The organism is Mesorhizobium sp. B2-8-9 (assembly GCF_006439475.1).
Lineage (GTDB): Bacteria > Pseudomonadota > Alphaproteobacteria > Rhizobiales > Rhizobiaceae > Mesorhizobium.
The window spans coordinates 1-53,463 of sequence record NZ_VFTQ01000031.1; the positions used below are offsets into that span (position 1 = coordinate 1).

Consider the following 53,463-nt stretch of genomic DNA (forward strand, 5'->3'; position numbering starts at 1 on the left):
ACCGTCGACATGCGCACCGTCTCGCAGCGCCTTTCGCCGGCGCTCGGCCATTTCTTCAACCACCAGACCCACCATCGCGGCCAGGCGCATATGGTGCTCACGGTGCTCGGCCGGCCTTCGGTGTCGCTCGACCTGGCACTGTTCCAGCGCTCCGAGGAAGGTCGCGCCTACGCCTGAGCGCTGTACCGTCCAGCTTTCCGCGAGCCGATTTTCGATCAAACTCAACCATCAAGGAAGACGCGTAATCAGCGAATTTTACCTTGAAAAAATGGAACCCTGACCGAGCCCGTTCGTATTCCCTTCATTCCCTCTCGCACAGGCATGCGCACGGACCCGGCAGTCCGGCGATGCAGTGCGAAAAAAGTGGCAACGAAGGAGAATGCCATGAATGGTATCGTAGAAAAAATCGCCGGCACATTGATCGGCGGCATCGCCATTCTCGCCGTGCCGGCGAATGCCGCCGGTCTCGACATCGGCTTTGGTATTGGCAACACTGGCGTCGCGGCGGGTAACCCGGGCGGCGCGGGCACCGGCACGGGCTCCTCGATGGGTGGCTCAACCGGTCTCGGCACTGGCTTTGGCAGCAGCATCGGCGGCGTCGGCGTGGGCGGCACCGGCGGCTTCAACGCCGGCACTACTGGCTCGATCGGCGGCGTCGCGGGCACGACTACCGGGACAGGCATCTCGTTCGGTGCGACCGGCGGCATCGGCGTCACCGACACGGTGGGCGGCGCCAGCGGCTTAAACGCCGGCACCAGCGGCTCGATTGGCGGTGCCATGGATACAACCACCGGCACCTCGTTCGGTGCGACCGGTGGCGTCGTCGGTACCGGCTCCGTGGGTGGCGGCGCCGGCGGCTTGAACGCCGGCACCAGCGGCTCGATTGGTGGTGCCACAGGCACAATCATCCCCAACACTGGTACCTCGTTTGGTGCGACGGGCGGCGTCGGCGGCACCGGCACGGTGGGCGGCTCCGGCGGCTTCAACGCCGGCATCGGCGGCTCGGCCGCCGGCTCCACCATAGGTTCCGGCAATACCTCGACCGGTGGAATCGGTGGCACCGTGGGTGGTTCGGGCAGCTCGACAGCCCACTAAAAGGAAAAGCAGAGCCCGCCGCCGTGGAGGCGGGCCTGCCGTTCGCGTTATTGCTGCGCGCACCGAGCTTGCATTGAAGCCGATATTGTTCTCCCGCTGGACAATCGACCGGTTGCAGCGGGGCAATACCATGCAGCCAACGGCCAACCGGGAGCATCGGACCGGCCGTGAGGCTCTGCGGCACTCCTGCCGCGTTGCCGGCTGCGGCCGGCGGTGCCTGACGAGGCCTCCGGCCAGTCGGAGAGCCTTCCGTGGTGGCTTTCTGCTTGCCCCCACCGCAGGCGGTGCCGACGGCGTGTTAACCACACTTGCATTGAAGCTAATATGTTAGGACTTCTTTTGCGCTCGCGCTCCACAATAAGCGTGTTGCAGTGGGAGCAAAGGGCATGCGCATCGATTTGTCCCCGACAAGTTGGGGCAGGGTCGTGGTGGTCACCGCCGCCGGTACCGCCTTTTTCATCGCCGCCGCCTTCTTCGTCGATTCCTTCAATTTCCCCTCGCTGTCGCCGCAGGCGCTGCTTTGGGCGCAACTCACGGACCTTTTCCTGCCGCTTGTCCTTGGCGGCTCCTTCCTGTTCTTCCTGATGTGGAAGATGCGCCAGCTGGCCATCACGCAGAAGGAACTCGGCGTCATTGCTGCGACCGACAGCCTGACGGCGGTCTTCAATCGCGGTGCCTTCTCGATGCTGGTCGAAGCCTATCTCGAGCGGGCGCGCGACCAAACGGTCGCCGACACCGGCGCGCTGCTGATCGTCGATGCCGATCACTTCAAATCGATCAACGACCGCCTCGGTCACGATTGCGGCGACCAGGCGCTGAGGTTGATCGCCGCGACGATCAAGGGGCAACTGCACGGCGCCGACATTGTCGGACGCATCGGCGGCGAGGAATTCGCGGTCTTCCTGCCCGGCGCCGACGCCGCACGCTCGTTTCTGGTCGCCGAATCCATCAGGCGCCGCATCCGCGAGGCCGAGTTTGCGCCCGGCGGGCGGCCTTGGCCGCTTTCCGTGAGCATCGGCGGCACCGCCTTCAGCGGCCCGACCACCTACCATGACATGTTCCAGGTCGCCGACCGCCATCTCTACAAGGCCAAGTCCAATGGCCGCGACCAGGTGAGCTTCGAGATTCCGCGCGGCGGGCCGGCGGGTGATGCCGCCGGCACGGTCCACTGAATCCGAGGACAACGGTGCCTGCGGTTGAGCAGCGGCCTCTGCTGGCGGATCAACTGGCGCTCGACATCGAGATAGGCCTGATCGGGCCCGCCGCGGTCGGGGTCGACCCCGGCTGATGCACCACCGCCATCAGCATGCCGTGTTCGGCGAGCAGGTTCAGCCACTTCAGCGCTTCCCATTTAGGCGTCGCGCCGCCGCGGCCCGTGAGGCTGCGATTGATGTAGCCGGGATAGGAAAGCAGGCGCTTGCCCGCCGAGGCGCCGCAGGTGCCGATCCTGACCGCCTTGCCGTCGGCGGTGACCCAGGCATAGACGGCTTCGCCGAGTTCGCAGGCCTTCGGATCGGTTATCGTCACTCGGATCGACGACTTGTCCCGGCCAAGCCGCATTTCGGCCGCCGGCTTGAAACGCTCGCGATCGAGAAACATCCGCCCTCCCGATGCATGTCGCCGGAAGTGTGCAACGGTTCCGGGACAACGACATGCATCAAAACAAAGACTTAAAGCGCGTCCGCAACTGACATTGTGAACGGCAACCGTCCGTGTGGTGTTTCACGCAGCCGTCGAAAGTTTTCACGCGATTTCGCAGCGCCGCGTATGCCAGCAACGGTCCGTTCATTCTTTGGCGGCTAGTGTCGGAGACTGGCCTCAGCCGATCCGCGAGCGACCGTGTTCGATCTCATCGACTACAAGGCGGTGCTGGTCATCGCCCTCATCTTCATTCCGCTCGAGCAGCTCCTGCCGCTGCATGCCGAGCAATCGGCCACGCGCCGGCATTGGCTGAACGACGTCTTCTATCTGCTCTTCAACGGCATCGTCATCAAGTTCGGCCTGTTGCTGGTGATCGGCGCTGCGATGCTGGTGGTCCCGCGCGTCGTTCCCGAGGCGCTTTCGGCCGCCGTCCGGTCGCAGCCTTTATGGCTGCAGACGATCGAGGCCCTGCTCATCGCCGATATAGGCTTCTACTTTGCCCATCGCGCCTTTCACGCGGTGCCGTTCCTGTGGCGTTTTCACGCCATCCATCACTCGATCGAGGAGATGGACTGGCTGGCCGGCCACCGCGTGCATCCGGTGGATCAGATCCTGACCAAGTCGGCTTCGTTCCTGCCGCTCTTCGCCCTGGGTTTTTCCGGCGAAGCGGTTCTCATCTATGTGCTGATCTATCACTGGCAGTCGGTGTTCATCCACTCCAACACCCGCATCAAGTTCGGGCCGCTGAGATGGCTGATTGCCTCGCCGCAGTTTCATCACTGGCACCATGCCAACGAACGCCAGGCCTATGACAAGAACTTCGCCGGACAGTTGCCCGTCCTCGATCTGATCGGCGGCACCTTGTTCATGCCGCAACATATGCCGGAAAAATACGGCATCGACGAGCCGGTGCCGCAGCTCTATCACCAGCAGCTCGTCTATCCCTTCGTGACCGCGGCCGAGCCGGTCGCGCCGCTCGCAGAAACGTTACCGGCGGCCGCCAAGCCGGAATGACGTCACGGAAAACCCGCCACTGAGGGCGGGCTTTCCGGGAGGGCGGTCTTCTGTAAAATTCAGGCGGCGAAGCCGCCATAGCCGCGCGCCACCGGCTTGACCGAGACGACCGGCTGCTCCGAAGGCCACAAGACGCCTGCCGTCACCGCGAAGGTGATCAGCGCATCGCGCGCGGCCTCGACCGGGATTTCTCCATTCCGCGCGGCCTCGCAGGCCTTCACCGCGGCGCCATAGCTGAGGCGGCGGCGCGACGGCGGGAACTCGGTCAGGAAATCATGCATCTCGAACAGCGAGGCGATCATGCGCTTGTGGCCGGCGCCGACGCTGAGGGCGACCGGTGTGAAGAACGTCCTGTCGTGCATTCGGACCTCGTCAGTTGGCTGCGGAGGCGGCGAGCCTCCCTGGCTGGGGAAGGACGCCACACAACGCGGCTTGCGGCGGGAGGTTCCACGCATGCCGCTGTTTTCTCAAGGATGGCGTCCCCCCCCCCGCTGACGCGGAGACAAATCGGGCTCTTTGCCTTGCAGTCGCTGGAACGGCCAGGCAGCCTATTTCCACATGCCGCGCATGCGGGCGCCGAGGTCGACCTTGACGCCCGGCCGCTGGCGCGGGTCGTCCTTGAGCGCGGCGCTCGCCCAGGACGACTGCTCGAAGGCCGAAAGCATCGAGGCCGGGATGAAGCGCGTGCGCGAGGCATAGACGTGGCGGTCGCCGCGCGCCGCCTGGTTGTGCGGATAAAAGCGCTGCGGCACGACGAGATGCAGGCTGTCCTTGGCCCGGGTCATCGCCACATAGAGCAGGCGCCGCTCCTCCTCGATGTCCTCCTTGGTGCCGACGCCGAGATCGGCCGGGATGCAGCCGTCAACGGTGTTGAGCACGAAGACGTTCTTCCATTCCTGGCCCTTGGCCGAATGGATGGTCGATAGGATGAGATAATCCTCATCGCGATGCGGCGGCCCGGCCTGGTCGCTTGTTGCGTCGGGCGGGTCGAGGGTGAGCTCGGTCAGGAAGCGCTCGCGCGACGGATAGGTCGATGCGATCTGCTCAAGCTGGAGGAGATCGGCCCGGCGCGTGATCGCATCCTCATGGATGCGCTCCAGATGCGGCTCGTACCACAGCCTGATCCGCTCGAGGTCGGCCGGCCATTTGGCGCCGGCGCGTAAGCCGCCATAGATGTCGAGGAAGACCGGCCAGTCCTGCGCGGCGCGCTGCGGCGGCCGGAAGCGGGCAAGGCCCAGCGTCTCGTCCAGCGATGTCGCCATGGCGTCGACGATCTGCGAGGCGGCGGACGGGCCGATGCCCGGCATAAGCTGCAGCACGCGAAAACCGGCGACGCGGTCGCGCGGGTTCTCGGCAAAACGCAGCATCGCCAGCATGTCCTTGACATGCGCGGCATCGAGGAATTTCAAGCCGCCGAACTTGACGAAGGGGATGTTGCGGCGCGTCAGCTCCACCTCCAGCGGCCCGCTATGGCTCGAGGTGCGGAACAGCACCGCCTGTGCCTTCAGCGCCGTGCCCGCCTCGCGCTCGGCCAGGATCGCCTGGCATACATAGTTGGCCTGCTCGGCCTCGTCGCGCACGCTGACCAGTTGCGGTTTGTGCGAGGACCGGCGCTCGGTCCACAGATTCTTGGTGAAGCGCTCGCTGGCCTCGCCGATCACCTTGTTGGCGGCGGCCAGGATCGTCTCGGTCGAGCGGTAGTTGCGCTCCAGCATGACGATCTCGGTGGGCTTTGCGAATTGTTTCGGGAAATCGAGGATGTTGCGCACTTCGGCAGCGCGGAAGGAATAGATCGACTGCGCATCGTCGCCCACCACGGTCAGCCCGGCGCCGTCCGGCTTCAGCGCCAGAAGGATCGAGGCCTGCAGCCGGTTGGTGTCCTGGTATTCGTCGACCAGCACGTGGTCGAAGCGGCCGCCGAGATGCGCCGCGATCTCCGGCTCGGCCGCCATCTGCGCCCAGTAGAGCAGCAGGTCGTCGTAATCGAGAACATTCTGCGCCTGCTTGGCCTCGACATAGGCCGCGAACAGCTCTTTCAGCTGTTCGGCCCATCCCGAGCACCAGGGGAAGGCCGAACCAAGCACTTCTGCCAGCGGCGCCTGCGCGTTCACCGCGCGCGAATAGATCTGCAGGCAGGTGCCTTTGGTGGGAAAGCGGCTTTCGGTGTTCGAGAATCCCAGCTCGTGTCGGGCAAGGTTCATCAGGTCGGCCGAATCCTCGCGGTCATGGATGGTGAAGGCCGGGGCGAGGCCGATCTGCTCGGCATAGTCGCGCAGCAGTCGCGCGCCGATGCCGTGGAAAGTGCCGGCCCAGGCCAGCGCGTCGGCGATGATTGCCGCGTCGCGCCCCAGCACCTCGCCGGCAATGCGCTCGACGCGCTTGGCCATCTCGGCCGCCGCGCGGCGCGAGAAGGTCATCAACAGGATGCGGCGCGGATCGGCGCCCCTGACGATGAGATGGGCGACGCGATGCGCCAGCGTGTTGGTCTTGCCGGAGCCGGCGCCGGCGATCACCAGCAGCGGCGCCGCCACCTTGCCGTCGCCATGCATCACCGCCAGCCGCTGCTCGTCGTTCAGCCGGCCAAGATAGGCGGGCGCCTCGAAGGACGAATCACGAGCGGCGATGTTCATCGCCCATCAAGCATCGTTTCCGCTTTGTTCGCAATAATTTCCTCGGCCCGCGCAAGGGGGGAGAGATGGCCGCGAAGCGGCCGGAGAGGGGCAGCGCCGACATCCACGCTTCACCGGAAGGGGCTATTCCCAATCGAAAGAGCCGCTACCGCTTCGGCTCGACCCCCATTGCCGCCGACTGGCGCCGCAAATTGCGCCTTTCGTCGCCCGGCATATCCAGCGGCGCGACGTCTCCAGGCACTTCGTCGATGATCCTCACGGCAACGCGATAGGCGGTGTAGGCAAAAAGCCCGGCAAGCAGAAGGCGGACCATAATCAGTTTCCTCGTTGCGTTCGATTGGCTCGGGATTCCAACCGGACTCGGATCGGTTGGTTCCCGCCGGTCAACGCAACCAAACCGCCACCGTCCCGTTTGCCCCTCAAAGGAGCGAACGAGAGGAGGTCGTCATGAAGAAGCTTCCTGTGCTGCTGGCTCTTGCGGCAGGGCTCGTGCTCGCCGCCTGCGACAACAGCGTGCCGCCCACCAAGGCGCCGGGCGATGAAGTCAACCAGAACCCACAGGTCGACAAGAACCCTGTGCCGAAATCGACCACCGGCGGCGATCAGCCGGGCACCCCGCCGAAGCAATAGCGCCAGGGCCGGCCTTGCCGAGATTATCGTCGGGCTGAAACGAAGAAGGCCGGCGCTGCTTGGGAGGAAGCTGGGTAGCGCCGGCCAAGCGGGAAAATCAGGCCCGCCGCACAACACAAGATAGCTGAGTCTCCGCTTCGCGTCATGGCGCGATCACGCTAGCCGGCTAGGGAACCACAGAAAATCACGAAATTCTGCAAAGCCCGCCATTGCGAGGCCTCCGGAGGTGCGGAATTCGCTCAAGTGAGCATCCGTGGAAGACTGGCCTTCACGCCATCGCCACGCGCCGTACCGGCACGTTGGCGATCTCGATGTCCAACTGGCGCTGCGTCAGCGCCGCTTCGGCCATGATCCACCGCTTGAACAGCTCGACCTTGCGGGCGCCGACCGCCTTGATGGGGCTGACGAAATACCAACCCGCCGTGTTGGGATGGTGGACCGCGAAGGGGGCCACCAGCCGCTCGGCGCGGATGTCGCTTGCCATATAGGCGCGGTTGGCGACGGCAAAGCCCATGCCGGCATTGGCCGCTTCGTAGGACATCATGCAGCTATCGAAATAGACGCTCCTCGTTTCGCCAAGCACGAAGCTTGCGCCGGCAAAGCCCAGCCACGACTGCCAGTTCTGCGTGCACGTGTCAGAGTGTAGCAGCGTGAAGTAGCGCAGATCCTCCGGCACTACCTTCGACAGCGGTTTGTCGCCCAGCACCTCATGGAAGAGTTTGCGGCTGCACACCGGCGTCAGATCTTCCTTGAACAGCAGCTCCGACGTGAGACCGGGGAAATTGCCGTCGCCGTAACGGATTTCGAGGTCGTATTCCGAAGTCGAGAATTCATGGGTGGCGTAAGAGGTCGACACCCGCATCTCGATGTCGGGATATTGATGCTGGAAGGCCGAAAGCCGCGGAAACAGCCAGCGCGCCGCAAAGGTCGGCAGCACGCAGATCCGCAACACATGCGCCTGCGACTGGCCGGTAGCCTCCATGCTGGCCGCCACGATCCGCTCCAGCGCCTCGCGCACGCGCGCCACATAGGTCTCGCCCTCCGGCGTCAGTGACACCGCGTTGCCGCCACGCTCGAAGATCTTGAAGCGCAGCTGATCCTCCAGGCTCTTCACGCGCTGGCTGACGGCGGAAGCGGTGATGAATTGCTCTTCGCCGGCGCGCGTGAAATTCCTGTGCCTCGCGGCGCTCTCCACGATTTTCAGCGAATTGAGATTGACCTGACTGAGCAGTCGCACGGGGTTTCGACCTTAAGCTGCGCTTACGCTACCACCAGCATTCCTAAATTTACAGGGGTAGGTGTTTAAATGACTGTTAACCAAGTGTTGCCCCCATCTTGGAGAAAATAGAATGAACGCCCATACAATTCCCGAACTGCGCTGTGCAATGAGCCGCGAGGCCATCATTGGTCATGAGACCTCCTGGAAAGTGTCGGGTTTCGGCGTCGCCCAGTATCGTCACGGTTACGACCCGGCTCTGCTTGCCGCCATCGAAGAAGCGGCGCTCAAATTGAAGGCCAGCCATGCCGTGCACAAGCACCTCGACCTCACCTTCATCACTGGTGCCGACCGCTATATTCCCGAGATCAAGGAGCTCTTGCACGACAAGCTGCGCCTGGAAAGATTGTCCGACATGATGGGAACCAAGCTCGAGCCCTATCCGCTGTCGATCGTCGGCTCGACCGTCACCTTCATGAATCCAAGGGATGGCGCGGTCGAATGGCATTGCGACGGCGTTCCGGTGACGGAGCTCATTCCGCTGTCGATCAGCGATCCTCTCATCGGCGGTCATCTGGAAATCTACTGCGACGATTCCGAGACCGGCCGCTCGATCCTGGAATCCGGCCGCGAGCTGCCGCGCAACAAGATCATGCGCATCGACCACAAGATGAATTACGCCACGCTCGGCCAGTTCCTCGGTGTGCTCCACCGCACCGCGCCGATCCAGCTCGGCGAGCGCGTCACCCTGGTGCTCAACCAGCGCTCGACGGCCAAACCCTATGTCGACGACAACCGCATGTTCTACCTCGCCGCCGACAACGACCATGACCGTGCCTGGGTGAACGAGCTGGCCGAGGATGTCTGGACCAACCAGCTGCCCGCCTACCGCCGCCATGCCGAGGAACATCCTGTGCCGCAGCCGACGGCGGAAGCGGTTTCCGGCGGGGCGAGGGAGTCTTGGTAATGACCGACGATCCGGTCGAGTGTCAGCCGCCTTCAGTGTCGCTGAGCCTCGGGCCGGTCATGCCGGAAAGCCAAAGCCTTTCCGGCGCCCTCGGCGCGGCGCTTGCCTTCGCCCTCGGCGCCGTGGCGCTGTGGGCGACCAACGCCCTGGTCGGCAAGACCTTGCTTGCCGTCTATCCGGTGTCGCAAGTGCAGTTCCTGCAATTTTGCGGCGCGACGATTGTTTTCGCGCTGATCCGGCTCTTTCCTTCCCCCCTTGTGGGGGAAGGTGGATCGGCGCGCAGCGCCGAGACGGATGAGGGGTGTTCCAGCGGAGTGAGACGCTGGCATTCCCTGGAACACCCCTCATCCGTCCTCGCTACGCGAGGCCACCGCCCGGAGGCGAGCCACGGGTCTCGCCCCGTCCTTCGGACCCCACAAGGGGAGAAGGGAAATGCCGCGCTCGCCTATCTCGTCGGCTTCCTCGGCCTGGTCGGCACCATGGTCCTGCAATATATCGGCTTCGCCTCGGCGCCGGTCATCGAGGCGAACCTTGTCGCCTATACTTGGCCGCTGATGACTGCCGCGGCGGTCATCCTGCTTGGCAGGCCGCGGCGTCCGGTGTTGCTCGGGCTGGCGGCGGCGCTTGGTTTCGTCGGCGTGGCGCTGGTGATCTCCGGCGGCCGCGCGCATTTTTGGTCCAACGGGGCATGGTTCGAAGGCGGCAGCCTTGTCGGCTATCTCGCCGCTTTCGGCTCCGCGCTCTGCATGGCCTTCTACTCGTTCGCTGTCGGCCGCCTCGCCGTGTCGCCCGAGCGGCTGCTCCTGCCTTCGGCGCTGATCGGTGTCGCGCTCACCTTCGCCTGGTGCCTGCATGATGGCGTCGTGCGCCCGACCGGCGCGCATCTTCTGCTCGGCTTCTATCTCGGCGCCGGCCCGATGGGGCTCGGCTATTATTTCTGGTCGCGCGCGGCAAAGCTCGACCACGGCGGCAGGATAGCGGTCGTCGCCTATCTGACACCGATAGCTTCCACGTTTCTGCTGACGCTCTCGGGCGAAAGCTTGTCGATGACGGCTGTTGCCGGCGCCGGCCTCGTCATTGGCAGCTGCCTTGCGGTCGGCATCGAAGGTACGGAGAGCAGGCACAATGTCCAAAATGCCCGTTGACGAGGACGAACGCCGCGCCAGGCAGGAGGCGCACTGGCTGGTCAGGGAGTTTGGCGCGGAGGCGCCGCTCTATGCGGCCATGAAGGCCGAAAAGGCCATCGAGCAGAAGGACTTTAGCCGCTGCGCGCGCTGGAAGCGCGTGCTGGAGATCCTCGCGGAGAGGCCGCCTGCCGTGCTCAGGCGCGGTGTCGCCGCCGGATGAGCGATTTGCCATGGGGCCGCCGAATCGCGCATGGTCGAGCATTCGGCTGGCGGATTGCCGTTGCCGTGCTGGAACTTGGCCTGAACTTCGATTTTTCAGCAACTCCTACCGTAGGTTGAAGTTCTGTAGCCCCTTTTACCTATCCAGGCGGGCGGCCGGTGCTATAAAGCGTGCGCTATAGCTATTAGAATTCCTAACTTGCGCGTTTCCAATCCGTGTAGAAACATCACCCGGTATTGAGTCTCGTAGCTTTACTGACTCTGGACGGTCCGTTGGGGGACAGGTCCAATTCGATACACCGACGAAAGTCTTAAAAAAAGAGCTGGCGATTTGAGGGCCAGCAGAAGGTGAAAAAATTGTCCAACATCGACGACAAGACTGCAATCGAACTGACCGCCGACATTGTCTCGGCCTATGTCGGCAACAATCCGCTCCCTGCCTCCGGCCTGCCCGATCTGATCGCCAGCGTCAGCGCGTCGGTGCGCAGGCTCGCCACCGGCAGCGTTGTCAAGGAGGCGGTGGCGCAGACGCCCGCGGTCAACCCGAAGCGCTCGGTTTTCCCCGACCACATCGTGTGCCTGGAGGACGGAAAGAAGTTCAAGTCGTTGAAGCGTCACCTCGCGACCGATCATAACCTGACGCCGGACGAATATCGTGCCAAATGGGGCCTGCCCGCCGATTATCCGATGGTGGCGCCGAGCTACTCGGCCACCCGCTCGGCGTTGGCCAAATCCTCCGGCCTCGGCCGCAAGCCGGCCGGCGGCGACGCGGCCAGGAGCAAGGGCAAGCGTAAGGTCAAGGCCTGAGGCATGTTGCCCGCAACGGATGATGTCGCGCCATGGCCATTGCGCGACCATCTGGTCCACCTTGCCGCGTTGCGCCGCGGGATTGCTGCGCAGTGCTCAGTGAACGCGGCTCACGGCGTCAAGGCGCGGCGCATCCTGTTTTCGCTGGGCAGTCCGTCCGGCGACCTGCTTGCGGTGCTGGACGCGCTCGACCGGTTCGAGCGCGCCATCATCGAATGCGACGCTCCGCCGGTGATCGAGGCGCACAGGCTGGAATGTCTCGCCGTCCTTGAGCAATTCCAGAAAAAGTGTGAGCGGTTAGGCTCGGCGACTTCGGCGTAGCCTTTCCGCCCGGAACTGCGTCAAAACAGGGAGATAGAGCGATTTACCGTTTCCTCGAAACGGTGAAACGCTCTGGACCGCCTTATGGCGAGCGCTCAGCCGAGGACCTGAGGCGGCTCCGCCGGCCGGACCTGTTTGGGGTCCTGCTCGTTGGCCAGGCTTTCCGCCTCGACCGCCGTCATCTCAAGAAGATAGACGAGCATGTTGTAGCGCGTGCGCGAGAGCATCTTCGCCAGCTTGCGCGTGATTTCCGCGACATATCGCAACGTGCGTGGATCGTTGATCGCCGCGCCCATCGTGAGCTCCTGAATGCCAGAGCCAAGTTTTCTTGGATCAAGTTATCGTTGGCGCCAACTCACGACTCACGGCGCATCGGCAAGGTCGCAGGTTTGCGATAAAAACTGAAATCAATTTTTGATAAGCATCATGCTTGGGTCAGAAGATTTCGCTGCCTTTTTGGTGGTATCGTCGCTTGCTGCATCAATATTGAGCACGAGGCAAACTTGCGGTTGTCTGCTTGCGACGGGTTGATCTTTCTCCGGGAATGTTGATCGCCGTGGCAGTCAGGAGCGACGTCGGGTGCGGCTTAGTTCTTGTAGGCGGAACAAAAGGCGGGCGGGTTGTCGTTGCCGATCATGGCGCAGCCGCGCTTGATCTCGTCGATCATCATGCTGCATGCATTTTGCCCGTTGCAGGGCGGATGGGTCGCCGGCGACACCCGGACGCATTGCGAGACATACTGGTCCGACTTCGCCTTTCCCGCGGATTGCACGCATGGCCGCGTGTCGTTCCGGCTTGCCTGTGCAGCGGCGGGTTTCGCAGACGCCGTGCCAGCCGTCGCGGGCGCGGCGCTGCCGCCGGTTTGCGGCACGCAGGAGAGGTCGCCTTCGGGACATTGCAACTGGTGCTGCAACTGCGCCAGCCGCACCTTGGTCAACTCCGCCTTGCAGGACTCGATCAGGCTCGAATGCGCGGAGCCATCGGCATAGGGCTCGGTGCGGAAGGCGCATTCCTTGTCGCGGAACGGGATCCAGGCGCGCTGCGCCTCGCGCAGGCGCTTCAGGTCGGTGGGAGCCAGACGTCCCGCCAGCTCCTTGTAGACTGCATTGAGCCCCGCGTCCGCCGAAGCGGCATTCGCGGCCGTGCAGGTCGCAAGGTCGGCCTGCGTCTTCGCTGCCGCGCAGTCGATGGTTGCCGCACGGGCGGCGGGAGTGGTGGGAAGCATGGTCAACCCGGCGACGACTGCGAAAATCGCGACCGCCAGCGAGGCCGAAAGGAGCGAGGTCTTGGCTGACATCTGATCTGTCCTCTGCTTGTACCCGCCGCTCGCGCCAGCATAGGTTGAGACAACAGCGGCGATCAACGCCAAACCTGTGACGTGGCAAGCAAAGTGTGACCGGGCGAAAGCGGAGGAACGAACAATCCTTCCTTGAAGGGAGACATTCCGGCAGGATAGAGGGGCGTGTCCGCCAGCCTCTTCGTCAATCATAAGGCGAAGCTAGGATGCTTTTCCGGAATCGATTTGGATCAACAGGTGTTTCGGCTCCCGCGTCTCCAGCCGGTTCGCAATCTTGGCCGCTTGGGGTGAGATTGGTTGGCCCTGCAGCCCGCTCGCGGGTTCAGCGGCGAGAGCAATGTGAGCGGTCTCGTCTTCGAACAGAACCACCTGCGTCGCCAGCGCGGTTGTCGTGGCGACCTGGAAGAAAATGAAAGCCAGGGCGAGATAGCGGATCACGGGCGTCCAAACGCTTCGGCCGGCAACTGGTTCCAGTCGGTCGAGTTTTTTGCTGAACGGCCAAAGACAGCGAGCGGGGGTCTCATCCCAGGCCCTGGCTCTTGCGAAGCGCCGATCTCCCGTGCAAAAGCCGGCCATGCTTATCATCAACGACCTTACGCTGCGCATGGCGGGGCGGCTGCTTCTCGATCATGCTTCATTGACGCTGCCGGCCGGCACAAAGGCCGGCCTTGTCGGCCGCAACGGCACCGGCAAGACGACGCTGTTCAAGGCGATCACCGGCGATTTCCCTTCGGAGACCGGTTCAATCAGCCTGCCGAAAAGCACCCGCATCGGCCAGGTGGCGCAGGAAGCGCCCGGCACCGAGGAGCCGCTGATCGACATCGTGCTCAAGGCCGATATTGAGCGCACCGCCCTGCTCGAAGAGGAAAAGACGGCGACCGACGCGCACCGTATTGCCGACATCCACATGCGGCTGGCCGACATCGACGCCCACTCGGCCGAGTCCCGCGCGGCCACCATCCTTGCCGGCCTCGGCTTCGACGACGCGGCGCAGCGCCGCCCGGCTTCCTCCTTCTCGGGCGGCTGGCGCATGCGCGTGGCTTTGGCCGCCGTGCTGTTTTCCGAGCCTGACCTTCTGCTGCTCGACGAGCCGACCAACTATCTCGACCTCGAAGGCACGCTCTGGCTGGAGAATTACGTCTCGAAATATCCGCACACGGTTCTGCTGATCTCCCACGACCGTGACCTGCTCAATCGCGCCGTCAATTCCATCGTCCACCTCGATCAGAAGAAGCTGACCTTCTGGCGCGGCGGCTACGACCAGTTCGAGCGCCAGTACACCGAGCAAAAGGAACAGCAGGAAAAGGGCCGCATCAAGCAGGAAGCCGCCCGCAAGCATATGGAATCCTTCGTCGAGCGTTTTCGCGCCAAGGCCTCCAAGGCCAGGCAGGCGCAGTCGCGCATCAAGGCGCTGGAAAAGATGAAGCCGATCGCGGCGATCGTGAACGACGCGGTGCGGCCATTCTCGTTTCCGGAGCCGGTGAAGACGGTGGCATCGCCGATCGTTGCGCTCAACAACGTCAGTGTCGGTTATACGCCCGGTGAGCCGATCCTGAAGAAGATGACCTTGCGCATCGATGCCGATGACCGCATCGCGTTGCTCGGCGCCAACGGCAACGGCAAGTCGACCTTCGCCAAGCTTCTGTCCGGCCGGCTGAAGCAGGAGGCCGGCACGATGACATTGGCGCCTGGGCTGAAGGTGGCGATCTTTGCCCAGCACCAGCTCGACGATCTCAGGCCTGAGGAAAATGCCTACGAACATGTTCGCAGGCTGATGCCGGAGGCGCCGGAATCGAAGGTGCGCGGCCGTGTCGCCCAGTTTGGGCTTACCACCGAGAAGATGAACACCGCGGCGAAAGACCTCTCCGGTGGCGAGAAGGCGCGCCTCCTGATGGGCTTGTCCGCTTTCGAGGGCCCGAACCTCTTCATCCTCGACGAGCCGACCAACCACCTCGACATCGACAGCCGTGAATCGCTGATCCATGCGCTGAACGACTTTCCGGGCGCCGTGATCCTGATCTCGCACGATCGGCACCTGCTCGAAGCCACCGCCGACCGGCTCTGGCTGGTCAAGGACGGCGCGGTCAATCCCTATGACGGCGACCTCGAGGATTACAAGACGCTGGTCACCGGCGTGTCCGCCAACCGCCGCGAGCAGAAGGAGGCGGACAAGGCGTCCAAGGCCGATCGCCGCCGCGAGGCGGCCCAGCGCCGCGCGGCACTGGAGCCTTTAGCCAAGGAAATCCGCGCCACCGAGGCGCTCATGGACCGCATCCGCAAGCGCATCGACCTGATCGAGGACGAGCTGGCCAACCCGGCCGTCTACGAAAAGGACCCCTCGACCGCGACGCAGCTTGCGAAGGAGCGCTCGCAACTGGCGCAGACGCTGGCGCAAAACGAGGACAGGTGGCTGACGATGTCGGCGGAGTATGAGGAAGGGATCGCGGAGTAACGCTATTTCCCTTCTCCCCTTGTGGGAGAAGGTGGATCGGCGCGCAGCGCCGAGACGGATGAGGGGTGTTCCAGCGGAGTGAGACGCTGGAATTGGGTAAAGCGGTGCGGGAAACGTCGATGTCCAGAAAATTGTGGATCAATGCAGGCAGCCTTCTGGCGGTCGACTCGAACGCAAGTGTCAAATGCCCGGAATGTGGCGAAGCGGACCTCAAAGTTTTCGACACCAAGGCAGGCGAAGATCATATCGAGCGGCACATGCGCTGCCCGAAATGCGGCGCTTATAGCGCGCTGTATAAAAACATCACTGAGTAGCCGACATTAGGTTTGATTCCAGCTTGGCAGTTGCCTTGCAAGACAACCGCCTCATTTCTTCCAACACCCCTCATCCGTCTCGGCGCTACGCGCCGATCCACCTTCTCCCGCAAGGGGAGAAGGGGGAGCCCATCTGGCCCTACACCTCGTCCCTAAAACCCGCTACACACCCCGCATGAACCAGCACGCCAAGCTCCGGATCGGCCATTCGGCCTGCCCGCATGATTGCCCCTCCACCTGCGCCCTCGAAGTCGAGCTGCTCGAAGACAACCGCATCGGCCGCGTCCACGGCGCCAAGGCGAACAGCTACACGGCGGGTGTCGTCTGCGCCAAGGTCGCGCGCTATGCCGACCGCGTCCACCATCCCGACCGGCTGCTGAAACCGCTGGTGCGCGCCGGCGCCAAGGGCGAGGGCGCCTGGAAGGAAGCCAGCTGGGAAGCAGCCCTCGACCTTGTGGCGGAAAAATTCATTGCAGCCGAAGAAAAATACGGCTCGGAGACGGTCTGGCCTTATTTCTACGCCGGCACGATGGGGCTGGTGCAGCGCGACGGCATCCAGCGGCTGCGCCACGCCAAGAAATACTCGGGCTTCTTCGGCTCGATCTGCACCAATCTCGCCTGGACCGGCTGGATGATGGGAGCGGGCGCGCTGCGCGGTCCCGATCCGCGCGAGATGGCGAAATCCGACTGCGTGGTGATCTGGGGCACCAATGCCGTGGTCACCCAAGTCAACGTGATGACCCATGCGACAAGGGCGCGCAAGGAGCGTGGGGCCAAGATCGTCGTCATCGACATCTACGACAACGCCACGATGAAGCAGGCCGATCTCGGCCTGGTGCTGAAGCCCGGCACCGACGGCGCGCTCGCCTGCGCGGTCATGCATGTGCTGTTCCGCGACGGGCTGGCCGACCGCGCCTATCTCGAGAAATACACCGATGATCCGCGTGGGCTGGAAGAACATTTGCGGACGCGCACACCCGAATGGGCGGCCGCCATAACCGGGCTATCCGTCGCCGAGATCGAGGCATTCGCCCATCTCGTCGGCAACACCAAGAAGACCTACTTCCGGCTCGGCTACGGCTTTGCCCGCCAGCGCAACGGCTCCGTCAATATGCATGCCGTCTCCTGCATCGCCGCCGTCATTGGCGCCTGGCAGTATGAGGGCGGCGGCGCCTTCCACTCCAACTCCGGCATCTTCCAGCTGAACCAGGACGTTCTGGAGGGCACCGCGATGCGCGACCCCAAGGTGCGTTATCTCGACCATTCGCGCATCGGCCCGGTGCTGACGGGCGCGGCCGATGCGCTCTATGGCGGTCCCCCGGTGACGGCGATGCTGATCCAGAACACCAATCCGGCCAATGTCGCGCCCGAGCAGCGGCTGGTGAGAAAGGGGTTTCTGCGCGAGGACCTGTTCACCTGCGTGCATGAGCAGTTCATGACCGACACGGCCAAGCTCGCCGACGTCGTGCTGCCGGCGACGATGTTTCTGGAGCATGACGACATCTACAAGGGCGGCGGCAACCAGCACATCACGCTGGGCCCCAGGCTGATCGAGCCGCCGGAAGGGCCGAGAACCAACCACTATGTCAATGAGGAGCTCGCCAAGCGGCTCGGCGTCGGCGACCGGCCCGGCTTCGGCCTGACCGAGCGCGAGCATATCGACATCATCCTCGGCAAGCGCGGGCTCGGCAGCTTCGACAGCCTGAAGGCTGAGAAGTGGGTCGACCTGCAGCCCGGCTTCGACGACGCGCATTTCATCAACGGCTTCGGCCATGCCGACAAGAAATTCCACTTCCGGCCCAACTGGACCGGGCAGTCGGCGCCCAACCGGCCGCCGAAAAGCATGGGTCTGTTCGGCCCGCTGGGACGGCTGCCGGAATTCCCCGATCATGTCGAACTGATCGAGGTCGCGGACGAGGAGCATCCGTTCCGGCTGGCGACCTCGCCGGCGCGCAATTTTTTGAACTCGACTTTTGCCGAGACGCCAGTGTCGAGGGCCAGGGAAGGCCGGCCCGAATTGTTGCTCCATCCCGAAGATGCCGTGGCGCTCGGCATCGAGGATGGCGGCCGCGTCGAGGTCGGCAACCGGCGCGGCGACGTGGTGCTGCACGCAAAATTTTTCGACGGTGTGAAGCGCGGTGTGGTGATCGCCGAAGGCATCTGGCCGAACAGCGCGCATGAGCGCGGCGAAGGCATCAACGTGCTGACCGGCGCCGATGCGCCCGCGCCCTATGGCGGCGCCGCCGTCCATGACAACAAGGTGTGGCTGCGGAAAGCTGAAGAGTCCGGCGCCTAGCCTCCCATCTGGCCCAAGCACCTCTCGTCGCACCCGCCAGCTCCGGCGTCTATAGAAGCGCTTGTCTCGGCAACGAGGGAGGATGTCGTGGCCAAGGTCTCGCTTCTGGGCATTCCGCATGACGAGAATTCGTCCTATCTGCGCGGGCCTGCCGAGGCGCCGCCGCTGATCCGGCGCGAGCTCGCCAGCGACGCCTACAGTTCCTGGACCGAAACCGGCTTCGACCTGACGGACCGCTTCGTCGATCACGGCGACATCGATTTCACGCAAGGTGGCGACCCGTGGCAGCGGATCGAGGCGGAGGTGGGCCGCGCGCTCGACGCCGGCCATCCGCTGATCTCGCTCGGCGGCGACCATGCGATCTCCTGGCCGGTGCTGCGCGCGGTGCGCCGCCGCTGCCGGAGCTTCACGATCGTCCACATAGACGCGCATCCGGACATTTATCATTCCTATGACGACAATCCGCGTTCGCACACTTCGCCCTTCGCCCGGATCATGGAAGAGAAGCTGGCCGACCGGCTGATCCAGATCGGCCTGCGCACCGTCAACGATCACCATCGCGACCAGTTCAAGCGCTTCGGCGTCGAGGTGGTGGAGATGCGGCATTTCAAGGAAGGCTTGCAGCTCGACCTTCAGACGCCTGTCTACATCTCGATGGATATCGACGCTCTCGATCCGGCCTTCGCTCCCGGTATCTCTCACCGTGAGCCCGGCGGCTTGACCACGCGCCAGGTCATCGGTCTGGTCCAGGCAATAGACCAACGAATAGTCGCCGCCGACGTCGTCGAATACAATCCGCGCCAGGACCTATCCAACGTGACGGCGCTGGTTGCCGCCAAGCTGGTGAAGGAGATTGCCGGCATGATGCTGAAGACCAACGTCGCGGTTTGAATCAATTTGCCAAGGCGGCATGCTAGAGGATTGTTCCGACTCAGCTTTCGACAGGGATCGCCATGCCGCAGCCGCTCAGGATAGCCATCGCCGGCGCGCTCGGCCGCATGGGCCGGCAGATGGCCGAGACAATCGCTGCCGATTCCCGGCTGGAACTCGTCGCCGGCTTCCATCGGCCGGGCAGCGCGGGAGAGGGACTGGTCGAGCGCGACGAAGCTCTGGCGCTTGCCGATGTGGTCGTCGACTTCACCATGCCCGCGGCTTCCGCCGAACTGGCCAAGGCCTGCGCGGCGCGCGGCGGTCCGGCGCTGGTAATCGGTTCGACCGGCTTCAGCGCCTCGGAACTGGCGGCGATTGCCGACGCCGCGAAGAAAGTCGCCATCATGCGCTCCGGCAGCTACTCGCTCGGGCTCAACATGCTGACCGGCCTGGCCGAGCAGGCGGCAAGGGCGCTTGCCGCCGACGACTGCGACATCGAAATTTTTGAAGCGCATCATCGCATGAAGGTCGATGCGCCGTCGGGCACGGCGCTGATGCTGGGCGAGGCGGCCGCGCGAGGACGTGGCGTCGTGCTGGACGATGTGGCGAGACGCGCCCGCGATGGCCTCGTTGGTCCGCGCAATGCCGGCGAGATCGGCTTTGCCGTTATGCGCGGCGGCAGCGTCGTCGGCGAGCACAGCGTCAGCTTCCTGAGCGACAGCGAGAGGCTCACGCTTTCGCATGCCGCGGGCGACCGCTCGATGTTCGCCCGCGGCGCCATCGCGGCTGCGCTCTGGGTCGCCGGACGGCCGCCCGGCGAATACGACATGCGCGATGTGCTGGGCTTCACTGCCTTGTGACCGGAAACCCCGCCGGACTCCATTCCACGGCTGCTAAAACGGCTGAAAGCCAGCTGAAAGCTTGGCCATGCCATGACAGTTTTGTGGCGGTCGCCACATGAACGGCCTGGGAGCGGCCGACAGGAGGAATGCGGCGCGGCGCGCCGCCCAGTGGAGGAAGACTAGTGACCCGTTTCATCTCTAAACGCGCCCTGCGTTCAGTGGCGCTGACGCTTGCCATGGTTAGCGCTGGCGCATCGACGGCATCGGCTGCCGACAAGATCACCATCATCGTCGGCGGCATGGAAAAGCAGATCTATCTGCCGGCCGTGCTCACCCAGCAGCTCGGCTACTTCAAGGACGAGGGGCTGGACGTGGAGTTGGTGAACTCCCGCGCCGGCGTCGAGGCCGAGAATGAGTTGCTGGCAGGCGCCGTGCAGGGCGTCGTCGGCTTCTACGACCACACCGTCGATCTGCAGTCGAAGGGCAAGTACATCCAGTCGATCGTGCAGTTCAGCCAGGCGCCGGGCGAGGTCGAGCTGGTCTCGGCCAAGCACCCGGAAATCAAGTCGCCGGCCGACTTCAAGGGCGCGACGCTCGGTGTCACCGGCCTCGGCTCCTCGACCGATTTCCTGACGCAGTATCTCGCGGTTCGCAGCGGCCTGAAGCCGGGCGACTACACGCTGCTTCCCGTCGGCGCCGGCAACACTTTCATCGCCGCCGTCAAGCAGGACCAGATCCAGGCCGGCATGACCACCGAGCCGACCATCGCTAAGCTGCTCCAGACCGGCGAGGCCAAGGTCCTGGTCGACATGCGCACGCCCGAAAAGACCAAGGCGGCGCTCGGCGGCGACTACCCGGCTGCCTCCTTCTACGTCCAGTCGAGCTGGCTCGAAGGTCACAAGGACGAGGCGCAGAAGCTCGCCAACGCCTTCGTCAAGACGATGAAGTTCATCGCCGGCCATTCGGCCGAGGAGATCGCCGACAAGATGCCGAAGGACTATTACGCCGGCAGCAAGGACCTCTATGTTCAGGGTCTGGCAGGCGGCAAGGCGATGTTCACGCCGGATGGTCGCATGCCGGCCGATGGACCGCAGACCGTGCTGAAGGTTCTGTCGACCTTCTCGAAGAGCCTGCAGGGCAAGCAGATCGACCTATCGAAGACCTACACGACCGAGTTCGTCGACGCGGCGAAGTAGGCGCCGGCAGGCGAGGGCGGACGGACCCCGTCCGCCCTTGAAAAGCAAGAGCTTGCGTCGGCCGCCTGAATCAATTCGGCGGCCGTGTTTCCGGATGCCGGCGAGCAGGGCCCGCGGGCCCGGATCGCGCCATCCCCGCGCCACCACAACAGGAGTGTGCCATGCAATCGCAGATCATGGCGGCGGAGAAACTGTCTCCCGCCGCGCCGCCGGTTGACGCCGCGATAGCCATCGACGATGTGACGCTGCGCTTCGTCACGCCCGACGGCCACATGATGACGGCGATCCGCGATTTCACCATGACGGTGGCGCGCGGCGAGTTCGCCTGCGTCGTCGGCCCGACCGGCTGCGGCAAGTCGACGACGCTCAACCTCGTCACCGGCCTGTTGCGTCCGACTACCGGCAATGTCCGGGTCATGGGCAATCCGGTCACCGACATCAGCCGGGACATCGGATTCGTCTTCCAGGCCGACGCGCTGTTTCCGTGGCGCAGCGTCCTCGATAACGTCGCCGCCGGTCCGCTCTTCCGCGGCACGCCGAAGAAAGAAGCCTATGAGAAGGCGCGCGACTGGATCGGCCGGGTCGGCCTTTCGCGGTTCGAGAAGCATTATCCGCACCAGCTTTCGGGCGGCATGCGCAAGCGCGCGGCACTTGCCCAGACCTTCATCAACCAGCCCAAGATCCTGTTGATGGACGAGCCCTTCAGCGCGCTCGACATGCAGACCCGCACGGCAATGCAGGACGAATTGCTGGACCTCTGGTCGGGGCTGAAATCATCCGTCGTCTTCGTCACGCATGACCTCGAGGAAGCGGTAGCGCTGGCCGACAAGGTCTATGTGCTCACCGCCGGTCCGGGCACGGTGAAGAGCGTCTACCGCATCGACCTGCCGCGCCCGCGCGTCATGTCCGACATTCGCTACGACCCGAAATTCATCGAGATTGCCAAGGTGATCTGGAACGATCTGCGTGAGGAAGTGCAGCTCGGCCAAAGCCGTGGCTTGCAAGCGAGCCATTGAAAGGAGACTTGCCATGACCGCCATCTCTCCAACCGATCAGGCCGCAGCCCGCGCCACCTCGATCGTCGCCGCGGAAGCGCAGGCGAGGGCACGACTGCGCAAACGCCATGCTCTGGTCATCGGCCTGCGCCTCGCGATCCTCGTCGTCTTCCTAGGCCTTTGGGAACTCTGCGCCGACTACAACATCATCGACCCGTTCTTCTTCTCCAGCCCGTCGGGCATCTGGGAACAGATCTGGTCCTGGATCACCGAGGGCACCTCGCAGGGGCCGCTCTGGCTGCAGATCTATGTGACGCTGGAGGAAACCTTCCTCGGCTTCGCTATCGGCGCCGTCGGCGGCATCGTGGCAGGCATCATCCTTGGTCGCAACAAGCTGCTGGCCGATGTGTTCTCGATCTATATCAAGATCGCGAACTCCGTGCCGCGCGTGGTGCTCGGCTCGGTGTTCATCATCGCGCTCGGGTTGGGCATGGCTTCCAAAGTGGCGCTGGCCGTCGTCATGGTGTTCTTCGTCGTCTTCGCCAACGCCTTCCAGGGCGTGCGCGAGGCTGACAGGGCGATGATTGCCAACGCCCAGATCCTCGGCGCCTCGCCGTTCCAGATCACCACCTCGGTCATCATTCCTTCGGCGATGAGCTGGATCCTCGCCAGCCTGCATGTCTCGTTCGGTTTTGCGCTGGTCGGCGCGGTCGTCGGCGAGTTTCTCGGCGCCAAGCAGGGCATGGGCCTTTTGATCTCCACCGCGCAGGGCGCCTTCAACGCCAATGGCGTCTTCGCCGCCATGATCATCCTGGCGGTGATGGCGCTGGTGGTGGAGTTCATCATCACCCGCTTCGAGAACTATGTGGTGAAGTGGCGCCCGGCGCCGTTCAACGAGCAGGGGACCTGAGCAATCACCGCACATCATCATGTCTGGTGTGCGGCTTCACCTAGTGTATGACAAAGTCACCCGCCTTGTGCTATACTGAGGGGTATCGAGGAGACGAGCCGTGCGAAACTCCCAGCCCCTGACGATCACACTGCCGCTCGAGATGGCGCAGATGGTGAAAAATAAAGTTGCCTCAGGCGAATACGCCACCGAGAGCGAAGTCATCCGTGATGGCCTGCGTACGTTGGCTGCCCGTGACGCGGCGATTGAACGCTGGCTGCGCGAGGCAGTCGTGCCGACGATGCAGGATGCGCGCGCCCATCCTGAGAAGCTTTTGACGGCCGAACAGCTGCGCCGCAATCTCTCTGAGCACATCAACGCGATCGCCGCCAAACCGCGCTCCGGTGCATGAAATATCAGGTCAGGTTCCATGCTGCCGCCGAGCGGGACATTGCCGAGTTGCTGAGCGAGCTCGCGCCAAAGGCTGGCGTGGCAACTGCTTTGCGTTTTGTCGGGCGCATTGTCGACTATTGTCTCGACTTTGAAACTTTTCCGGAGCGGGGCAGGCGTCATGACGAAATCGCACCGGGTTTGCGCACGGTAGGATGGCGCCGACGCGCAACGATCGCGTTCGAAATCGTGGATGACAAAGTGGTCATCCTCCGGATTCTTTATTCGGGTCGTACGCTCGAATTGCCGGACGAAGAGTCCGAACATTGAGGTAGGCCTTAGGCCAGCGGCAGCCGGACCTCGACTTTGAGCCCGCGCGCGGCGGCGTCGCCCACAGTGACGCTGCCGCCGGCATTCTCGACCACCTCGCGCACGATTGCCAAGCCGAGCCCGCTGCCTTCCTCTGCCGAGCCGGCGAGGCGGTAGAAGCGTTCGAAGACATGCTCCCGCTCCTCGGCCGGAATGCCGGGGCCGGTATCGGCCACCGTCAGCACGCCCTCGCGATCGACCATCGCCAGCCTGACAGTCACCGCGCCGCCAGCCGGCGTGTAGCGCAGCGCGTTGTCGACCAGATTGACGATCATCTCGCGCAGCATCGTGCCGTCGCCGATCACCGCCACCGGTCCGTTCTCCTCGAGGCCGAGGTCGATGTCGCGCTTGATCGCCACCGGTGCCTGCGCTTCCAGCACGTGGCGGGCGGCCTCGGTGAGGTCGATGCGGTCGGCGCGTGGCCGCCGGCTGCCGGGCTCGGCGCGCGAAAGCGTGAGCAATTGTTCAGCGAGCCGCGCCAGCCTGCCGGAACTCGCTTGCAACGCGACCAGCGCCTCCTGGCGCCGATCGGACACGGTTTCCCGCAAGGCATAGCTTGCCTGCGTCGACAAGAGCGCCAGCGGCGTGCGCAACTGGTGCGCGGCATTGGCGATGAAGCGTCGCTGCGCCGCCATTTGCGCCCGCACGCGCTCCATATAGGCGTTGAGCGCCTCGATCAGCGGCCGGATCTCGCTCTGCGCGCCCGGGACCTCGACCGGATCGAGATCGCTGCGGCTTCGCGAGCGCACGGCATCGCGCAGCCGGATCAGCGGCGCCAGGCCGCGGCGCAGGCCAAGCAGCACGAACACGCCGGCAATGGCCACCAAGGCAAGCTGCTGGGCGAAGGCGCTGAGCCACAGGCGCTTGACCATGGCGTCATGTCCGGCGAGCGTGACGCCGACCGTGACCTTGATCGGCGAATCGCTGCCGGCGCCGATCACGGCATGGCTGAGCGTTGCCAGGCGCAGCGGGTGATCGCGGTAGGTGGCTTCGACGCTGCCGCGATCCGGCGCCTCGGGCAGGTCCGGATAGCCGCTCAGCAGCCGCCCGCCGGCGGTCTCGACGCGATAATAGACGCTGTCGCGGTCGCCGGTGTCGAACATCTCGATCGCCGCCGGCGGCACGGTAGCGTCGAGCGCGCCGTCGGCCATCGCCACCTGCTCGGCGATGGCGCGTGCCGAGCCGACCAGCATGCGATCGGTGACGAGGTCTGCCGTCGCCAGCGCGTTGCGCTGGCTGGTCCACAGATTGATGGCGGCGAGCCCAGCCAGCGGCAGCACCACCCAGGCCAGCAACTGCAGGCGAAGGCTGCCGAACCGGAGCCTGTCGATTTTCATGGCGCCGGATCATCGTAGCGCAACAGGTAGCCCAGGCCGCGCAAGGTGGCGATCTGGACGCGCGATCCCTCAAGCTTCTTGCGCAGCCTGTGCACATAGATCTCGATGGCGCTGGGGTCGGCGTCGGTGTCGAAGTCGTAGATCGCGGTCGAGAGCGCCGCCTTGCTCACCGTGCGACCGGCCTTGACGACGAGCTGTTCCAGCACCGCGTGCTCACGCGGCGTCAGCGACAGCGTCGCGCCGGCAAGCGAGAACAGCCTGGTGTTGGTATCAAAGGTGAGATCGCCGCAGGAAACGATCGGCGCGGTGCGGTCGTTGGCGCGGCGCAGCTGCACGCGGATGCGCGCTTCCAGCTCCTCGATCTGAAATGGTTTCGCCAGATAGTCGTCGGCGCCTTCGTTGAGGCCCTTGACCCGGCCGTCAAGGCTGGCATTGGCGGTAAGCACGATAACCGGCACCGGGTGGCCACGCGCCCGCAGCCTTTTCAGCACCTCCATGCCGCCCATGCGGGGCAGGGCAAGGTCGAGGATGATCAAAGCGTGATCCCCGGCGGCTAAAGCATGCTCGACATCCTCGCCCTCATGCACCACGTCGACGACATAGCTCGCCTGGCGCAGCGTCTTGCTCAGCCAATCGGCCAGTTCGCGATTGTCCTCGACAAGCAGCAGCCGCATCGTTCGTCGCTGTTCCTCCCAACGGCGTCGACCTTCGCCAAAGGGCGGCAGGCGGCGTCCAAATTGGTTCCCGAGGCAACCGATAGTATCGATCCGCGCGCAAGGCAAACGTGGTTTCTCGGCGACCGCCACCCCGGTCATGGTGCCTGCCGAGCCACCTGTTCGGTTGCGCAAGCGATAAAACCGAACCGTTCGGTTCAATTAATGTTGACGGTTCGTATTGCCAGGGTCAACACCGGACCTGTTATCCAGGTGCCGCACCGCGCGATGACCCCCGTAACCGTTTGATAACAAACGACAAGAATGTGGCCGCTGCGTAGTTCACCTAATTTCAAGATCGAACCGAACGGTTCAGTTCACAATTTTTTGTGATTGGAAATGGCAACAGGGCCGACCCATTTCGGGGTGGTCCGAGCGACGCGAATTTCCATTACGGCACGCCACTAGACGGACACGACTTTTGAAATCTGGAGTATCTGAAATGAACAAGATTGCTTTTGCCGCCGCTGCTTTCCTCATTGCCACGGGCAGCGCTTTCGCTGGCAGCGACCACTACGGTTCCGACAATGTCAACCAGCCGGCCGTGACGGCCCCCGCGAGCAACGTCGACAACACCGTCACCGGTTCGATCCGCAAGCTCGACAAGTTCGAGCAGCGCGAGTTCCACATCACACCTGATCAGAACCAGCCGCAGTCGGGCCAAGGCATCTGGGGCCGCTAACCGGCGCGCCTCCTAACCCGCTTCAACCAACAACCTTCAAATCTGGAGTAACTCAAATGACCAAGATCGCTCTTACCGCCGTCGCCCTGCTTGTCGCCACGGGCGCCGCTTTCGCCAGCTCGGACAATTACGGAGCGGCCAATGCCAAACAGCCGGCTGTCACCATCGACCGGACTGTGACGACCTCGATCGCGAAGTCGGACGCGGATGTCCGAAGGCCGGTGGTGCAGGGCACCGATCACAACCTGTTCGGCAACCACTGATCCGACCCGGAAAAAAGCAGGCGGCGGGCTTGTCCCGCCGCTCTGTTTTTCTGCAGCCGGCTAACGCCGTTTGAATCGCATCACAAGTATTTGTCATCACAAGCATTTGTAATCGTTTGTCTTTTTCTGAGCGAAGTCCGATCCGACACTGCCATGGCAGCTGAAAAGCGAACGCGCCGGGAATAAACCCAGGCCGCCGCGGGTCTTTTCGGCAGCAGGGCCATCCTCCCAAGGCCATCGCCCGACGAAACCAAACGGACAAGGAAAACCGAAATGACCAGGATCGCTCTCACCACTGTCGCAATGCTTCTCGCGATGGGCTCCGCCTTCGCCGGCAGCGACCACTACGGCGCCGATGGCGTCAACCAGGCAGCCACCGTTGGCTCCGACACCAGCGTCACGGCTTCGATCCCGAAGCACAACACAGTCAAGCCGGCCCCGAAGGTCGATACCGAGATGAAGACTGGCGCGACCGGCGCTGCGGATTGGCCGGGTCCGCCATCGGACAACTGGGGCAATTGAGCTCGTCTTTGAAAATATTGAAGGCGGCGGGCTTGCCCGCCGCCTTGCTTATGGGCCGCCAGGCTTCGGGCTACGTCAAATCCTTCGGCCGAACAAAATGCGTCAGTCGGGCGCCACGGAAGTCGAGATCGGCCCAATCCTTGTCCAGCGTGAACCGGACAAGAGCTGCCGTCGGAAACTTCGCTTCGATCTTCTTGAAAACGCTCTCATCCGTTCCGGGGCCGGCCAGCCGCAACACAAAGTGCTGCAGGCCGGGATTGTGGCCGATCACTATCAGGCTCGCTGCCTTGGCCTGCCGCACGCGCGCCAGGATCGCACCGGCAGCCGCCTCGTAGAGTTCGTCGGCGAATTGCGCCGGCACGTTCTTCGGGAGTTCGGCCGCAACCAGCCGCCAGGTATCGCGCGTGCGCAGCGCCGGCGACACCAGCGCCAGATCCGGCAGCCAACCGCGCTGGGCAAGCTCCCGCCCCATCAGCGGCGCCGTCTTTAAGCCGCGCGCGGCTAGCGGCCGGTCGAAATCCTCAAGCTTGGGATCGTCCCGACTCGACTTGGCGTGGCGGAGGATAAGAAGTTGTCTCAGGGGCATTGCAGCCTCTACGGCGTGATCCGCGCCAGCTGCTCGAGGTCGGTCTCCTCGCGCAGCGGGTCGGGCGCCATCACCACCGAGGTGGCGTTGTCGGCGTCGTCGGCGAAATGGGCAAGCACGGTGTGGCCCTTTTCCATGCGCGCCTTGCCTTCGGCGACCAGACCCAGCGCCAGCGGATAGAGCCGGTGCTCCACCTTCAGCACGCGCGCGGCAAGCGTGTCCTCATTGTCGCCGACCATCACCGGCACGGCGGCCTGCGCGATGATCGGGCCGTCATCCATCTCGGGCGTGACGAAATGCACCGAGCAGCCATGGATGCGAACACCGGCGCGGATGGCCCGCGCATGCGTGTCCAGACCCTTGAAGGCCGGCAGCAGGGCAGGGTGGATGTTGACCATGCGCCCCTGCCATTTCTCGACCAGGCCGCGGCCGAGGATCCGCATATAGCCGGCAAGGGCTACGATGTCGGCGCCGAAGCCGACAAGCGCGGCGTCGAGCGCGGCGTCATAGGCATCCTTGCTCGGATGGTCGGCGCGCTGGATGACCTTGGTGGCGATGCCGCGCGACTGGGCGATGCCGAGGCCGGCCGCGTTGGCGCGGTCGGAAATGACGCCGACGATTTCCGCCGGATAGATTGGATCGGCGGCGGCCGCGATCAGCGCCGTCATGTTGGAGCCCCGTCCCGAGATCAGGACGACCGTTCGTTTCCTGCTCATAGGCCGATCGAGCCCCGATAGATAACGCCGGCGTCGCGGCGCGGCACGATGCGGCCAATCGGCGTCACCGTCTCGCCGGCTTCCTGCAGCACCGCCGCGACCTGCGCCGCCTGGCCGGAGGCGACGGCGAGGATCATGCCGATGCCGCAGTTGAAGGCGCGCATCATCTCTTCCGGCGCGACGCCGCCGGTCTTGGCCAGCCACGAGAACACCGGCGGCACGTCGATAGCTTCGAGGTCGAGCTCGGCGGAAAAATCCTTGGGCAAAACGCGCGGAATGTTTTCCGGGAAACCGCCGCCGGTGATATGGGCCAGCGCCTTGATGCCATGCGTGTTGCGGATCGCTTTCAGGATCGACTTCACATAGATGCGTGTTGGCTCGAGCAGCGCCTCGGCGAGGCTGAGCTCCTCGTTGAATGGCGCCGCATCGCTCCAGCTAAGGCCGCTCGCGGCGACGATCCGGCGCACCAGCGAAAAGCCGTTGGAGTGCAGGCCGGACGAGGCAAGGCCGAGCAGCACGTCGCCTTCGACGATGTCGTCGGTCGGCAGCAGCTGGCCGCGCTCGGCGGCGCCCACGGCGAAGCCCGCAAGGTCGTAATCCTTGTCGTGATACATGCCCGGCATCTCGGCGGTCTCGCCGCCGATCAGCGCGCAGCCGGCCTGCCGGCAACCTTGCGCGATGCCGCCGACGATTGAAGCGCCCTGGTCCGGGTCGAGCTTGCCGGTGGCGAAATAGTCGAGGAAGAACAGCGGCTCGGCGCCCTGCACGACGATATCGTTGACGCACATGGCGACGAGATCGATGCCGATCGTGTCGTGCTTGCCGGCATCGATGGCGATCTTGAGCTTGGTGCCCACACCGTCATTGGCCGCGACCAGCACCGGATCGGTGAAGCCGGCGGCCTTCAGGTCGAACAGTCCGCCGAAGCCGCCGATCTCGCCATCGGCGCCCGGCCGGCGCGTGGCGCGCACCAGCGGCTTGATCTTCTCGACCATCAGATTGCCGGCATCGATGTCGACGCCGGCCTCGGCGTAGGTGAGCCCGTTTTTGCGCTCGGCCTTGTCGCCCTTGCTCATCGTCGGCTCGTCCTCGTTTCCATTGCCGGCTCTTCGCATGAATGGTTTCGGGGAGCAAGGATGGCCGTCGTTTCCGCCGACAAAAGCGTGGAAAGTGAGCACCGACATAGGCGATTGGCGAAGGCCGAGATGGCCAATCTCCCCCCTTGCGGGGGAGATGTCCGGCAGGACAGGGGGGTGTGAAGGAATACCAGCGTCGATAATGGTTCTGCCGACACGGCGAAAGAAGAACTCCGAGATGTCCAGGGACAGCACCCCCTCTGCCTTGCCAGGCATCCTCCCCCCACAAGGGGAGATCGGCAGCTTCAGCGCCGCTCCTCCCTTGCCCAATTTTCTTATCTCCATCATCTATTCTCCAATAAAAATCGCGACGGGACATCACGTGACCCTTCCCAACATGATCACGATCATGCGGCTGCTGCTCGTGCCCGCAGTGGTGCTCGCCATGCTGCAGGCGCATTGGGACTGGGCCTTTGCCGGATTCCTCGTTGCCGGCATCTCCGACGGCGTCGATGGCTTTATCGCGCGTCGCTGGAACCAGTCGTCCAGCCTCGGCGCCTATCTCGATCCGATCGCGGACAAGCTTCTGCTGGTCTCGGTCTTCGTCGTCATGGGTTTTGCCGGCGAACTGCCGCTTTGGCTGGTGGTGACCGTGGTCTCGCGCGACGGGCTCATCGTCTGCGCCGTGCTCTTGTCCAGCGTGATGAGCCATCCCGTCGAGGTCAAGCCGCTCTTCGTGTCGAAGGCCAACACCGCCGCGCAGATCGTGCTGGCGGCGCTTGTGCTGGGCGAACTTGCCTTTTCCGTGCACCTGGACCCGTTGCGGACCGCGCTCATATTGCTGACCGGGGTCTTGACCGTGGCTTCGGCCGCAGCCTATCTCGTGGCCTGGCTAAGGCATATGAGCGGCTATGGCGAAGGCTCCCGAACGAGCAACTCCCAAACCGGCGACATCAAGTCGGGCATCGGCAAATCGGGCGGCTCCAACACGGGCGCCTGACGGCGAAGCCGCGGTGATTGAGGCCGACGACAGCTCGGGCGGGCTTCGCCGCCAGGTCTTCTTCTGGCTGGCGACGGCGGTCCTGCTGGCGCTGTTCCTCTACATTTTCTCGGGCATCCTCCTGCCTTTCGTCGCCGGCATGGTGCTCGCCTATTTCCTCGACCCGGTCGCCGACTGGCTGCAGCGGCTCGGCCTCTCGCGCCTGATGGCGACCGTGGTGATCCTGATTGCCTTCATCGTCGTGGTGGTGCTGGCCTTGGTTATCCTGGTGCCGGTGCTGGCCACCCAGATGGCCGATTTCGCCCGCAAGCTGCCGGAATATCTCACCCGCCTACAATCGCTGATCACCAGTTTCGACCCGAAATGGCTGGAGCAGCGTTTCGGCGTCAACGCCGCCGGCCTGCGCGACGGGCTGAATTCGCTGCTCACCTCCGGCTTCAGCCTGCTCACCACCGTCTTCACCTCGATCTGGAGCTCCGGCGTGGCGCTGGTCTCGGTGGTGAGCCTGTTCGTCGTCACCCCGGTCGTCGCCTTCTACATGCTGCTCGACTGGGACCGCATGGTGGCCGAGGTCGACGGCTGGGTGCCGCGCGATCATGTCGAGACGGTGCGTGCGCTTGCCCGCGACATCAACACCGCCACTGCCGGCTTCGTGCGCGGGCAGGGCACGCTTTGCCTGGTGCTCGGCGCCATGTATGCCACGGGCCTGACGCTGACCGGCCTGAACTTCGCCATCCTCATCGGCTTCTTCGCCGGGCTGATCTCCTTCATCCCCTATGTCGGCTCTTTGACCGGGCTGGTGCTCGCCGTCGGCGTCGCCTTCGTCCAGTTCTGGCCGGACTGGACCATGGTGGTCGCCGTGGCCTGCGTGTTCTTCGTCGGCCAGTTCATCGAGGGCAACATCCTGCAGCCGCGGCTGGTCGGAAAGAGCGTCGGCCTGCATCCGGTGTGGCTGATGTTCGCGCTGTTTGCCTTCGGCGCGCTGTTCGGCTTCGTCGGCCTTTTGATTGCCGTGCCGGCCTCGGCGGCGATTGCCGTGCTGGTGCGCTTCGCCATCGCCCGTTATCTGGAATCGCCGCTTTACAAGGGCAACGGCACACAGCCCGCGCCGCAATTGCCGGCCGACCGCGGCGGCGGCCATCGCTCGACGCGGGGCTGAAATGACGGCTCAACCAGCCGACCCGCCGCGCCAGCTGCCGCTCGATCTCGGCCACGGCACCGGCTATTCGCGCGACGAGCTCGTCGTCTCGGGCACCAATGCGCAAGCGGCATCGCTGATCGACCGCTGGCCGGACTGGCCGTCGCCGGTGGTCGTGCTGGCCGGGCCGCCCGGCTCGGGCAAGACGCACCTCGCCCGGATCTGGCAGGATCGGACGCATGCCGTCGCCATCGATCCCGGCCGGATCGGCGAGCACATTGCCGGGCTCGGCAGCAGGCCGGCGCTCATCGACGACATCGACAAGACGGCGGTCGACGAGCAGGGCCTGTTCCACCTGATCAACGCCGTGCGCGGCGCGGGCTCGACGCTGCTTTTGACGGCGCGGCGTTTCCCCTCCGCCTGGCGCGTCGCGCTGCCCGATCTCATCTCGCGGCTGAAGGCGGCGTCGACGGTCGAGATCCACGAGCCCGACGACCTTTTGCTTGCCGGCGTCATCACCAAGCTCTTCGCCGACCGCCAGGTCGAGGTCGAGCCGCATGTGGTGCAATATCTGGTGCGTCGCATCGAGCGCTCGCTCGCGACCGCCATGCGCGTCGTCGAGCGCCTCGACCGCGCCGCACTCGAACGCAAGACGCCGATCACCCGCGCCTTGGCCGCCGAGACCGTGAGCGCCATGGACGAAGGGCAGGGCGAGTTCGATATTTAGCCACCGATAGCGCACGGCGGTTACGCCCATAGCCCGGCCAGATGCTGGGCCAGAAGATACACGCCTGTGCGCCGCGATGTAACAGGCGGCGACAAGGACGAAAAACATCAGGCTGGCGGACCGCGACCGCGCGACGCCACCCGGTCTCTTGCTCGGCCGGTTGTTCCAAACCCAGAGCGCAGCGCACAGAATTGCCCAGACCACCATGACCGGAACGGCAAAGCCGTAATAGGCTAAATAGGCCGGGCCGATCAGCGACAGCACCGCCTCGACAACAGGCATGGGAAATCCCCTTTTGTTCAAAGCTTAGACCGGCGACAAAGTTGGAAGCGAGGGATTATTCAAGCCACAGCCGGTGTGTTCCGTGATCAACCCGTGCGAGCCAGCGGCCTAGCCGTCCCATTTCGGAACAGCCTTTCCGGCATCGCTCTTGCAAGGCAGACAATGCCGGTTGATCCCGGTCCCGGTCGCGTTCCTGATCGGGTTGTAGGCTCGCCGGGCTCGAGGTGTTGGGGTTCTCGCCCGGCGGGTTTACCGTTCCTCCGAACTGCGGCCTTGAGCTAGACTATCAAATGGTCTATTTAATGGACCAAATCATGGTCCATATAGGGTTGTCATGCAGATATCCGTGACAGACGCCAAGGGGCAACTGACCGAACTGGTGAGGCGCGCCGAGGCTGGAGATGAGATTATCCTGACCCGCCACGGTCACGCGGCCGTGCGTCTCGTCCCGGTACGGTCCGCGCCGGACCGGAAGCACCGCCGGAGCCTGCTGCAGGCCGTCCGGGCCTCCGGCGCTGCGAAAGCCAGTGCCGGCCCGCCTGCGGCGCGCAGCCAGGATTTCCTCTATGGCGATGACGGCCTGCCGGAATGATCGCGGTCGATACCTCGGCCTTGATCGCCATCGTCCTCGACGAGCCGGCGGCGGATGCCTGTATCGCTACGCTTGAAACGGAAGACGAACTTCTGATATCGGCCGGAACCGTAGCCGAGCTCCTGATTGTTGCCGCACGACGCGGCGTGGCCGAGGAAGTGCAATCCCTGCTCGACGGGCTCGGCTTCGAGATTGCGCCAGTCACGGAAGGCGCGGCTCGGCGTGTTGCCGAGGCTTACGCACGATGGGGCAAAGGCATCCACCCCGCGGCGCTCAACTTCGGCGACTGCTTCGCTTATGAGGTGGCGAAGGACCGCGCTTGCCGGCTGCTCTATGTCGGCGAGGATTTCTCCAAGACGGATGTCGAAGGCGCGATTTGAGCGATCCTGAAATGGGCTAGGTCGGCTCCCCCGTGAGCCTGTCCCGTAGCCGGCGCAGTTGCCGCCGCCACCATGGTTTCGGCTTGCGCGGGACCAGGACCATCTTGCCGTCGATGACGGCGTCGTCCACCCAGTCATGCACCAGCATGCGCCAGCTGGTCGAGACGCGGGCAAGCAGGGGCAACGGGTCCTCGCCCGTGATCCACACCAGCGCCGGATCCTTCAGCACGAGGCGGAAATCGAAACCCTGGGCGATCAAGGCGCGCAGGAACACGATCTGGCGCCGCATGCGGTGGAAGTCGCTTCCCTGTCCGTTGACCATCGTGCGGGCGCCGATCCACTGGTGAAGACGGGCGCCCATGAGTGTTTCGGCGGGTGGCCGGAAGGAAACCTGTTGGCGCCCGTCCTCGATGCGGCTGGTCGGCGTCAGCGGATACCAGAAATCGAGCGGCGCGGGGATCGGCACTCTGACGCTGGCCCCGGCAAGTGCGGCCTCGCTCGCGCCGCGCCGGAGGCAGATTGCGCTCTGCGCCGCAAATCCCAGTCCCGCAAGCGCATCGAGCAGCAAGCTTCCGCCGCCGATGGCGAAAGCCGCGTTGATGCGGTCGCTTATGAGGGGAGACCACAAGTCGCGCGGCACCCATGTCAGCCGCCGCCTGGCGCCATCCACGACGACGATGATGTCTGTGTTGGCGTCCCAATTGTCCCTGTCGAGGATCGCCACGACCACGGCTGCCAAATGAGAGCCCCCTCTGGCCAGATGCCGGGGCGGGACCGGCTTGGTTCTTTCCGGGAAGGAAATGATGGTCGGAGTGGCGTGATTCGAACACGCGACCCCCTGATCCCAAATCAGGTGCGCTACCAGGCTGCGCTACACTCCGACGTCTCGCGGCGTATAGGGGGCGCACGCCCGGAAGGCAACACAAAAACGGAGGTCAAAAAGCGACCGTTCGGCTCAGCGTTGCTGGCCGGCGATCTTCTTGGCGATCGCAGCGCCCTGGATCCTTGCATTGGCAAAGCAGCCGCGAATGCTCGGCCGCATGCCGGTGAACCAGAGTCCGGGCAGCTTCGGGTCGTTCGCGGCGCCGTTGAACAACGGCACGCCCTTGGCGTCGAGCACGCCGAGCCGGCCCAGCATCGTCTCCAGCCCCGTGCGGTAGCCGGTGGCGGCAATGACGATGTCGGGCGCGATCGTCTGGCCATTATCCAGCACGACGCCGTCGCGCCTGAATTCGCGCAATTGCGGCACCACGATGATGCGTCCGGCCTTGATGGCATCGACTGCGCCGTCGTCGGCGGCGATCGCCGTATAGTCGGAGCCGAGCCGGCTTGCGCCGCCCGCCGGGGCGGGGGGCAGGCCGTGTTTGGTAAGGTCGCCGAACACCAGGCGCTGCGTTGCCGCCATCACCGCGTCCGCGAGCCTTGTCGGTAGGCTCGCCATGAGCGGCGATATGCGGTGCACGGCGATCTTGCCGATACGCTTGGGCAGCAGCGAAGGTCCGTTGCGCGCCGAAAGCCACATCTGGCCCGTCTCGACGCGGGAAAGATGGTTGAGCGCGTCGAAGCCGGAATTGCCGGCGCCGATCACCAGCACCGTCTTGCCGGCATAATCGCTCGCCCTGCCGAAATCGGCCGAGTGGATGATCGATCCCGAAAAATCCTCCATGCCTTTCCAGGCCGGGATGAAGGGTTGCCGGTCGCGCCCGGTGGCGATCACCACATAGCGCGCTGCCTTCAAGCCCGCGCTTGTCCGCAGCAGCCAGCGGTCGCCACGAAATTCGATCTCATCGACCTTGACGCCTAAGGCTATCGGCAGCCGGTGCCTCTCGGCGAAATCGTTGAGATGGCCGATGACGGCGCTGCGGTGCGGGAAGGCCGGCGTTCCTGCCGGAAAGGATACGCCCGGCAGCGAGGAAAGGTCGCGATGCGTGTTGAGGTGCAGGTTGTCGTGGCGGCGATGCCAGGGCTCGGCCAGCCGTTGCTCGCGTTCCAGGACCTGCACCGTCACACCGGCCTTGGCCAGCGCATAAGCGGCGGCAAGCCCGGCGGCGCCCGCGCCGATGACTATCGCGCCTTCCAGTATCGCTGGTTCGCCGACCCCCGACGGCAAGACTTTCGCTTCCGCGTCCATTGGTGTCTTTATCGTCGCCATCATGCCTTCAACTGGCACGGCCATGTATCTGACATATGCCGCTCACGTGCCAAAAGGAATAGGCGGATGTTGCGAGACGTCCGGCATTGTGTCGCGGATTTTTACAAGCGCCGGCTAATGAGCCGGGTCGGCGTGGCGATGCACCAGCTTGAACGCGCCATCCTCCAGCCGGAACACTTCCGTCACCCGCAGGGTCATCTCGGTCGCCTCGCCGTTCTTGCCGATGCGCGCCTTGGCGTGCTGCAAGCCGCTCCAGAAGGCCAAATCGCCGCTTGCCGAAGCCTGCAGCACCTCAAGGTCGGTGTTGCCGCCCTTGTGGAAGCTTGCAGCGTCGCGTTCGTAGCGGCCGGCGACCGCTTCGGCGCCTTCGAGATGGTCGCCGCGCGGCGAGAAAAACGTCGCCGGTCCGGCGTGGGTGACGATCGCCTTCAGCGAGGTGGCATCGCCATTGACATAGTCCTCGGCGATCTTCTCGCGCTGCTTCATGAAGGCATCGAAGGACGAGCCGCCGGGGTGCACCCTCCTGATCCAGCTTTCCAGGCCGGCCATGAAATTCTCGAGGAAGGCGGCGGTGTCGGCATTGGTGACGGCGCCCTTATCGTCGAGCAGCTCCGCGACATTGCCGATATAGGCCTCCGGCTGCTGCATCACGGGCATGTCGAGGAAGACGAAGGTCTGCCGAAGCGCCTGGTTGGAGCCGAAGGCGCCGATCTTGCTCGGGCTGACGCTGACGACTCCGGCGGGCAGGTCCTTGAACACGCTCTTGCCCGGCGGACGCGAGCCGACATCGAGCGCGTTTTTCAGGCAGCCCGGGATCGAGCGGTTATATTCCGGGGTGACGAACAGCACCGCGTCGCATTCGCGTATCGCCGCGCGAAAAGCCGCCCACGTCGCAGGCGGGCTGTCGCCATCCAGATCCTCGTTGTAAAGTGGCAGGTCGCCGATCTCGATGAAGCGGCAGCGCACCGAATCCGGCGCGCGGGCGGCGAGCGCCTTGGCGATCTTGCGGCTGAAGGACTGGGCGCGCAGGCTGCCGACAAGCACGGCAAGCTGCAGGACGGCGTGTTCGGTTGCATTGGTCATGGCGAAACGTCCGGTTCTGATTTGCCTCACAGGGTAGGACCGGCTCGGGCCGGCCGCCCGACCTTTCGATAATGTCGCCAGCCCAGTGAGGTTCCCTACGTCATGGCGGGCCCCTGGCCGCTTGCGGCCTTGCCGCCGCGGCCATTGCACAGTAATGACGGATTGGCGCGAGATTTCAGGCATCCTGCAGGGTCTCGGATATTGCGCCGAACAAAGGTGCCCGGTCTTCGGGCGGCAAAGAGGTGGTCATGTCCGCGCGTATTTTCAGTCCAGCCAAAACCGCGATGCAGTCCGGCAAGGCCAAGACAGGACATTGGGTGCTGGAATTCGACCCCGCCCAGCGCAAGAAGATCGATCCGCTGATGGGCTACACCACCTCGGGCGACATGCTGAGCCAGGTGAAGCTCACCTTCGAGACGAAGGAAGAGGCTGTGGCTTATGCCGAGAAGCAAAAGATCGCCTATCGCGTGGAAGAGCCGAAGGAAGCCAAGCGCCGGCAGATTTCCTATTCGGACAATTTCCGCTATGACCGCAGGACGCCCTGGACGCACTGACTCCCGGTCTTGCGTCGCCTGGCGTAACCCGCCTCAGCCGGCCCGGCCGGCCGACGGTCCCGTAGCTCAGCTGGATAGAGCACCGGCCTTCTAAGCCGATGGTCGCAGGTTCGAATCCTGCCGGGATCGCCAGTTTGTTCGTGGCTTATGAGATCCGGCCGGCTCCGGATCCGATCAGAAGTCGCTCACGGCCTGGCCGGCGGGACCGCCGAGATAAGTGTTCCACACATAGTCCCGAAGCATTTCCCGGTGCTCCATCGTTCGATGGTGTTATCCTGGCCTTTCCGGGTATGACACGCCGGCGAGGTGAAAGAAGGCGCCGTCGATAAACTCATGCCGCCCGACCGCGCCCGCCATCGTCATCGGCCGCTGTTCCAGCGTTGCGACGGCGACATCCGCCTCGGCGAGTTTCGAATAGAGAACCGCCCAGTTTGCGCCGCCGGTGTCGAGGCCGAGATTCAAGCGCGGCTCGAAGTTCAGCTTGCGATGGGCCACGGCGGAGAACCGATAAAAGCAGTAGCCTGCCCATAAATTCCAGTGCTGATCGCCCGGCTTGGCCTTGTAAACGTGATTTTCGGTGCCGTACGCCCTGCGGCCATATACGGCTTTGCCGTCCAGCTTGGACGGAATGTCGAACGGCGTTACCGGGAAGCAGTCATGATCGATGAAGCCGAAGAGCTCCGGCTTGAGGTGGCGCACGATGTTGTGGAAGGCCCATGTGATTGCAGTTCCGTGCGATCTCGACAGGTGCTTTTCGACCCGCATCGGCAGGGCAAGATAGGGCACGCCGCGCATCTTGCAGACATTGGCAATGACCTCCCTTGCCGCAATCTTCGTCGAATTGTCGACGACGACCAAGGTCATTCCTGGCGGTTGCATTTCCCACGCCTTCGTTAACGCGTCGATCACCCACGGCACGTTGAAGGCGACCGTGACGCACACGCGCGAGACCCCGGCCTCCTGCAATTCCTTCGCAAGAAGACGCCCGGATGCGCGCCCGCGATGCTCGAAGACCTTGTAGACCACCTGGTTCCTGAGCGCCCTTAACCGGATAACCGTCCGGCTTCGGCTCAGTCTGTCAACGAGCGGTTTGAATGCCAAAGCTGTCTCGCAATAGCTGTGTCCCGATGTTTTCTTTGCCCGGCGTCGCTGGGAAATCAAGCAGCTTGGAGCGTGGCCAGCAGGCGTTTGGGGCTTTGCTTCAGCCCCAATCCAGATCGATATTAGCGATATTCTCTCGCGAAATGCGTTCGCGAAGCGCTCGGATCCTGACGTCCAGATCGGGGGACAACCTCTCGTGGGTCTCGACCAAGATGCGGCCTATCGAACGATAGATTCCTTCGTCCAGCATGGCCTCGATGCATTCCACCTCGGCACCCTCGATGTCCATTTTCATAATAGCAATGGGGTCGCGAATTGCTTTCAGGAATTCCACCAAATCGACGACTTCGACTTCAAAAGCGCTTCCCTTCGCATGTGCGGGCACCTCGAATAGGGATGACCACTCTGTCATTCGGATGTTTTGAGTGTCCGGTCTCTGATGGAGAGTAGCCTTTCGCGCTGACCCGCCAACTGCTTTGGGAATGATCGTCACCCGTTTGTCGTCGCCGAACCGGCGCGTCAGCATTTTGAGCGCGGTTGGGTCGGGCTCGAAAGCTATTACCTTCATGCCATAGCTGAGGGCGTGCCGCGTGACGTCGCCGACATTGGCGCCAAGATCGATAAACAAGCCGTTTGGGGAGGTGGCTTTCATCAATTGATGAAAGTTGAATTCGGCTTGTCGCTTCGGGCGCGGCGGACGATGCCACCTGCGGTACAGATGCCAGCGCAGTATGAATTCGAGATAACTTTCCTGTAACACAGTCCACCCGCCTTTTGACCGAAGCGGGTATAATCTTGGCTGGATCGAGTATCAACCATGCCTTCACGACGTGACGGGAAGGTACAGTCGTTCGATTCGTTACCTGGTGCAAAGGAGCGACCCGTCACTGACCTCGCGCTTGCTACTTCGGCTTATGTACGGCTATGTCGCTGATGGGCTAGGGGAGGTTTGCGATGTCGACATTTTCCAAATGGCTGAGGGAAGTCCGTTCCAAACTGCCGGAGCATGTGACCGTTGGCCGTCACACTTACGGTGTGAAACGGCAGAAGATCATGTTTTCCTCGCAGGACGCTCCGCTGAAAATAGGAGCCTTCTGCTCTGTTGCCGGGCGGGTGCTTTTCATGTGCTCCGGCCAGCACCCGACCGAGAGCGCAACCTCGTTTCCAATCTACAGCCGATTGCTGAAGCAGCCCGAGCCGATCCCCAATGGCGGCAAGCCGTCCGGCATCGCCATCGGCAACGACGTCTGGATCGGCAATGGCGCGATGATCCTGCCGGGGGTGGAGATCGGCGATGGTGCAGTCGTCGGCGCCGGGGCCGTCGTCACCAAAAATGTGCCCCCCTATGCGATCGTCGGCGGGTCTCCTGCTCGGCTGATAAGATACCGCTTTCCCGAAGAGATCATCTCGAAGCTGCAGGCGATCCAATGGTGGCATTGGGACGATGACAAGGTCAAACGTGAGGCGGCCATGCTCACTGGCTCCATCGAAGCTTTCGTCGCGAAGCATTTTGTGGCAGGCACCGCCCTCAATCGGTCGGGGTAGACGGCAGCGATGACGAACTCCTGTTTTTTTATAGCGGCTGACGCCACTTATTTTCCTTATGCCTGCCTGGCGGCGCGCCGAATTTTGGATGTTTCAAAAAAACCGACGGACGGTTTCATTCTTCATCTTGGCGCCAGCGACGCCGACAAGAGCGTCGCCGATCGTCTGTTGAAGGATCGCATTCGGCTGGTTGACGTAACGGATTTCATGGCTGCATCCGGCTACCGCTTTCGCCCAGGCAGCGTTGCGACGTTCATCCGGCTCTTTGTCGACCAGTTTGCGGAGTTTGCGCCTTACGACCGCATAGCGCATGTCGATTGCGACGTGCTTTTCAACCGGGACATTGCCGACCTTGTGGGGCAGCCTATTCAGGCCGCATTGCTCGCAGCGCATGACGATTACATGTACTTCCGGCCAGCCTACCGGCAAAAAATGTCCATGCAGCCGGGCGCGCCCTACTTCAATGCCGGCATCATCGTCTTCAATATGCCGCCTGTGCGCGAACAGGGACTCATGCAGAAGGCTCGGAAACTCGCCGTCGAAGGCCAGATGAACGATCAAAATGCCCTGAACGTGGTCTTCGAGGGCAAGTGGCAGACGATGCACCCCAACTGGAATTTGCAATCGCTCGGAACGAGAGATTTTCGTTTCTCGCAAGCCTGGGCCAGGCATTTCGCGGGCGGTAAGCCGTGGGGCAATCAGGTCGGCGTCGAACTCGAAGCTCTCAGGATATGGCGCGACCTGGCAAAGGACACGCCTTGGGGCAAGCCGTTCGAGCAGCGCATACCCTTCGAGCGCGGCGTGATGAAGCGCTTCTTCCGGCGCTTCGATGCTGTTGCCGGTCTTTTCGGCAAGGACGTGCAGCGCCGCCGGGCCAGATATGACGGCACGAAGATGCATCGGCTCTACGCCCGGCAGGCGGATGAAGGAGCAATGGCGGTCCAGTTTCCCGAAGTGCTTGGCGATTTCGCCTGATCAGGCGTCGCTTCGCCCTCATTGAAAACAAAGCCCGCCGCGGCAATGGGAAACCGCGACGGGCTTAGCGCCGCCCCTGGTGGGACGCCATTGGAGAATCGAGGGCTATGCCAGCAGGCCGGCGACCTTGGCCGCCTTGCGCAGTGTCTTGCGGGCTTCCACCGGGCTGCGCAGGCCGTCGAGCGCATCGCGGCAGACACGGCTTGCCGAGCGCCAGGCGCCGCCGCGCGCCGGCCCCGGCCAGCGCTGGTCGAGGCATTCCATCGCCTCGAAACAGCTTGATACCTTGCGCTGGCCGTTTGGCTGGAAATCGATCACGACTGGTTCGGAAAACCAGACATCGTTCATCACTTCCTCCGTTCTTGTGATTGTCTTTAGAGCAAGCAATCGGCGCCGGATGGGCGCCCGATGCAGGTTCGCGAGGCGATGCGGAACCCGCGCGTTAACCAACCATCGCGCATTAGGTTCCGAAGAATCTTATGGTGGCGACAGGCCGCGTTCGGACCGGCTCATGGGCATCGGTTGGCGCGCGATCCGGGCCGCTAAATCGCGCGACCAAGGGCCTTTAAAACGCTCTATTCCACCAGCACATGCGCCTCGCGCGCGGCGACGATAAAGGCATCCCTGGCGTTGTCCGCCGCGATGTCGCCGCGGATCGCCCGGCGGCAAGCGCGCAATGCCGCGCCATGCAACGCGCTGCCGGCATCGCGCCATTGGCCGGTCAGCAGTTCGACGGCTTGCTCCGCGTTGGATATATGCCGGATAGAGCCGGAAACGCCGACGGCGACTTCGACCGGCCTGGAAAACCATCCCTGGATCATCGCGAAAGCTCTCCCGAAATATGTCGGAACACGAAATTTTGCCGCGTGGTTCCGATCCGGAACGTCAACTTACCGTGAAGCCGTCTCACGAAGGCGGCGCACGCCGTTCATCTGCCAAGCGGCCGCCGCGAAAGCTCCATCAATTCCGCCTCGTCGGTGATGCCCGCCATGTAATTGGCGATGATGCGCGAAGCGCGCGCTTCCTTCTGTTCGGCGGTCTCGCCCTCGATATTGCCGTTCGCGTAGACACGGCCAAGCATGGCCGTCTCGTCAGGGGTGAATGTGTTGCGCACCGCGGTCATGGCTTCCTCCTAATAGCCCGGCCCCTCTCTGCCCTGGCTAACATATTAGCATGCTTCAAGATCGGGAGTGAGTCGCCGGTACATAGCCGCAGGCCTCTTTGGTCAGGCGCCTCGCCCGGCCTGCTTCCGCGGCTGCGGCTGACCGCTGTTTTGTCGGGTCTCGTTATATTCTTGCCGAATGAGCGTTGCGCTGATACGCATTAGCAGCACGGAATTTTTCCGAGTCTGCATTGACTTGCGTCGAGAAAAGCGCCGTGCGTTCTGTCCGAGACCAGCAACCCCGACGTGGTGGCAACCGGGTTACGAAGGGGTTCTGGTCGAAAAGAAGCAGGGCAGGTCCCGTCCAAATCGGGGCTGGCCCGTCAACGCTCTGGAACTCCGAAGCCATTGCCCCCATGGCCTTCGGAAGAGCATGAACCATGGGGAAATCGATGGTCACCAAGAAACTTACCGCCAACGCAGAAAGCGCGGCAGCCTTTCTTGCGGTGATGGGCAACGAGAAGCGTCTGCTCATCATGAACTACCTCGCTGAGGGCGAACTCTCGGTCGGCGTGCTCGCCGACAAGGTCGAACTCAGCCAGTCGGCGCTGTCGCAACACCTGGCCAAACTGCGCAGGTTTGGCCTTGTCGAAACCCGCCGCGATCGTCAGATGGTCTATTATTCCTGCAAATCTTCGGCAGCGCGCGAGCTTCTGACACTGCTCGATGGCCTGCTGACGACGGACAAGCCGCTTGCCGGACCGGCAAGGCAGGCCTTGGTCGAAAGGATGCGGCGGCCGCAAGCCGCCTGAACAGATTGGCACGCACGGACGAGGCCGGGGGGCCTTCGTCCGGCGCGCACTTCCATGGCGCGTGCAAGCGGCCGCATCGTGACCCGCCCACATTCCTTGAACCGCTGCTGCCATACCGCTCGCCGGGCGGTTCATCACGTTTGTTTGAGAGGCGACGCTTGGACGTCCGATTTTCCCTGCAAGCCGCTGACAGCAAATGATTTTGTGTATGAGCGGGGTCTGGCTCAGCCGAAGATTACAGATTTGTAAGTCGCCTGATCGGGCGCTGTTGGCTAAATTTCGAGTCGATCCACACCCCCGGATCATGACGGCGCCAAGCTTCCACTTCGGCTCCGTAAGAGGCTCGCCGCTCCGGCGGGCCTCTTTCGTTTCGGGCCGACGATGTGCCTTGCCGCCCGCCGACGCCGCGCTCTAGCGTGCGCCGCGCTGCCTTGTGATGACGCTGCGCAGGGCGAGCACCAGCACGGTGATAATGATCAGGATCACCGAGAGCGCGGCGATCGCCGGGTCGATGTTGTCGCGCAGGCCCATCCACATCAGGCGTGGCAGGGTGATGGCGTTGACCGAGGTGATGAACAGCGTCACGCCGATCTCCTCCCAGGAGAGCACGAAGGAGAGCAGCGCCGCGGTGACGATGCCGAACTTGACGTTGGGCATGATGACGCGCGTCGCGCGCTCCCACACGCTGGCGCCGAGCCCGCGCGCGGCAAGGTCGATGCGCCGGTCGATCTGGCTGAGCGACACGAGGATGAGCACCGTGGCGAAAGGCACGGTCATCACCGAATGCGCCATGGCGACGCCCAGCCAGGTATCATACCCGAAGAAGGAGGTGATGCCGGAAACCGAGGTGAGCAGGAAATAGAGCGTCACCGCCGAGACCACCGGCGGCACCACCATCGGCAACAGCACGAAGCCGACAAGGGCGGCGGTGAAGCGCGGCTGAAACATCCACACGCCGAGGCTGAAGGTGAGGGCAAGCGCGGTGGAAAGGATGCTGCTGACGATGCCGATCCTGAGCGAAAGCAGGATCGAGTCCAACCAGCGCGGATCCTCGATCAGCGAGCGGTAGTGGCGCAGCGACAGTTCACCCGTCGGCATGGTCAGCATCCGGCTCGGCGTCAGCGACACCGGGATGACGGCAAGCAGCGGCATCAGCAGGAACAGCGCCACCACCACGGCGAGGAGCAGCGAGACGGGGCCGGGACGGTAGGTCGGCATCTTGGCTACACCAATTGCTTCGGTTTGACGTAGCGGAACAGCAGCGCCATCAGCGCGCCGACGAACACCACCAGCACGACGCTGATCGCCGCGCCCAGCCCCCAGTCCGGGCTCTGGAAGATGCGCAGATAAATGAGCTCTGCGATCATCACGCTGCGGCCGCCGCCGAGGATTGCCGGCGTGACGAAGAAGCCCAGCGAGAAGACGAAGGTGATCAGCGCCGAGCCGATGATGCCGGAGCGCGTCATCGGCACGAACACCGTCCAGAAGGTGCGCATGCGGCTGGAGCCAAGGCCGCGCGCCGCAAGCAGCACACGCTCGTCCAGGCTGCGCATGGCGGATGCCAGCGGGAACACCGCGAAAGGGATGAGAAAATGCGACATGCCGACGATGACGCCGAACTCGTTGCGCACCAAAGTCAGCGGCTCCGAGATGAAGCCGACCGATTGCAGCCAGGTGTTGATCAGGCCGCGGTTGGAGAGCAGCGCGACCCAGCCGAAGGCGCGCGTCAGCACCGAGATCCAGAAAGGCACCAGGATGCAGAACTCGGCCAGCACACGCTGCACCGGACTGCCGCGCACCCAGACCACGGTGATGGCATAGGCGGCGGTGACCGAGACCACGGTGACGATCGCCGCGATGCGCAGCGTGCGGATGAACACCGACTGCACCAGGTCGTCGGTGAGCAAAGCGTGGTACTGGCCGAGGCCTGGCGTTGGGAGGGTAAAACTCCACTTCACCACGCCGAGGAAGGGCCAGGCATAGGCAAGGATCAAAAACAGGAGCAGCGGCGCCATCAACAGCGCCGCGCCCATCCTGTCGGAGAGGGGGCCTCTCATCGGTCAGAAATCTCGGCCTGATCAGGCCGAGATGATCTTGGTGTATTCGTCGAGCGCGGCGCCGTAATTCTTGGCGTACCACTCCATGTCGAGCGGGATCTGCTTCTTCATGTTGTCCGGATCGACCGGGTTGATGCGCTTCTTGTCGGCCGGGATCAGCGCATCGGCCGCCGGATTGGCCGGGCCCTGTCCGAGCTTGTCGAACATCACCAGCTCCTTCTGCGGATCCTGGGTGCTGGCGATGAACTTCATCGCCGCGTCCTTGCCGCCGGGATTGTTCTTCAGCACCGCCAGCGCGCCGGGCGAGATCAGGCCCTGGTCCCAGATGAACTTGATCTGGCCGCCGGAGTCCTGCTCGATCAACGAGGCGCGGGTCGACCATACGATCGCCATCGAGGCTTCGCCGTTGAGCAATACGCTCTGGCTTTCGGCGCCGCCGCCCCAATAGGAGACGACGTTTTCCTTGAAGGCGGCGATCTTGTCATGCGCGCGCTTCAGGTCCAGCGGATAGAGCGAGGCGGGTGCCACACCGTCTGCCAGCAGCGCCGCTTCCCAGCTCGACACGCCCCATTTGTAGAGCGAGCGCTTGCCGGGGAATTTCTTCACGTCGAAGAAGTCGGCCATGCCGGTCGGCGCGTTGGAGCCGAATTTCTGCGAGTCAAAGGCGATCACATAGGAGAAGAAGTAGGTCGAGGCGGCATATTCCCAGCCGAAGCCCGGCCGCATCTTGCTCTTGTCGACGACCTTGTAGTCGATCGGCTCGAGCATGCCCTGGCCGCCGAGCGTGATGGCCGAGAACGGATCGACGTCGACCAGGTCCCAGGTCGGCGCGCCGCTCTTGTACTGCGCGGCGATAGCACCTTCGGTCGGACCGGAGCCGTCCATCTTGACCGGGATGCCTGTTTCCTTGGTGAAGGCCTGGCCGTAAGCGGCATCGTAAGCCGTTATGGCGTCGCCGCCCCAGTTCACCAGCACCAGCCCTTTGGTCTCGGCTTGAGCGCCGGTCGAGCGCAAAAGCATCGGCGTGCCGGCGAGCACGAGGCCCGCAAGCTGCGCGAACTGCCGGCGCGAGATCTCGCCGCGCTTGGTCCGCTCGGCGAGGGATTCGATCGTCTGTTTCTTGGTTTCGTTCGTCATGTCAGTTCCCCTTGTTGTCGTTGATTTTGAACCGGAAGCCGGGCGGCGAATTAAGGCCGCGGCGGCGCTCTCTATTGTCCTCCGTCCGGAAGGAGGAAACCCTTTTCCGCCGGCCAGGTCAGCCAGACGGAATTGCCTTTGCTCAGCGCCGCGGCCGCGACCTCGTTCGGCACCGATACGGTGACCTTGGCGCCCTGGCGCGTGGTGAGGTCGAGCTTGGTTGCGGCACCGAGATAAGTCGAGGCGACAGCAGTCGCCGCGATGCCGTTTTGGTTGGCGAACGCTTCCGGCGCGATCGACATGTCTTCGGGGCGGATGGCGAGGATGGCGTCGCCTTTGATCGCCTCGGCCTTGCAGCGCATGTTGACCGCGCGGTCTTCGCAGAGCCCGGTCGCGCCATTGTCGGCGGGGCGCACGCCTTTCACCGGCAGCATGTTGATCTCGCCCAGGAACTCGGCGACGAAGCGGTTGGTCGGCCGGTTATAGACCTCGTCAGGCCTGCCGACCTGCAACAGCTTGCCGTGGTTGAAGATGGCGACGCGCGACGACAGCGCCAGCGCCTCGCTCTGGTCGTGCGTAACGAAGACGAAGGTGGTGCCGGTCTCCTGGTGCAGCCGCTTCATCTCGGCCTGCATCTGGCCGCGCAGGCTCTTGTCAAGCGCCGAGAACGGCTCGTCGAGCAACAGCACGCCCGGCTCGAACACCAGCGCGCGGGCCAGCGCCACACGCTGCTGCTGGCCGCCGGAAAGCTGCGCCGGCAGCTTCTTCTGATGGCCTTTCAGTCCGACGCGTTCGATCATCTCGCCGACACGGCTTTTGATCTCTGCGGCGGATTTCTTGCGCACCTTGAGCGGGAAGGCGATGTTCTGCTCCACGCTCATATGCGGAAACAAAGCGTAGCCTTGGAACACCATGCCGGCGGCGCGCTGCTCGGCCGGCCGGTTGGTGATGTCGACACCGTCGCTGAAAAGCTTGCCTTCGCTCGGCTGCACGAAGCCGGCGAGGATCATCAGGAAGGTGGTCTTGCCGGAGCCGGATGGTCCGAGCAGCGTGAGGAATTCGCCGCGGCCTATATCGAGCGACAGATTGTTGAGCGCCCGGAACGAGCCGAAGCTCTTGCCGATCCCGTTCGCCTTGATCTCTGCGGCCCGGCCGGGTTGCTGCATCCTGCCTCTATCCTCACCGTTGAGCCAAATCGTAGGCACGGCTGCGGCTCACCGCAACCGAATAGTTTTCGCCTGATCGGCAAATTTGATTCACGGGTGCCGAGGAACGGCGACCCGGAAGCGCCGATCTCAATACTTAGCCAGGCTGCTCTCCGACAGCTTAGCCCTCAGCCAGTCGCCGAAGGCATTGAGCACCGGGTGCCCCGCCTTGGCGTGCTCGAAGACCAGAAAATAGGAGCGCGGCGAGGGGACGGTCGCCTCGAACGGCTTGACCAGCCGGCCTTCGCTCAGCGCCTGGCGGCCGGTCAGCTCGTCGCCCAGCGCAATCCCCTGGCCGGCGATCGCCGCCGAGAAGACGAGATTCATGTCGGAAAAGAAGATGCCGCCCTCGGTATCGGGATTTTCCACCTTGGACAGCGCCAGCCAGCGCGCCCAGTCCTCGGTGTCGGAAAGATGCAGGAGGTTGGCGCGCAGCACGTCGGCGGGTTTGGAAAAACCGCCGACCTTGTTGAGCAGTCTCGGGCTGCAAAGCGGCGTGAAGGAGACCTCGCACAGCAGTTCCACCGCCCGGTTCGGCCAGTTGCCGACGCCGAAGGCGATGAAGGCGTCGGCATCCGGATTGCTGACATCGTCGAGCCGCCGCGGCGTGAGCACCGAGAGCGTCACGTCCGGGTACATCTGCTGGAACTCGCCGATATGCGTGCACAAAAACATTGAGGCGAAGCCCGGCGGGCAGGAGATAGCGAAGGAGCCGCCGACGCCGGCGCCGCTGTTCTGAGTCCTCGCATCGCCAAGCACGGTCAGCGCCTTTCGGACGTCGGCCGCGTAGCGCTGGCCGCGCGGCGTCAGCGCCACGCCCTTGCCGATGCGCTGCAGGAGATCGAAGCCGAGGTCGCGCTCGAGCAGCCGCAACTGATGCGAGACGGCGCTGCGGGTGAGGTGGAGTTCGTCGGCGGCGCGCCAGACGCTGCCGTGACGGGCGAAGCTGTCGAGGGCGCGCAGCGCCTGCGTGGATGGTATTCGCAAGAGGCCTCAGGTGAACCGAATTTGCACGAACCGGGAAAACATATCACTTTTTGATGCGCGGCTTCACTGCTTTCTTTTAGGCATGGAGGAACCGGTGACGACCTCGGCGCAAGAAACCGCGCTTGCCTGCATCGACAGCATCCAGCCGCTGCTGTCGGCCTGGACGCGCACCATCTTCGATTTCGGCGAGACCGCCTGGCGCGAGTACCAGTCGGCGGCCTGGTACGTGGATCGGCTGAAGCGCGAAGGCTTTTCGGTCGAGGAGGGCTCGGGCGGCATGCCCACGGCCTTCTGCGCCCATTGGACGAATGGCGACGGCCCCGTGATCGGCATGTATGGCGAATACGACGCCGTGCCCGGCAATTGCCAGGACGCAGCGACGGTGAAACGCGCGCGGCCGGGCCTTGGGCAGGAGGCGGGTGGCCATACCGATCCGCATTCGGGCCTCGGCATCGGCAGCCTCGGCGGGCTTTTGGCCACCAAGGCGGCGATGCTGGAGCACGGCATCAAAGGCACGCTGCGCTTCACCGGCGAGCCGGCCGAGAAGGTGCGGGGCTCCAAGCCTATCCATGCTGCCAAGGGCTATTATGACGGCCTTGCCGGCATGATCTCCTTCCATCCCTTCTACATGCTGCCGCTCTGCAACACCGCGCGCTGGGACACGCATTGCGGCGCCGCCTATGCGATGATCTACCGCTTCATCTGCGACGAACCGGAGAACTGGGTTCGCGCCAGCGACGCAGCACCCATCCCGCAGGCGCATTCGGCGGTCAGGGCGCCCGGCGCCAACGACGCGCTGATGATGATGTACATGGCCTCCAAGGCGCTGCGCGATTCCATGCTGACGCATCAAGGCGGCTGGTCGATCAGCGAGGCGATCCTGACGGCAGGGCAAGCGACCGCCGACAACCTTCCGGCCGGCCTTGCCGAGATCCAGTACATGATCCGCGTGCCGACCATTGCCATGGCCGAGCAGGTGACTGCCGTTCTCGACCGTAACGCGGAAGCCGCGGCGAAGATGAGCGGCTGCCGCTACGAGCGCCATTGGGTGTCGAAGTCGCGACCGGGGCTGGCCAACCACGCCATGGCCGACATCACATATCAGGCGCTTTCCACAGTCGGCGCGCCGCGCTGGAGCGAGGAGGCGAGGGCGATCGCCCGCGAGGTCCAGGTCAATGCCGGCGGCGAGGCGACGGAGAACCCGTTCATCGACGAATTGGAGCGGCTGATTTCGCCGCAGGACGCCGAGGCAATCCTGCGCCGCGACCTGCCGCCCTCGCAGGTGAACTCCACCTCGGACGATTACACCGACATGAGCTGGCATGCGCCGACGTCGCGCTTCTATGTCGCCCGTCCGGCACTGCGCGCCGCCACGGGCCACACCTATCCGGCCTGGGTGATGAACGCACTGGGCGGCATTCCGGCGACCATCGACCCGATGGTCACCTGCGCCGCGAAGACGGTCGCGCTGACGGCGCTGCGGCTGCTGGAAGACAAGGCCGCGCGTGACGCCGCGATGGACGAATTCGTCAAGCGAACCGGCGGCGGCGTCGGCGGCTCGAACTGGATCGCGCCGCTCTGCGACTACGAACCGCCGATCAACTTCCGCTGGCCTGAATATGTCACCACGCCGCGCGGGCGCGACTGGTGGATCCCGGCCGCCTCCACCGCATGATACGAAGTAACCATCCCGAGGAGAGCACCATGACCGTCCATGACCGCATCGTCGCCGAGCCGTTCTCGCTGCAGCGCCGCAACCCCAATGGCGGCACCAAGCCGTTGACCGCCTGGGGCTTCGCCAACGAAACTGATGTGCTGACCGACGTGCTGCTCGGCTCGCCGAACTTTCTGCGCCACCTGTCGACCAGCTCGCTGTCGCGCAAGCATCTGCGCGAGGCGCCTTGCAACATCCAGATCGCGCAGGCGCAGCACAAGGACCTTGTCGCGACCTACGAGCATTTCGGCGTCAACATCCACTGGCACGAGCCGACGCCGGAGCTGCCGATGCAGGTCTATTCGCGCGATTCCAGCGTCATGACTCCCTATGGCGCCTTCATCACCGCCATGGCCAATTGGTGGCGGCGCGGCGAGAATTATGCCGCCATCCGTACCTATGAAAAGCTCGGCATTCCGATCTACGACATGGTGACCGCCGGCACTTTCGAGGGCGGCGATTTCAACGTCATCGAGGAGGGCGTGGTGCTGATCGGCTGCGGCGGTGCCCGCACGCAGGAAGAAGGCGCGCGTCAGGTGCAGGCCTGGTTCGATAAGGAAGGCTGGGAGACGCGGCTCGCCTTCATCGACGAATATTACGTCCATATCGACCTGATGGTGGTGCCGATCGCCGAGAAGCTCACCGCCGTCTGCCTCGCCTGCACCGAGCCAGGCATTGTCGACTGGCTGAAGGGCAAGGGCCACGAGATCATCGACGTGCCCTTCCAGGACACGATGGCGCTCGGCTGCAACTTCATGTCGCTCGGCAAGGACAGGGTGATCGCGCCGACTTCCAGCCAGAGCCTCATTGGCCAGCTGAAGGCGCGCGGGTTTGAAGTCGCGGCCGTCGACATGAGCGAGATCTCCAAGACCGGCGGCGGCATCCACTGCATGGCGCAGGCGCTGAAGCGCGTGCCGGCATAACCGATTTCGAACCTCGGCAGTTGCCGGCGATAAAAGCTTATCCCCTGGCCGTCGGGCCAGGGGTATTTCTCTTTGCAGGCTCGGCCTGTCAGGAGACTTCGCCATATCCGTTCCGATCATTCTGGCCCTGCGCTAGGCTCCGGCCAGCCGAAACAGGATTGCCGCAAAGATGATCGTTCAGGCCTGCATCAACGGCGCCCGAGCCGCCGACTTCCACCCCGCATTGCCGCTCGATCCCGAGGCGATGGCGCGCGACGCCGCAGCCTCAATCGCGGCGGGCGCGGCCGAGCTGCACGTGCACACGCGCGGCGCCGACGGTCGGGAGAGCCTGGCGCCGGAGGCGATGGACAGCACGGTCGCAGCACTTCGCCGCGCCTGTCCAGGCACGCTGATCGGCGTCTCCACCGGCGCCTGGATCGAGAAGGACGATTTGCGCACGCTGGTTGCCATTTCCGGCTGGCGCGAGCTGCCCGATTATGCCTCGGTCAATCTCAGCGAGACGGCGGCGCCCGTCGTCATGGAAAGCCTGCGCCAGCGCGGCATCGCCATCGAAGCCGGGCTCGCTTCCATTGCCGACGCCGAGCGTCTCGTCGGTCTCGACCATGGCGGGCGGGTGCTGCGCGTGCTGGTCGAGATTTCCGAGCAGGCGCTGGATGAAGCCTTTGCCGTGGCAGATGGCATCGAGACTGTGCTGGAACGCGCCGGCATCCACCGCTCGATTCTGCTGCACGGCGAGAACGCCACGGTATGGCCGTTCGTGGAAAGGGCGGCCGCGCGGAAGGTGTCGACGCGGGTCGGGCTGGAGGACGGCAAGGAATTGCCGGATGGAAGCGTGGCGGACGGCAACGCCGCGCTGGTGGCTGCGGCGGTGGCGATTTACCGCGCTCGGTGATCTTGTTCCTCGCCTCCACGAAGTGGGGAGAGGTGGCTCGGCGAAGCCGAGACGGAGAGGGGGAGCGCCCTACGAAGACCCCCTCTCCGTCCGCTTCGCGGACACCTCTCCCCGCCTTTGGCGAGGGCGAGGAAAGCGCTATTGCGTATCCGCGATGGCCCTCAACTCGGCGCGCTTCTCATCCGACACAACGGCAAGATCCAGCACCTTCTGCAGGCCCGCCGCGTGGCGGAAGGTCGGCTCGGTCTGCGCGCCGCTCTTCACCGCCTCGACAAAGCGCTGGTAGTTGGTCGGGACGGTGCCGGCGTCGAGCTCTTCCCATTTGGCGTTCTCGACATTGTCGCCGACGCAGGCCTTGAGCATCGAGCCGTCGAGATTGTGCACCACCTCGATGCCGCCCTTGTCGCCATGGATGCGCAGGCGCAACTCGTTGATGTGGCCAGTGGCCCAGCGGCTGGCATGCACCACGCCGAAGGCGCCGTTGGCGAAGTCGAGCGTCATGGCGAAACTGTCGTTGGCGTCGAGGTCGTACTCGCCGATGCGGTTGCCCGGCGCCTTGTCGAAGGCGCGCAGCCTGCAGAAGACATGGTCAATATCGAGCGCCGCGCCATAGCTGGCGAAATCGAGGATGTGGATGCCGACATCGCCGAGCACGCCGTTCGAGCCGTGGCCGCGCGACAGCCGCCACAGCCATTTCGGATCGGTGCGCCAGTCGCCCCAGAATTTCGACACCAGCCAGCTCTGTAGGTAGGACGCCTCGACATGGCGCACCGTGCCGATCTCGCCGGCCTGCACCATCCGGCGCGCCTTCTGCAATGCGGCGACGTTGCGATAGGTGAGATTGACCATGTTGACGATGCCGGCGGCTTCCGCGGCATCGGCCATTTCGTTGGCCTTGCGGAAATTTTCCGCCAGCGGCTTTTCGCACAGCACCGGCTTGCCGGCGGCGACCAGCGCCATGGTGGTCGGATGATGGATGCGGTCGGGCGTGACATTGGCGACCGCGTCGAAATCGCCCCAGTCGAGCGCCGCCTCCAGCGAGGTGAAGCGCTTCGGGATCTTGTAGGCGTCGGCATATTCGCCGACGCGGGCCGCATCGACATCGACGGCGCCGACGATCTCGACGCCCTCGATCGCGCCGAAGCGGCGGGCATGTTCCTGCGCCATCCAGCCGGTACCGAGTATCAAAAGCCGCATTTTTGTCCCTTTGAGCGATTTGGTTCGATTCAATAACGGGGGAGAATGTGACCCGGGCGCTGTTTTGGCGCAATCCCAAACGAAGCGGAGAGGCGCTTTTTAGCGGAAGCCGGCCTCGCCATGCGCATGCAGCCTGGGCCCGCGCTCCTCGATCGGCTCCAGCGCCTTTTCCACCGGCACGTTCGGCGCGTCCAGGATGGCGGGCTTCGCCCCTTGCGGGTTGTGCGCCCACTTCACCGCATTGCGCAGCACCTTCTGCACGGTGGCGTCGTGATAGGTCGGATAGGTTTCGTGTCCGGGGCGGAAGTAGAAGACATTGCCGGCGCCGCGCCGGTAGGTGAGGCCCGAGCGGAACACCTCGCCGCCCTGGAACCAGGAGATGAAGACGGTTTCCAGCGGCTCCGGCACAGCGAACTGCTCGCCATACATCTCCTCG

At 64.0% G+C, this 53,463-nt stretch carries 63 protein-coding genes and 2 tRNA genes (1 of these 65 only partly in view); 36 read left to right on the forward strand and 29 right to left on the reverse strand.

Translation table 11 applies throughout. The annotated features are described in order from the left end of the window. From FJ423_RS27365 to FJ423_RS27375, 3 genes are all read left to right on the forward strand, one after another. Positions 1 to 177, forward strand: a 177-nt coding sequence (locus FJ423_RS27365) for a DinB family protein (protein ID WP_281409015.1), incomplete at its 5' end; no start/stop codon positions are given. Positions 178 to 384: 207 nt separating this feature from the next. Next, positions 385 to 1,095, forward strand: a complete 711-nt coding sequence (locus FJ423_RS27370) for a hypothetical protein (RefSeq protein ID WP_140846063.1) — start codon at positions 385 to 387, stop codon at positions 1,093 to 1,095. Between the two features lie 386 nt (positions 1,096 to 1,481). Continuing rightward, positions 1,482 to 2,267 carry a GGDEF domain-containing protein gene (locus tag FJ423_RS27375; RefSeq protein WP_095767192.1) on the forward strand — a complete coding sequence of 262 codons (786 nt, stop codon included), beginning with the start codon at positions 1,482 to 1,484 and terminating at the stop codon, positions 2,265 to 2,267. Between the two features lie 49 nt (positions 2,268 to 2,316). Here the strand turns inward: FJ423_RS27375 and FJ423_RS27380 are convergent, their stop codons facing one another. Beyond that, the gene (locus FJ423_RS27380) at positions 2,317 to 2,694 is read right to left on the reverse strand and encodes a hypothetical protein (protein WP_095767060.1); all 378 of its coding nucleotides are present in this window, start codon (positions 2,692 to 2,694) and stop codon (positions 2,317 to 2,319) included. 240 nt (positions 2,695 to 2,934) lie between these two features. On the opposite strand from FJ423_RS27380, the gene FJ423_RS27385 reads away from it, so the two are divergent. Further along, the gene (locus FJ423_RS27385; protein ID WP_140846064.1) at positions 2,935 to 3,750 is read left to right on the forward strand and encodes a sterol desaturase family protein; all 816 of its coding nucleotides are present in this window, start codon (positions 2,935 to 2,937) and stop codon (positions 3,748 to 3,750) included. A gap of 59 nt (positions 3,751 to 3,809) precedes the next feature. Here the strand turns inward: FJ423_RS27385 and FJ423_RS27390 are convergent, their stop codons facing one another. The 3 genes from FJ423_RS27390 to FJ423_RS33735 all read right to left on the reverse strand — a co-directional run bounded on the left by FJ423_RS27390 (position 3,810) and on the right by FJ423_RS33735 (position 6,693). Continuing rightward, complete coding sequence (locus FJ423_RS27390; RefSeq protein ID WP_095767062.1) at positions 3,810 to 4,112, reverse strand: DUF982 domain-containing protein; 303 nt, start codon at positions 4,110 to 4,112, stop codon at positions 3,810 to 3,812. Between the two features lie 186 nt (positions 4,113 to 4,298). Continuing rightward, the gene (locus tag FJ423_RS27395; protein WP_140846065.1) at positions 4,299 to 6,380 is read right to left on the reverse strand and encodes an ATP-dependent helicase; all 2,082 of its coding nucleotides are present in this window, start codon (positions 6,378 to 6,380) and stop codon (positions 4,299 to 4,301) included. A gap of 145 nt (positions 6,381 to 6,525) precedes the next feature. Next, on the reverse strand, positions 6,526 to 6,693 hold the full coding sequence (locus FJ423_RS33735; RefSeq protein WP_181165039.1) for a hypothetical protein: 168 nt from the start codon (positions 6,691 to 6,693) through the stop codon (positions 6,526 to 6,528). A gap of 134 nt (positions 6,694 to 6,827) precedes the next feature. On the opposite strand from FJ423_RS33735, the gene FJ423_RS27400 reads away from it, so the two are divergent. Then, positions 6,828 to 7,010, forward strand: coding sequence for a hypothetical protein (locus FJ423_RS27400; protein WP_140846066.1), 183 nt, complete (start codon positions 6,828 to 6,830; stop codon positions 7,008 to 7,010). A 268-nt stretch (positions 7,011 to 7,278) separates the two neighbouring features. On the opposite strand, the gene FJ423_RS27405 is transcribed toward FJ423_RS27400, so the two are convergent. Continuing rightward, the gene (locus FJ423_RS27405; protein ID WP_140846067.1) at positions 7,279 to 8,247 is read right to left on the reverse strand and encodes a LysR substrate-binding domain-containing protein; all 969 of its coding nucleotides are present in this window, start codon (positions 8,245 to 8,247) and stop codon (positions 7,279 to 7,281) included. 112 nt (positions 8,248 to 8,359) lie between these two features. Here FJ423_RS27405 and FJ423_RS33740 point away from each other — a divergent pair, with 112 nt between their 5' ends. The 5 genes from FJ423_RS33740 to FJ423_RS27440 all read left to right on the forward strand — a co-directional run bounded on the left by FJ423_RS33740 (position 8,360) and on the right by FJ423_RS27440 (position 11,667). Next, positions 8,360 to 9,193, forward strand: coding sequence for a hypothetical protein (locus FJ423_RS33740; protein WP_181174920.1), 834 nt, complete (start codon positions 8,360 to 8,362; stop codon positions 9,191 to 9,193). 59 nt (positions 9,194 to 9,252) lie between these two features. Next, entirely contained in the window at positions 9,253 to 10,338 is a 1,086-nt protein-coding gene (locus FJ423_RS34380; RefSeq protein WP_246680330.1) for a DMT family transporter, read from the forward strand. Beyond that, the gene (locus tag FJ423_RS27430) at positions 10,319 to 10,540 is read left to right on the forward strand and encodes a hypothetical protein (protein ID WP_246680328.1); all 222 of its coding nucleotides are present in this window, start codon (positions 10,319 to 10,321) and stop codon (positions 10,538 to 10,540) included. The genes FJ423_RS34380 and FJ423_RS27430 overlap by 20 nt, the downstream gene beginning before the upstream one ends. Before the next feature lie 356 nt (positions 10,541 to 10,896). Further along, positions 10,897 to 11,346, forward strand: a complete 450-nt coding sequence (locus FJ423_RS27435) for a MucR family transcriptional regulator (RefSeq protein ID WP_140846068.1) — start codon at positions 10,897 to 10,899, stop codon at positions 11,344 to 11,346. 3 nt (positions 11,347 to 11,349) lie between these two features. Beyond that, positions 11,350 to 11,667 (forward strand): hypothetical protein, encoded by a 318-nt coding sequence (locus FJ423_RS27440; RefSeq protein WP_140846069.1) that lies wholly within the window; start codon positions 11,350 to 11,352, stop codon positions 11,665 to 11,667. 95 nt (positions 11,668 to 11,762) lie between these two features. Here FJ423_RS27440 and FJ423_RS27445 read toward each other — a convergent pair whose 3' ends face one another. The 3 genes from FJ423_RS27445 to FJ423_RS27455 form a co-directional block, all read right to left on the reverse strand. Next, positions 11,763 to 11,963, reverse strand: coding sequence for a hypothetical protein (locus FJ423_RS27445; RefSeq protein WP_095767070.1), 201 nt, complete (start codon positions 11,961 to 11,963; stop codon positions 11,763 to 11,765). A 290-nt stretch (positions 11,964 to 12,253) separates the two neighbouring features. Beyond that, positions 12,254 to 12,964: a lysozyme inhibitor LprI family protein gene (locus FJ423_RS27450; protein WP_181174921.1), complete on the reverse strand. Its 711-nt coding sequence runs from the start codon at positions 12,962 to 12,964 to the stop codon at positions 12,254 to 12,256. A gap of 201 nt (positions 12,965 to 13,165) precedes the next feature. Then, a complete protein-coding gene (locus FJ423_RS27455) occupies positions 13,166 to 13,402 on the reverse strand; it encodes a hypothetical protein (RefSeq protein WP_140846071.1) in 237 nt (78 codons plus the stop codon). A gap of 136 nt (positions 13,403 to 13,538) precedes the next feature. Between FJ423_RS27455 and FJ423_RS27460 the strand changes: the two genes are divergently transcribed. The 10 genes from FJ423_RS27460 to FJ423_RS27505 all read left to right on the forward strand — a co-directional run bounded on the left by FJ423_RS27460 (position 13,539) and on the right by FJ423_RS27505 (position 23,538). Further along, entirely contained in the window at positions 13,539 to 15,416 is a 1,878-nt protein-coding gene (locus FJ423_RS27460; protein WP_140846072.1) for an ABC-F family ATP-binding cassette domain-containing protein, read from the forward strand. 119 nt (positions 15,417 to 15,535) lie between these two features. Next, positions 15,536 to 15,730: a hypothetical protein gene (locus FJ423_RS27465; protein WP_140846073.1), complete on the forward strand. Its 195-nt coding sequence runs from the start codon at positions 15,536 to 15,538 to the stop codon at positions 15,728 to 15,730. 175 nt (positions 15,731 to 15,905) lie between these two features. Beyond that, positions 15,906 to 18,026: a molybdopterin oxidoreductase family protein gene (locus FJ423_RS27470; protein WP_140846074.1), complete on the forward strand. Its 2,121-nt coding sequence runs from the start codon at positions 15,906 to 15,908 to the stop codon at positions 18,024 to 18,026. Between the two features lie 87 nt (positions 18,027 to 18,113). After that, a complete protein-coding gene (speB, locus tag FJ423_RS27475) occupies positions 18,114 to 18,917 on the forward strand; it encodes an agmatinase (protein ID WP_140846075.1) in 804 nt (267 codons plus the stop codon). Positions 18,918 to 18,979: 62 nt separating this feature from the next. Beyond that, positions 18,980 to 19,756 (forward strand): 4-hydroxy-tetrahydrodipicolinate reductase, encoded by a 777-nt coding sequence (dapB, locus tag FJ423_RS27480; protein ID WP_140846076.1) that lies wholly within the window; start codon positions 18,980 to 18,982, stop codon positions 19,754 to 19,756. Between the two features lie 218 nt (positions 19,757 to 19,974). Continuing rightward, complete coding sequence (locus FJ423_RS27485; RefSeq protein WP_224544175.1) at positions 19,975 to 20,934, forward strand: ABC transporter substrate-binding protein; 960 nt, start codon at positions 19,975 to 19,977, stop codon at positions 20,932 to 20,934. Between the two features lie 161 nt (positions 20,935 to 21,095). After that, a complete protein-coding gene (locus FJ423_RS27490) occupies positions 21,096 to 21,950 on the forward strand; it encodes an ABC transporter ATP-binding protein (protein WP_140846078.1) in 855 nt (284 codons plus the stop codon). A 13-nt stretch (positions 21,951 to 21,963) separates the two neighbouring features. Continuing rightward, positions 21,964 to 22,839, forward strand: a complete 876-nt coding sequence (locus tag FJ423_RS27495; RefSeq protein ID WP_140846079.1) for an ABC transporter permease — start codon at positions 21,964 to 21,966, stop codon at positions 22,837 to 22,839. A gap of 100 nt (positions 22,840 to 22,939) precedes the next feature. Then, entirely contained in the window at positions 22,940 to 23,230 is a 291-nt protein-coding gene (locus tag FJ423_RS27500) for a type II toxin-antitoxin system ParD family antitoxin (protein WP_140846080.1), read from the forward strand. Beyond that, positions 23,227 to 23,538 carry a type II toxin-antitoxin system RelE/ParE family toxin gene (locus tag FJ423_RS27505; RefSeq protein WP_140846081.1) on the forward strand — a complete coding sequence of 104 codons (312 nt, stop codon included), beginning with the start codon at positions 23,227 to 23,229 and terminating at the stop codon, positions 23,536 to 23,538. The genes FJ423_RS27500 and FJ423_RS27505 overlap by 4 nt, the downstream gene beginning before the upstream one ends. A gap of 8 nt (positions 23,539 to 23,546) precedes the next feature. Here FJ423_RS27505 and FJ423_RS27510 read toward each other — a convergent pair whose 3' ends face one another. Further along, positions 23,547 to 24,914, reverse strand: a complete 1,368-nt coding sequence (locus tag FJ423_RS27510; protein WP_140846082.1) for a sensor histidine kinase — start codon at positions 24,912 to 24,914, stop codon at positions 23,547 to 23,549. Further along, the gene (locus FJ423_RS27515; protein WP_140846083.1) at positions 24,911 to 25,588 is read right to left on the reverse strand and encodes a response regulator; all 678 of its coding nucleotides are present in this window, start codon (positions 25,586 to 25,588) and stop codon (positions 24,911 to 24,913) included. Before FJ423_RS27515 ends, FJ423_RS27510 begins: the two co-directional genes overlap by 4 nt. A gap of 481 nt (positions 25,589 to 26,069) precedes the next feature. Between FJ423_RS27515 and FJ423_RS27520 the strand changes: the two genes are divergently transcribed. The 3 genes from FJ423_RS27520 to FJ423_RS27530 all read left to right on the forward strand — a co-directional run bounded on the left by FJ423_RS27520 (position 26,070) and on the right by FJ423_RS27530 (position 27,094). Next, entirely contained in the window at positions 26,070 to 26,309 is a 240-nt protein-coding gene (locus FJ423_RS27520) for a DUF680 domain-containing protein (RefSeq protein WP_140846084.1), read from the forward strand. A 56-nt stretch (positions 26,310 to 26,365) separates the two neighbouring features. After that, on the forward strand, positions 26,366 to 26,572 hold the full coding sequence (locus tag FJ423_RS27525) for a DUF680 domain-containing protein (protein WP_095767086.1): 207 nt from the start codon (positions 26,366 to 26,368) through the stop codon (positions 26,570 to 26,572). 273 nt (positions 26,573 to 26,845) lie between these two features. Further along, positions 26,846 to 27,094 carry a DUF680 domain-containing protein gene (locus tag FJ423_RS27530; RefSeq protein ID WP_140846085.1) on the forward strand — a complete coding sequence of 83 codons (249 nt, stop codon included), beginning with the start codon at positions 26,846 to 26,848 and terminating at the stop codon, positions 27,092 to 27,094. Between the two features lie 70 nt (positions 27,095 to 27,164). On the opposite strand, the gene FJ423_RS27535 is transcribed toward FJ423_RS27530, so the two are convergent. Genes FJ423_RS27535 through purM form a run of 3 tightly spaced genes read right to left on the reverse strand, consistent with a single transcriptional unit; the run spans position 27,165 to position 29,472 of the window. Continuing rightward, positions 27,165 to 27,680 carry a histidine phosphatase family protein gene (locus FJ423_RS27535; RefSeq protein WP_140846086.1) on the reverse strand — a complete coding sequence of 172 codons (516 nt, stop codon included), beginning with the start codon at positions 27,678 to 27,680 and terminating at the stop codon, positions 27,165 to 27,167. Positions 27,681 to 27,688: 8 nt separating this feature from the next. Next, positions 27,689 to 28,396, reverse strand: coding sequence for a phosphoribosylglycinamide formyltransferase (gene purN, locus FJ423_RS27540; protein WP_140846087.1), 708 nt, complete (start codon positions 28,394 to 28,396; stop codon positions 27,689 to 27,691). Next, a complete protein-coding gene (gene purM, locus FJ423_RS27545) occupies positions 28,393 to 29,472 on the reverse strand; it encodes a phosphoribosylformylglycinamidine cyclo-ligase (RefSeq protein WP_140846088.1) in 1,080 nt (359 codons plus the stop codon). Before purM ends, purN begins: the two co-directional genes overlap by 4 nt. A gap of 382 nt (positions 29,473 to 29,854) precedes the next feature. On the opposite strand from purM, the gene FJ423_RS27555 reads away from it, so the two are divergent. From FJ423_RS27555 to FJ423_RS27580, 5 genes are all read left to right on the forward strand, one after another. Further along, positions 29,855 to 30,472, forward strand: a complete 618-nt coding sequence (locus FJ423_RS27555) for a CDP-alcohol phosphatidyltransferase family protein (RefSeq protein ID WP_140846090.1) — start codon at positions 29,855 to 29,857, stop codon at positions 30,470 to 30,472. A gap of 13 nt (positions 30,473 to 30,485) precedes the next feature. Continuing rightward, positions 30,486 to 31,631, forward strand: a complete 1,146-nt coding sequence (locus FJ423_RS27560; protein WP_095767091.1) for an AI-2E family transporter — start codon at positions 30,486 to 30,488, stop codon at positions 31,629 to 31,631. Between the two features lies 1 nt (position 31,632). After that, the gene (gene hdaA / locus FJ423_RS27565; protein WP_140846091.1) at positions 31,633 to 32,337 is read left to right on the forward strand and encodes a DnaA regulatory inactivator HdaA; all 705 of its coding nucleotides are present in this window, start codon (positions 31,633 to 31,635) and stop codon (positions 32,335 to 32,337) included. A 616-nt stretch (positions 32,338 to 32,953) separates the two neighbouring features. Then, a complete protein-coding gene (locus FJ423_RS27575; RefSeq protein ID WP_140846092.1) occupies positions 32,954 to 33,211 on the forward strand; it encodes a type II toxin-antitoxin system prevent-host-death family antitoxin in 258 nt (85 codons plus the stop codon). Further along, positions 33,208 to 33,591 carry a type II toxin-antitoxin system VapC family toxin gene (locus tag FJ423_RS27580; protein WP_140846093.1) on the forward strand — a complete coding sequence of 128 codons (384 nt, stop codon included), beginning with the start codon at positions 33,208 to 33,210 and terminating at the stop codon, positions 33,589 to 33,591. The genes FJ423_RS27575 and FJ423_RS27580 overlap by 4 nt, the downstream gene beginning before the upstream one ends. A gap of 16 nt (positions 33,592 to 33,607) precedes the next feature. On the opposite strand, the gene FJ423_RS27585 is transcribed toward FJ423_RS27580, so the two are convergent. From FJ423_RS27585 to FJ423_RS34665, 4 genes are all read right to left on the reverse strand, one after another. Next, positions 33,608 to 34,330, reverse strand: a complete 723-nt coding sequence (locus FJ423_RS27585; RefSeq protein WP_140846094.1) for a hypothetical protein — start codon at positions 34,328 to 34,330, stop codon at positions 33,608 to 33,610. A 65-nt stretch (positions 34,331 to 34,395) separates the two neighbouring features. Next, a tRNA-Pro gene (locus tag FJ423_RS27590) sits at positions 34,396 to 34,472 on the reverse strand. 74 nt (positions 34,473 to 34,546) lie between these two features. Continuing rightward, positions 34,547 to 35,722, reverse strand: a complete 1,176-nt coding sequence (locus tag FJ423_RS27595) for an NAD(P)/FAD-dependent oxidoreductase (protein ID WP_095767196.1) — start codon at positions 35,720 to 35,722, stop codon at positions 34,547 to 34,549. A gap of 135 nt (positions 35,723 to 35,857) precedes the next feature. Then, the gene (locus FJ423_RS34665; protein WP_140846095.1) at positions 35,858 to 36,826 is read right to left on the reverse strand and encodes an NAD(P)H-dependent oxidoreductase; all 969 of its coding nucleotides are present in this window, start codon (positions 36,824 to 36,826) and stop codon (positions 35,858 to 35,860) included. Positions 36,827 to 37,074: 248 nt separating this feature from the next. Between FJ423_RS34665 and FJ423_RS27605 the strand changes: the two genes are divergently transcribed. Together FJ423_RS27605 and FJ423_RS27610 are read left to right on the forward strand one after the other, a co-directional pair. Continuing rightward, the gene (locus FJ423_RS27605) at positions 37,075 to 37,380 is read left to right on the forward strand and encodes an ETC complex I subunit (RefSeq protein WP_095767098.1); all 306 of its coding nucleotides are present in this window, start codon (positions 37,075 to 37,077) and stop codon (positions 37,378 to 37,380) included. Positions 37,381 to 37,435: 55 nt separating this feature from the next. After that, positions 37,436 to 37,512 (forward strand) — tRNA-Arg (locus FJ423_RS27610). 138 nt (positions 37,513 to 37,650) lie between these two features. Here the strand turns inward: FJ423_RS27610 and FJ423_RS27615 are convergent. Both FJ423_RS27615 and FJ423_RS27620 read right to left on the reverse strand, forming a co-directional pair. After that, positions 37,651 to 38,406, reverse strand: a complete 756-nt coding sequence (locus FJ423_RS27615; RefSeq protein WP_140846096.1) for a hypothetical protein — start codon at positions 38,404 to 38,406, stop codon at positions 37,651 to 37,653. 175 nt (positions 38,407 to 38,581) lie between these two features. After that, complete coding sequence (locus tag FJ423_RS27620; RefSeq protein WP_140846097.1) at positions 38,582 to 39,241, reverse strand: FkbM family methyltransferase; 660 nt, start codon at positions 39,239 to 39,241, stop codon at positions 38,582 to 38,584. Between the two features lie 194 nt (positions 39,242 to 39,435). Here FJ423_RS27620 and FJ423_RS34670 point away from each other — a divergent pair, with 194 nt between their 5' ends. After that, positions 39,436 to 40,026, forward strand: a complete 591-nt coding sequence (locus FJ423_RS34670) for a CatB-related O-acetyltransferase (RefSeq protein WP_140846098.1) — start codon at positions 39,436 to 39,438, stop codon at positions 40,024 to 40,026. A 9-nt stretch (positions 40,027 to 40,035) separates the two neighbouring features. Further along, positions 40,036 to 41,001 (forward strand): glycosyltransferase, encoded by a 966-nt coding sequence (locus tag FJ423_RS27630; protein ID WP_140846099.1) that lies wholly within the window; start codon positions 40,036 to 40,038, stop codon positions 40,999 to 41,001. Positions 41,002 to 41,106: 105 nt separating this feature from the next. Here the strand turns inward: FJ423_RS27630 and FJ423_RS27635 are convergent, their stop codons facing one another. From FJ423_RS27635 to FJ423_RS27645, 3 genes are all read right to left on the reverse strand, one after another. Next, complete coding sequence (locus tag FJ423_RS27635; protein ID WP_095767102.1) at positions 41,107 to 41,349, reverse strand: DUF982 domain-containing protein; 243 nt, start codon at positions 41,347 to 41,349, stop codon at positions 41,107 to 41,109. A gap of 227 nt (positions 41,350 to 41,576) precedes the next feature. Continuing rightward, on the reverse strand, positions 41,577 to 41,822 hold the full coding sequence (locus FJ423_RS27640; RefSeq protein WP_140846100.1) for a DUF982 domain-containing protein: 246 nt from the start codon (positions 41,820 to 41,822) through the stop codon (positions 41,577 to 41,579). A 107-nt stretch (positions 41,823 to 41,929) separates the two neighbouring features. Continuing rightward, entirely contained in the window at positions 41,930 to 42,124 is a 195-nt protein-coding gene (locus FJ423_RS27645; RefSeq protein ID WP_140541087.1) for a hypothetical protein, read from the reverse strand. Between the two features lie 431 nt (positions 42,125 to 42,555). On the opposite strand from FJ423_RS27645, the gene FJ423_RS27650 reads away from it, so the two are divergent. After that, the gene (locus FJ423_RS27650) at positions 42,556 to 42,915 is read left to right on the forward strand and encodes a metalloregulator ArsR/SmtB family transcription factor (protein ID WP_095767198.1); all 360 of its coding nucleotides are present in this window, start codon (positions 42,556 to 42,558) and stop codon (positions 42,913 to 42,915) included. 411 nt (positions 42,916 to 43,326) lie between these two features. Here FJ423_RS27650 and FJ423_RS27655 read toward each other — a convergent pair whose 3' ends face one another. The 5 genes from FJ423_RS27655 to FJ423_RS27675 form a co-directional block, all read right to left on the reverse strand. Then, positions 43,327 to 44,133 (reverse strand): ABC transporter permease, encoded by an 807-nt coding sequence (locus FJ423_RS27655; RefSeq protein ID WP_140846101.1) that lies wholly within the window; start codon positions 44,131 to 44,133, stop codon positions 43,327 to 43,329. 5 nt (positions 44,134 to 44,138) lie between these two features. Continuing rightward, positions 44,139 to 44,972 (reverse strand): ABC transporter permease, encoded by an 834-nt coding sequence (locus FJ423_RS27660; RefSeq protein ID WP_095767106.1) that lies wholly within the window; start codon positions 44,970 to 44,972, stop codon positions 44,139 to 44,141. A 21-nt stretch (positions 44,973 to 44,993) separates the two neighbouring features. After that, the gene (locus FJ423_RS27665; protein ID WP_140846102.1) at positions 44,994 to 46,109 is read right to left on the reverse strand and encodes an ABC transporter substrate-binding protein; all 1,116 of its coding nucleotides are present in this window, start codon (positions 46,107 to 46,109) and stop codon (positions 44,994 to 44,996) included. 71 nt (positions 46,110 to 46,180) lie between these two features. Continuing rightward, positions 46,181 to 47,275, reverse strand: a complete 1,095-nt coding sequence (locus FJ423_RS27670) for an ABC transporter ATP-binding protein (protein WP_140846103.1) — start codon at positions 47,273 to 47,275, stop codon at positions 46,181 to 46,183. Positions 47,276 to 47,404: 129 nt separating this feature from the next. Next, on the reverse strand, positions 47,405 to 48,301 hold the full coding sequence (locus FJ423_RS27675; RefSeq protein ID WP_095767109.1) for a LysR substrate-binding domain-containing protein: 897 nt from the start codon (positions 48,299 to 48,301) through the stop codon (positions 47,405 to 47,407). Positions 48,302 to 48,383: 82 nt separating this feature from the next. Between FJ423_RS27675 and FJ423_RS27680 the strand changes: the two genes are divergently transcribed. From FJ423_RS27680 to FJ423_RS27690, 3 genes are all read left to right on the forward strand, one after another. Further along, positions 48,384 to 49,976, forward strand: a complete 1,593-nt coding sequence (locus FJ423_RS27680; RefSeq protein WP_181174922.1) for an amidohydrolase — start codon at positions 48,384 to 48,386, stop codon at positions 49,974 to 49,976. 29 nt (positions 49,977 to 50,005) lie between these two features. Then, entirely contained in the window at positions 50,006 to 50,938 is a 933-nt protein-coding gene (locus FJ423_RS27685) for a dimethylarginine dimethylaminohydrolase family protein (RefSeq protein WP_140846105.1), read from the forward strand. 169 nt (positions 50,939 to 51,107) lie between these two features. Continuing rightward, positions 51,108 to 51,830, forward strand: coding sequence for a 3-keto-5-aminohexanoate cleavage protein (locus FJ423_RS27690; protein WP_140846106.1), 723 nt, complete (start codon positions 51,108 to 51,110; stop codon positions 51,828 to 51,830). A 138-nt stretch (positions 51,831 to 51,968) separates the two neighbouring features. Here the strand turns inward: FJ423_RS27690 and FJ423_RS27695 are convergent, their stop codons facing one another. Together FJ423_RS27695 and FJ423_RS27700 are read right to left on the reverse strand one after the other, a co-directional pair. After that, positions 51,969 to 53,027, reverse strand: coding sequence for a Gfo/Idh/MocA family oxidoreductase (locus FJ423_RS27695; protein WP_140846107.1), 1,059 nt, complete (start codon positions 53,025 to 53,027; stop codon positions 51,969 to 51,971). A 99-nt stretch (positions 53,028 to 53,126) separates the two neighbouring features. Further along, positions 53,127 to 53,463, reverse strand: the 3' portion of a protein-coding gene (locus FJ423_RS27700) for a ThuA domain-containing protein (protein ID WP_140846108.1). The gene runs 449 nt beyond the window's last position; 337 of the gene's 786 nt are visible here — the last part of the coding sequence; its start codon lies beyond the right edge, outside the window; its stop codon occupies positions 53,127 to 53,129.

Bases quoted from the DNA above. Each gene is read 5' to 3' on its own strand.
- FJ423_RS27370 (WP_140846063.1), top strand. From the start codon at position 385: ATGAATGGTATCGTAGAAAAAATCGCCGGCACATTGATCGGCGGCATC.
- FJ423_RS27375 (WP_095767192.1), top strand. From the start codon at position 1,482: ATGCGCATCGATTTGTCCCCGACAAGTTGGGGCAGGGTCGTGGTGGTC.
- FJ423_RS27380 (WP_095767060.1), bottom strand. From the start codon at position 2,694: ATGTTTCTCGATCGCGAGCGTTTCAAGCCGGCGGCCGAAATGCGGCTT.
- FJ423_RS27390 (WP_095767062.1), bottom strand. From the start codon at position 4,112: ATGCACGACAGGACGTTCTTCACACCGGTCGCCCTCAGCGTCGGCGCC.
- FJ423_RS27395 (WP_140846065.1), bottom strand. From the start codon at position 6,380: ATGAACATCGCCGCTCGTGATTCGTCCTTCGAGGCGCCCGCCTATCTT.
- FJ423_RS33735 (WP_181165039.1), bottom strand. From the start codon at position 6,693: ATGGTCCGCCTTCTGCTTGCCGGGCTTTTTGCCTACACCGCCTATCGC.
- FJ423_RS27400 (WP_140846066.1), top strand. From the start codon at position 6,828: ATGAAGAAGCTTCCTGTGCTGCTGGCTCTTGCGGCAGGGCTCGTGCTC.
- FJ423_RS33740 (WP_181174920.1), top strand. From the start codon at position 8,360: ATGAACGCCCATACAATTCCCGAACTGCGCTGTGCAATGAGCCGCGAG.
- FJ423_RS34380 (WP_246680330.1), top strand. From the start codon at position 9,253: ATGCCGGAAAGCCAAAGCCTTTCCGGCGCCCTCGGCGCGGCGCTTGCC.
- FJ423_RS27430 (WP_246680328.1), top strand. From the start codon at position 10,319: ATGTCCAAAATGCCCGTTGACGAGGACGAACGCCGCGCCAGGCAGGAG.
- FJ423_RS27440 (WP_140846069.1), top strand. From the start codon at position 11,350: ATGTTGCCCGCAACGGATGATGTCGCGCCATGGCCATTGCGCGACCAT.
- FJ423_RS27445 (WP_095767070.1), bottom strand. From the start codon at position 11,963: ATGGGCGCGGCGATCAACGATCCACGCACGTTGCGATATGTCGCGGAA.
- FJ423_RS27450 (WP_181174921.1), bottom strand. From the start codon at position 12,964: ATGTCAGCCAAGACCTCGCTCCTTTCGGCCTCGCTGGCGGTCGCGATT.
- FJ423_RS27460 (WP_140846072.1), top strand. From the start codon at position 13,539: ATGCTTATCATCAACGACCTTACGCTGCGCATGGCGGGGCGGCTGCTT.
- FJ423_RS27465 (WP_140846073.1), top strand. From the start codon at position 15,536: ATGTCCAGAAAATTGTGGATCAATGCAGGCAGCCTTCTGGCGGTCGAC.
- FJ423_RS27470 (WP_140846074.1), top strand. From the start codon at position 15,906: ATGAACCAGCACGCCAAGCTCCGGATCGGCCATTCGGCCTGCCCGCAT.
- dapB (WP_140846076.1), top strand. From the start codon at position 18,980: ATGCCGCAGCCGCTCAGGATAGCCATCGCCGGCGCGCTCGGCCGCATG.
- FJ423_RS27485 (WP_224544175.1), top strand. From the start codon at position 19,975: ATGGTTAGCGCTGGCGCATCGACGGCATCGGCTGCCGACAAGATCACC.
- FJ423_RS27490 (WP_140846078.1), top strand. From the start codon at position 21,096: ATGCAATCGCAGATCATGGCGGCGGAGAAACTGTCTCCCGCCGCGCCG.
- FJ423_RS27495 (WP_140846079.1), top strand. From the start codon at position 21,964: ATGACCGCCATCTCTCCAACCGATCAGGCCGCAGCCCGCGCCACCTCG.
- FJ423_RS27505 (WP_140846081.1), top strand. From the start codon at position 23,227: ATGAAATATCAGGTCAGGTTCCATGCTGCCGCCGAGCGGGACATTGCC.
- FJ423_RS27510 (WP_140846082.1), bottom strand. From the start codon at position 24,914: ATGAAAATCGACAGGCTCCGGTTCGGCAGCCTTCGCCTGCAGTTGCTG.
- FJ423_RS27515 (WP_140846083.1), bottom strand. From the start codon at position 25,588: ATGCGGCTGCTGCTTGTCGAGGACAATCGCGAACTGGCCGATTGGCTG.
- FJ423_RS27520 (WP_140846084.1), top strand. From the start codon at position 26,070: ATGAACAAGATTGCTTTTGCCGCCGCTGCTTTCCTCATTGCCACGGGC.
- FJ423_RS27525 (WP_095767086.1), top strand. From the start codon at position 26,366: ATGACCAAGATCGCTCTTACCGCCGTCGCCCTGCTTGTCGCCACGGGC.
- FJ423_RS27530 (WP_140846085.1), top strand. From the start codon at position 26,846: ATGACCAGGATCGCTCTCACCACTGTCGCAATGCTTCTCGCGATGGGC.
- FJ423_RS27535 (WP_140846086.1), bottom strand. From the start codon at position 27,680: ATGCCCCTGAGACAACTTCTTATCCTCCGCCACGCCAAGTCGAGTCGG.
- purN (WP_140846087.1), bottom strand. From the start codon at position 28,396: ATGAGCAGGAAACGAACGGTCGTCCTGATCTCGGGACGGGGCTCCAAC.
- purM (WP_140846088.1), bottom strand. From the start codon at position 29,472: ATGAGCAAGGGCGACAAGGCCGAGCGCAAAAACGGGCTCACCTACGCC.
- hdaA (WP_140846091.1), top strand. From the start codon at position 31,633: ATGACGGCTCAACCAGCCGACCCGCCGCGCCAGCTGCCGCTCGATCTC.
- FJ423_RS27575 (WP_140846092.1), top strand. From the start codon at position 32,954: ATGCAGATATCCGTGACAGACGCCAAGGGGCAACTGACCGAACTGGTG.
- FJ423_RS27580 (WP_140846093.1), top strand. From the start codon at position 33,208: ATGATCGCGGTCGATACCTCGGCCTTGATCGCCATCGTCCTCGACGAG.
- FJ423_RS27595 (WP_095767196.1), bottom strand. From the start codon at position 35,722: ATGGACGCGGAAGCGAAAGTCTTGCCGTCGGGGGTCGGCGAACCAGCG.
- FJ423_RS34665 (WP_140846095.1), bottom strand. From the start codon at position 36,826: ATGACCAATGCAACCGAACACGCCGTCCTGCAGCTTGCCGTGCTTGTC.
- FJ423_RS27605 (WP_095767098.1), top strand. From the start codon at position 37,075: ATGTCCGCGCGTATTTTCAGTCCAGCCAAAACCGCGATGCAGTCCGGC.
- FJ423_RS34670 (WP_140846098.1), top strand. From the start codon at position 39,436: ATGTCGACATTTTCCAAATGGCTGAGGGAAGTCCGTTCCAAACTGCCG.
- FJ423_RS27630 (WP_140846099.1), top strand. From the start codon at position 40,036: ATGACGAACTCCTGTTTTTTTATAGCGGCTGACGCCACTTATTTTCCT.
- FJ423_RS27635 (WP_095767102.1), bottom strand. From the start codon at position 41,349: ATGAACGATGTCTGGTTTTCCGAACCAGTCGTGATCGATTTCCAGCCA.
- FJ423_RS27640 (WP_140846100.1), bottom strand. From the start codon at position 41,822: ATGATCCAGGGATGGTTTTCCAGGCCGGTCGAAGTCGCCGTCGGCGTT.
- FJ423_RS27645 (WP_140541087.1), bottom strand. From the start codon at position 42,124: ATGACCGCGGTGCGCAACACATTCACCCCTGACGAGACGGCCATGCTT.
- FJ423_RS27650 (WP_095767198.1), top strand. From the start codon at position 42,556: ATGGTCACCAAGAAACTTACCGCCAACGCAGAAAGCGCGGCAGCCTTT.
- FJ423_RS27655 (WP_140846101.1), bottom strand. From the start codon at position 44,133: ATGCCGACCTACCGTCCCGGCCCCGTCTCGCTGCTCCTCGCCGTGGTG.
- FJ423_RS27660 (WP_095767106.1), bottom strand. From the start codon at position 44,972: ATGAGAGGCCCCCTCTCCGACAGGATGGGCGCGGCGCTGTTGATGGCG.
- FJ423_RS27665 (WP_140846102.1), bottom strand. From the start codon at position 46,109: ATGACGAACGAAACCAAGAAACAGACGATCGAATCCCTCGCCGAGCGG.
- FJ423_RS27670 (WP_140846103.1), bottom strand. From the start codon at position 47,275: ATGCAGCAACCCGGCCGGGCCGCAGAGATCAAGGCGAACGGGATCGGC.
- FJ423_RS27680 (WP_181174922.1), top strand. From the start codon at position 48,384: ATGGAGGAACCGGTGACGACCTCGGCGCAAGAAACCGCGCTTGCCTGC.
- FJ423_RS27685 (WP_140846105.1), top strand. From the start codon at position 50,006: ATGACCGTCCATGACCGCATCGTCGCCGAGCCGTTCTCGCTGCAGCGC.
- FJ423_RS27690 (WP_140846106.1), top strand. From the start codon at position 51,108: ATGATCGTTCAGGCCTGCATCAACGGCGCCCGAGCCGCCGACTTCCAC.
- FJ423_RS27695 (WP_140846107.1), bottom strand. From the start codon at position 53,027: ATGCGGCTTTTGATACTCGGTACCGGCTGGATGGCGCAGGAACATGCC.